Genomic DNA, 57,671 nt, shown 5'->3' with positions numbered 1-57,671 from the left:
GCAGGCATGCCCATCAATGTACCGCAGTCTATAATGCTTGCCTGAACCGGCGGTAATATCGACCCTCCGAGAATTGCCATAATCAATCCGGCAGCACCGAACTTGGCATCATCGCCCAATCCCTGTAAAGCTATACCATAAATCGTGGGGAACATCAGAGACATACAGGCTGATACTCCCACCAGGCAATACATTCCCCAGATATTCTGGAAACCAATCACCCCGGCCGTAAACACACAAGCCACAATAGCCAGCACCTTCAGCAACAGCCCCGGACTGAGATACCGCAGGATAAACGTACAGATGAAACGGCTGGCACAGAAAATAATCATAGCCACAATGTTATACTGCTGTGAGAGCACTTCCGCGGCTTTCTCTTCCATCCCTTCCGACATGAAATAGCGCGTACCATATTGAATGATAAATGTCCAGCACATAATCTGCGCACCTACATAGAAGAACTGTGCGATCACTCCTTCCCGGTAATGGTGTATACCGAATATACGTTTCAATGTAGGCAGGAAATTGATGTTATGAGACTGATCGCCATTCTTCGGCATCTTCACCATACGGATCACGATCAGCATAGCCAAAATGACAAGCCCGATAATCAGATAAGGCGCAATCAGTACCATCAGATCCGAATCACGTACCGCAGCAAATTCTGTATCCGAAAGCTGGCTGCGTTCCACCGTATCCATCGGGTTCAGGCGATTCTGGATAAAGTTCATCGCCACGTACATACCTAATAACGAGCCCATCGGATTGAAAGACTGTGCGAGATTCAGGCGACGAGTGGATGTAGCTTCATCGCCCATAGAAAGGATATAGGGATTACAACTGGTTTCCAAGAACGAGAGTCCGCATGTCAGGATAAAGTAGGCTATAAGGAAGGGATAGTAATTACCCGTCAGCATGGCAGGATAGAACAGAAATGCACCAATAGCATACAATCCCAGTCCCAGCAGTACCCCGGCTTTATATGAAAAGCGACGGATAAAAATAGCTGCGGGGAATGCCATGGCAAAATATCCGCCATAGAAAGCCACCTGCACCAGTGCCCCGTCGGTAACACTCATACGGAAAATCTTGGAAAAGGCTTTCACCATCGGATTCGTGATATCGTTGGCAAAGCCCCACAAGGCAAAGCAACTGGTGATAAGAATGAACGGAATGAGGTAGCTTACTCCGTCTTTACTGATAATGCTGTTTTTCTTAGTGTTGTTCTTCATGGTAGTTATTTCTTTGGCTGGGATTAGTCATAAAGGTGGAAAATACGCTCCATCGGTTGCCATTTCTCGGCGGCTGTGGAACCGGGTTTCACAAGCTGGAAGATGGCCATATAGTCTTCCCACTCCTGTTGTCGGGGCAAGGAAGCGAGGCGCTTCATAGCTGCATCCCAGTCAAACCCTACAGGCACTTCGACTATCATAAACAGGCGGGTGTCCAAAAGATATATTTCCATTTCCAGAATACCGGCTTCACGGATGCCGGCAGGTATTTCGGGCCAGATAGCCCCTTGGCTGTGCCGGCGGCGATATTCGGCTATCAACTGCGGATCGTCACGAAGTTCCAGTGTCCGACAGATACGCTCCACCGGCTGATGATGCTCTTTGGCAGGATAACGTTTGATTGATGTGTCCATAGTAAATCAATATTGAAACGCAAATAAACACAGATTTTAGCAGACTAAAAAGTGATACGGTAATTATCTACGCAAAGCAGTATTTATCTGCGTTCCGGCTAAGTTATTAAATAAATTCTTTGATATCTTCACGGCTGTCGATCTCTCCTTTGGTAATGGCCTGCACCAGGATATTACCGATAGCGGTTGCCTCTACGGGTCCGGCATAGACGGGAATACCCAAAGCCTCAGCTGTCAGGCGGTTCAGCAGTGAATTACGGCATCCGCCACCGATGATATTGAGTTGTTCTATCGGGGCGGGAAGCAGACGGTTCAGTTGGTCTATCCCTTGCTTATAGCGCAGGGCGAGTGATTGGAGCACACAACGCACCACCTCACCGTAAGTTTCCGGTATAGGCATCCCGTGCGCTTCGCAATACTCCGCAATGGCTTCTTCCATATCCACAGGGTTCTGGAATATCTTATCATCTACGTCAATGACGGATGGAATATCCGCAGATTCGGCGGCAGAAAGCAAGACATCGTATTCACCGCATCGCTCTCCTCTTTCTTTCCATTGCGCTATAAGGCGTTGCAAGATCCAAAGCCCGGTGATATTCTGAAGAAAACGAATCTTACCGCCTACCCCGCCCTCATTGGTGAAGCCTGCCCGGCAAGCTTCTTCCGTAAGGATAGGTTCATCCAGTTCAACCCCCAGCAGAGACCACGTACCGGAGCTAAGGAAAGCACAACGAGATTTATCCACCTGTGTCGAAGGAATCGCATAAACAGCACTTGCCGTATCATGCGAACCGACAGCTATGACATCCACTTCATCCGTCAAGCCAATTTCTTCGGCAATCTCCCGTTTCAGTTTGCCACGTACCGTACCGGGCATCACAATGTCTCCGAAAAGATGTGCAGGTACTCCCAAACGCTGGATGAGCGGCTGATTCCAAGTCCGGCTACGCGCCTCAAGCAGTTCGGAGGTGGATGCAATACAATATTCATTATTTGCCACCCCTGTGAGGAAGTAACTGAAAAGATCGGGCATAAACAGAAGACGGTCGGCCACTTCCAATTGCGTATCACCGCTTTTCTTCATGCTATAAAGCTGGAAAAGTGTATTGATAGACATCACTTGTATACCGGCTTCCGAATAATGCCGAACAAGGTTGTCACCGAAAAATTCCTCCGGCAAACCATCCGTTCGGGGATCGCGATAACACACTGGATTTCCCAGCAAGTTACCGTTACGGTCTATCAATCCAAAGTCCACACCCCAGGTATCAATGCCAATGCTCCTGACAGGATATCCCTTGCGTATCGCTTGCCGGAGTCCATTCTTCATCTCATCAAACAGGGCAAGGAAATCCCAGTACACATGGTTTCCCATCCGCACCTGGCGGTTCGGAAAGCGGTACACCTCTTCCAGTTTCAACGTACCCTGGCAGATGGAACCGGCCATCACGCGACCGCTTCCACCTCCAAAATCTACTGCCAGATAGGTATTCATCATTTAGTCTTCTTTCCTAAAATGTATGTCTCAAGATCATCGATCTCTTCAGGAGTAAGTACTGTGTAGTCTCCTCCGGATTGGATAATGATACGGCATGCCATTTCAAAGAACATAGCGCGCTCAAAAGCCTGGTCGAAATCTTTACCACACACCACCTGTCCATGTTTCAGCAAGAGGACGGAATTATGATCTTTCAAAGCATCAATTACTCCCTGTGCCAATTCTTTCGATCCCGGACGATAATAAGGAACTACCGGAATCTCACTTCCCACATGACAGGGGATCTCTGCTGTTACGTTGAAGTTCGTAGGACGATTCTTCATACACGCCACAGCCGTGGCATAGTGTGACTGGAAATGCAGGACTACATTCACATCAGGGCGCTCACGAAGCACTCCCAGATGAAAACCGCTCTCCATAGAGGGTTTCACTCCATTCAATACTTCTCCTGTGGAAAGGCGACAGACAGCCACTTTTTCTTTAGGTAGAGAAGGTACCCATGAACCTGTTCCGGAAAGCAGCACTTCGTCACCAATGCGCCAGGAGATATTACCGCTACTGCATATTGTCAATCCGGCATCTCCTACCCGATGCGCCTGGGCTATGAATTGTTCTATGTGTTCGTTTGTTATCATGTCTATTTCTATTTGTTATTTATAGATAGGTCCGTACGTTGTGCAAGCTCTATAATCAGCTCCTTCTTTATCCATGCCGAATGCATTCCAGGCAGCGGGACGGAATATCTTCTTCTCATCCACATTGTGCATACAAACAGGAATACGAAGCATGGAAGCCAACGTAATCAAATCCTGACCGATATGTCCGTAACTGATAGCACCATGATTAGCTCCCCAGTTATTCATTACCGAATACACATCTTCAAATGCCGGTTTATCGCAAAGACGGGGTACAAACCAGGTAGTAGGCCACGTACGGTCCGTACGTTCATCCAGTAGTTTGTGAACTTCCGGATCAATCTCTACCGTCCATCCTTCTGCAATCTGGAGCACGGGACCGAGGCCTTTCACAAGATTCAGACGGCTCATCGTCACAGGCATGCCGCCTTTAGACAGGAAGTTAGAAGAGAAACCACCGCCACGGAAATAATCACGGTTAGCGGGATACCAGGTGGTAGCTTCAAGACATTTCTCCATCTCGGTCTCGGAGATTTCCCAATGAGGTTTCATGGCAGGTTCACCCTGTGCATTCGTTTGCTGGCCTGTACCGTCCAGAGTGGTAGCACCAGAGTTAATCAAATGGATAATACCGTTAGCAGCCAAACCTGTCAATTCTTTACCCGTAACGCGTTTCACTGCTTCAGGACTCCAATATGTACGTACATCAGAGAATATCTGTGCACGGTTTGTCAGCAAATGACCGAAGAGCATGGCTACGCCGTTGCAAGCATCGTTTTCAGTAGCTACTACGTATGCTTCACGGATACCGTTCCAGTCAAAAGAAGTATTCAGCAGAGCTTCGGAGTAGTCACCATTCGGATAAAAATCGGTCCACTGGCGTTGTCCCTGGAAACCGACGGCAATGGCATTGTGTCCAAGTGCTTCTTCCTTGAATCCCATTTCACGAAGTTTCGGATTGCCTTGCATAAGGTCGCGCATAATGATAGTCATCTTCACAATGAATTCCCAATCTTCGTCTTTTTGCTCACGAGTCTTGGTCTTTGCGGGGATATTGAAATCCTTGCCCTCATTTTTCTTGCAATACTTTTCTGTCCATGCCATGGCTTTAGCGAACTCTTCCTTATCATAGATACCTTCAGTCATACGACGGATAATTTCAGTCAGGTCTACAGATTCGCAACGGATACCCAGATATTCCTGGAAGAAATCCGGGTTTACAATAGAACCGGCAATACCCATGGATACGCTACCCATCGACAAATAAGATTTTCCGCGCATGGTTGCTACTGCCTGTGCGGCACGTGCAAAACGAAGCAGTTTTTCTGCAACGTCGGCAGGAATGGAATTGTCATCCAGATCCTGCACATCACGTCCGTAAATGCCAAAAGCAGGTAATCCTTTTTGTGCGTGTCCCGCCAGTACAGCTGCCAGATATACAGCTCCCGGACGTTCCGTGCCGTTAAATCCCCAAACAGCTTTCGGATAATACGGATTCATATCCATAGTCTCGGCACCGTAGCACCAGCAAGAGGTCACTGTGATAGTAGAACCCACGCCTTCACGTTCAAACTTCTCGGCACAAGCCGCACTTTCGGCCACACGACCGATGGTACTGTCTGAAATCACACACTCCACCGGACTTCCGTCACCGTTCTTCAAGTTGCTGGTGATCAACTCGGCTACTGCTTTAGCCAGGTTCATTGTTTTTTCTTCAAGGCTTTCACGTACGCCACCCTGGCGGCCGTCGATAGTGGGACGAATCCCGATTTTCGGATACTTTTTCATGCTATCATTTATTTGGTTAATAAAACATCATCTATGCTGAACTGTGCTGAAATCAGTTTGTAAAAAAAGGCTATAAAGAGCCTCTTAAATTTACTTCCGTCGGCAGACAAACCTGTATGGATTTGCCACTCAAGATGAAATCTGCCGTCAGGATTCCCATCTTTTGCCAATCAACACTCATCACTGTTATTCCCTTATCAATCACTTCATAAGCCGGCGTATCATTATAGGCTATCAAGCCGAAATCAACACCACACGTCAAACCTGCCGCACGGCTCTTCTTCACAATCTCCACCACATCCACCTGACGGATGGCAATATAGGCTTCACCGGAATGCACTTCCCTGTCGTCCAAAGTCTCTATGACCTCACATTCCAATTGATGATCTGCACAATACTTCCTGAAATAATCGCACGTCTCCTTGGGGTGCTTACTTTCCCGGGCCAGAAACAGGATAAGCTTGCGATAGTTCTGCAACCTGTCTGACAATTGAGCCATAGCTGCGTAAAAGGCTTCACCGAAGTCCTGGCAGATGTATGAATATTCCCGTTTATCAAACTGCCCGAAATCAAGCAGCAACAGGCGGGAAGAGTCTATCTTATAGAGATAAGGAGAAATCTTTTCATTATCGAAGTTCATTACCACGTACTTATTATAACGGCCAATGGAATCGCGAAGAATAGCATTGAACAATGCTTCATTATACTGATGAAACCACAGGTCTACCTTATAACGCGTAGAAAGGCGGCGGATGATGCTGTTATACAGCGTATCTTTAAAGGGTGAATATTCATCGAGCAGCAGCAGGATATTTTTCTGGCGGTTCACCACATAGTAACCTTTACCAGGGGTAGAGTCGATAATCCCCCGCTCCTTCAGATCAATAAAAGCTTTAAAAACCGTGTCGCGGGAAACTTTATAATCGTAGCTCAGCTGATTGATGGAAGGCAGGGCGGTATCCGTCTTGTAACGTCCCATGGAAATGTCCTGGCTGATCAAATCGGCCAGTTGTTTCACCTTCGTCATTTGTTGCCCGAAAATTGTTTTCATATTGCGTATACAGGTTTAATCAAAGTAAGGATGACACAGGTAGCTGTGCTGAACTGTGCTGGTACAAAGAAAGATTATTTATTCTGAATCAGCAAGAAATAGAGATATGTTTTGCAGCATATAAAAATAAAAGCCCCGTCACATCTTTGCAATGTAACGGGGCGCTATCACTTTGTTATACAGAGATTATTTATACTCCGCCCACGATTTAATTGCCAGATCATCCAGCGTCATCGTACAGAAAGCATTGATGAAAGCACTTGCCAGGCGAGCATTTGTAATCAACGGAACATTCAGGTCGATAGCGGCACGACGAATCTTATATCCGTTGCTCAACTCACCTGCAGTGAGGTTCTTCGGAATATTCACCACCATGTCGATCTCCTTTTTGTGCAGCATATCCAACGCTTGCGGCTGTTGGTTGGTCTCACTGGGCCAATACACCTGCGTATTCTCCACCCCGTTTTCCGTAAGGAACTTACTGGTACCTCCCGTTGCAAAGAGCTTATACCCTTTTTGCTGAAGCAGACGGGCAGCGGAAAGCATTTCCACCTTCTGTTTCGGTGTACCGGTAGAAAGCAGGATATTCTTCTTCGGTATGCGGTAGCCTACAGAAAGCATAGCCTTCAGCACGGCACAAGACGTATCACTTCCGATACACCCAACCTCACCTGTAGATGCCATATCCACACCCAACACCGGATCTGCTTTTTGCAGACGATTGAAAGAGAACTGACTGGCCTTGATGCCTACATAGTCCAGTTCAAAGAGATTCTTATTCGGCTTCTCTACCGGAAGCCCTAACATCACCTTCGTAGCCAATTCGATAAGATTAATCTTCAGCACCTTGCTGACGAACGGGAAACTACGGGATGCACGCAAGTTACACTCAATCACCTTGATGTCATTCTCACGAGCCAGATACTGGATATTGAACGGACCGGAGATATTCAGTTCGCGTGCAATCTCACGACTGATACGCTTAATGCGGCGTACCGTCTCCACATAAAGCTTCTGAGGCGGAAATTGAATCGTAGCATCGCCCGAATGTACCCCGGCAAACTCAATATGTTCAGAGATAGCGTATGCCACAATTTCTCCATTCTGTGCCACCGCATCCATCTCCACCTCCTTGGCATGTTCGATGAACTGACTGACAACCACCGGATGCTTCTTCGATACATTGGCCGCAAGTTGCAGGAAGCGTTCCAGTTCTTCCTGATTGGAACAAACGTTCATAGCAGCACCTGAAAGCACGTATGACGGACGCACAAGTACCGGGAAACCCACTTCTTCCACAAACTCGTTGATGTCATTCATGCTCGTAAGCTCACGCCAGCGAGGCTGGTCTACACCGATACGGTCCAGCATGGCAGAGAACTTCTCACGGTCTTCGGCATTGTCAATGCTTTTGGCGGAAGTACCGAGGATAGGTACCTTCTGCGCATCAAGCCGAAGGGCAAGGTTATTCGGTATCTGACCACCGGTAGAAATAATCACCCCGTGGGGATTTTCCAGTTCAAGGATATCCATTACCCGTTCGAAGGTAAGTTCGTCGAAGTAGAGGCGGTCGCACATATCATAGTCCGTAGATACGGTTTCGGGATTATAGTTGATCATAACGCTGCGATACCCCTCTTTACGGATGGTATTCAGTGCCTGCACACCGCACCAGTCAAACTCTACGGAAGACCCGATACGATACGCACCGGAACCGAGTACAACGATGGATTTACGATCACCGAGGTAATGAACATCATTAGCAATGCCACTGTACGTCAGATACAGATAATTAGTCTGTGCAGGATATTCGGCAGCAAGAGTATCTATCTGCTTCACTACAGGAACTATGCCGACACTCTTACGATGATTGCGCACATAGAGGATACCGTCTTCCATGTCCCCTTCATAACCGATGGCGCGGGCTATCTGGAAATCGGAAAAACCTTGTACCTTGGCTTTTTTCAGCAATTCAAAAGGCAGATCGGCTATCTGTTTGTGGTTCTTGCTCCACTGCTCCAACTCTTTGCTGGTGTTCATGATGTTCATCAGCTTCTCCAGGAACCACTTATCGATCTTTGTCAGTTCGTGCACCTGATCAACGGTATATCCGGCACGGAAAGCTTTGGATATGACAAAGATACGCTTATCCGTCGGTTCACGGAGCGCCTTGTCTATATCAGAGATAACAAGTTCCTTATTTTCCACGAAACCATGCATCCCCTGTCCTATCATACGCAGACCTTTCTGAATGGCTTCTTCAAAAGTACGGCCGATAGCCATCACTTCGCCTACCGACTTCATGCTGGAACCCAGTTCCTTGTCTACACCATGAAACTTACCTAAGTCCCAACGGGGAATTTTGCAGACCACATAGTCCAATGCAGGTTCAAAGAAAGCACTTGTGGTTTTCGTTACAGAATTCTTAAGGTCGAACAATCCGTAGCCAAGACCGAGTTTTGCAGCAACGAAAGCAAGCGGATAACCCGTAGCTTTAGAGGCCAGAGCAGAAGAACGGCTCAAGCGGGCATTTACTTCAATCACTCTATAATCCTCACTTTCAGGATCGTATGCATACTGCACATTACATTCTCCTACAATACCGATATGACGAATGATACGGATAGCAAGTTCGCGCAACTTATGATAATCGGAGTTACTGAGCGTCTGAGACGGAGCAATAACGATGGACTCTCCCGTATGGATGCCCAGCGGATCGAAGTTCTCCATGTTACAAACGGTGATACAGTTGTCAAAGCGGTCGCGCACCACCTCATACTCCACTTCTTTCCATCCACGCAAGGATTTTTCCACAAGCACCTGCGGGGAGAAAGAGAAAGCTTTCTCAACCAACACATCCAATTCTTCTTCATTGTCACAGAAGCCGGAACCCAGTCCACCAAGCGCGTATGCAGCGCGGACAATCACCGGATAACCCAATTCGGCAGCAGCACGACGGGCATCAATGGCATTTTCTACGGCTTCGCTTTTAATAGTCTTTACATTGATTTCATTCAGCTTATGCACGAAAATCTCACGGTCTTCCGTATCGATAATGGCTTGTACGGGAGTACCGAGAACTTTTACACCATATTTCTCAAAAACTCCGTCTTTGTAAAGGGCAACACCGCAGTTCAGTGCCGTTTGTCCACCAAAGGCAAGCATAACGCCATCCGGACGTTCTTTTTCGATGACTTTCTCTACAAAATAAGGAGTGACAGGCAGGAAGTAAATCTGGTCGGCAACGCCTTCCGAAGTCTGCACAGTAGCAATGTTCGGGTTGATAAGAACGGTGTAGATACCTTCTTCTTTCAAGGCTTTGAGTGCCTGGCTGCCGGAGTAGTCGAACTCACCTGCCTCGCCGATTTTCAGTGCACCGGAACCGAGTAGCAGGACTTTCTTTATATTGTTTTCTTTCATTTCTATTTATTCATTATATTTCTAAAATCTATCTCAATTCCCCTCCTCAGACGGAGGAGGGGAATTGAGATACTATTTTACAGCAGCTTCACGAACTCATCAAACAAAAACTCCGTATCCGTCGGTCCGCTGGCAGCTTCTGGATGGAATTGTGCAGAGAACCAGGGATTCCGTTTATGCTTTATGCCCTCATTAGACCCGTCGTTCATATTGATGAACAGCGGTTCCCAATCTTCCGTCAGCGTAGTGTTGTCCACTGCATAACCATGATTCTGCGAAGTGATGAAGCAACGTTCCGTACCCACCATACGCACCGGCTGATTGTGACTGCGATGACCATATTTCAGCTTGTATATCTTTGCTCCTCCTGCCTTACTCAGCAACTGATTTCCCATGCAGATACCGAAGATAGGTAGTTTTTCATTCTTCATTGCCCGGCGAATATTCTGCACCGCAGCATCACAGGTATCCGGATCACCCGGGCCGTTACTGATGAAAAGTCCGTCGAACTCCAGTTCATTATAATCATAGTCCCAAGGCACACGGATGACTTCTACATCACGCTTCAGCAGACAGCGAAGAATATTGCTCTTCACTCCACAATCCACCAGGACTACTTTCTTCTTACCCGCACCTTCGTTGTACCGGATTATCTCCTTGCAACTCACCTTATCCACATAGTTCACTCCCGCATACACGGCATCGGGCACATTCTCCGGTTCATCATCAAAAACAATCTTCCCCATCATCACGCCATGTTCGCGGAGCACCTTTGTCAGCTCACGCGTATCGATACCTGTGATGCCCGGCACCTGTTCGCGCTTCAGCCAATCAGCCAAGCTTTCCACAGCGTTCCAATGGCTAAAGTCCTCACTATAATCACTTACAATGATGGCTTCCGCATGGATACGTTCGCTTTCCATAAAGGTAGCCAGTCCATTCGGTTCGATAGTGAAAGGCGGCACACCATAATTGCCCACCAACGGATAAGTGAGCGTCATCAACTGTCCGGCATACGAGGGGTCAGTCAAGCTCTCGGGATACCCCGTCATAGCTGTGTTGAAAACCACCTCTCCCGCTACCGGCTTTTCGTAGCCAAACGACTTGCCGTGGAAGCGGCTCCCGTCGTCGAGGATAAGAGTTACATTTCTCATGTTAGTTAGTGATTAGTGTTTAGTGATAAGTGATTAACGTTAATCACTTATCACTAAACACTATTTCGTTAAAATTGATATACTTGTTCTATATAGTCAATAAAGGCATTATTCAGCATCTTCACCCCACCTGGTGTAGGATAATCACCGCTGAAATACCAGTCTCCCCGATGATTGGGACAAGCCTCATGCAGCCCCTCCAACGGTTGGTATACGATTTCCACCTTCGCCTTTGTTCCGGCAGGTGTCAGCAGTTCCACCATCTTGGCGGAGATTTCCTCGTCAGTGAAAAGTGCATAGATATCCTTCACATAGTTCACCATTTGCTCCTTCGGCAACCCTACCTGGTCTTTCGATTTGCGGTAGGCAGCGGCAATCACATCTTTCATATCCCGGTCTTTCAGTAATTCGATGGCAGCTTTGAAAGCGATGAATTCACTCATCTTTGCCATGTCGATGCCGTAATAATCGGGATAACGCACCTGCGGGGACGAAGAAACAATCACAATCTTCTTGGGACCCAGGCGGTCGAGAATACCGATGATACTCTGTTTCAGAGTGGTTCCGCGTACAATGGAGTCATCGATAATGACAAGATTGTCCACACCCGGCACCAGACTGCCATAGGTGATATCATACACGTGCGCAGCCAAGTCATTGCGACTGTTTCCTTCTGCAATAAACGTACGCAGTTTAATGTCCTTGATGGCTACCTTTTCGCTACGGATACGGCGGGAAAGTATTTGTTCCAGCTCCTCCAGATTGGGACTATGTTCCAAGGAAGCAATCTGTTGCACTTTCTCTTCATTCAGATAATCATCCAGCCCCTGCAACATGCCGTAGAAAGCAACTTCCGCTGTATTCGGAATGAAGGAAAACACAGTATGGTCAAGGTCTTTATTAATGGCTTTCAAGATATTAGGTATCAGTTTCTCACCCAATAGTTTACGTTCTCTGTAAATATCCACATCACTGCCGCGTGAGAAATAAATACGTTCGAAAGAACAGGGTTTCACCTCGCGCACTTTATTGATTTGGGTGGTGCGCAGCTTGCCCGCCTTGTTAATCAGCAAGGCTTGTCCGGGCATCAATTCCTTAATACTGCCTGCCGGTACATTGAAAGCGGTCTGTATCACAGGACGCTCGCTGGCAAGCACTGCCACTTCATCATCCTGATACCAGAATGCGGGACGGATTCCCCACGGGTCGCGCACGGCAAACGATTCACCGCTTCCCGTCAGTCCGCATATCACATAGCCTCCGTCCCACTCCTTGCTCGAAGTACGCAGCACGTTTGCCAGGTCCATATGATCTTCTATATAGTGAGTCACGCCCATGCCTGTCAATCCTTCCGCTTCGGCAAGATTGAAGAGGCGCTCCACTTCACGATCGAGACGGTGCCCCACTTGTTCCAGCATGATGTATGTATCGGCATACTTCCGCGGATGCTGGCCGATAGCCGTGATACGTGCAAAAATCTCATCCACATTCGTCATGTTGAAATTGCCGCAGAGAGCGAGGTTCTTAGCCCGCCAGTTGTTACGCCTCAGGAAAGGGTGCACATAGGAAATGCCGCTCTTTCCGGTAGTGGAATAACGCAAGTGCCCCATGTAAGCCTCACCCGCAAAAGGGAGGTATTTCTTAGCGTAATCCGCATCATGAAGCTGCTCTTTTGTCAGATCCTTAAAGTTGCTCTGCACCGTACCGAATATCTCGGTAATGGCACCCGAACCGAGTGCACGCTCACGGAACATATACTCTTCACCGGGATTTGCTTCCAGCTTTACACAAGCCATACCGGCGCCCTCTTGTCCACGGTTGTGCTGCTTCTCCATCAGAAGATAGAGTTTATTCAAACCGTACATCCATGTGCCGTACTTCTGTTCATAGTATTCCAGAGGTTTCAGCAGGCGTATCATGGCAACGCCACATTCATGCTTCAGTTCTTCCATCAGTTCATTTACAATTTACAATGTACAAAGTACAATTTATCGTTTACTATTTATTTCATATTACCCTCTTTATTCCACTGTCACACTCTTCGCCAGATTCCTCGGCTGATCCACATCCATCCCCTTGCATACTGCGATATGGTACGCCAATAGCTGCAACGGTACCGTAGTAATCAACGGGTCAAGGCACTCAATTGTTTCCGGCAACTCGATACAAGTATCGGCAATCTTGCTGATAACCGTATCCCCTTTTGTCACCAGAGCGATCACTTTGCCCTTACGCGCCTTGATTTCCTGTATGTTGCTTAATACTTTCTCATAAAGCCCGTTCTGTGTAGCAATCACTACTACCGGCATTTCAGCATCTACCAATGCGATAGGCCCGTGCTTCATTTCAGCAGCCGGATAACCCTCGGCATGGATATAAGAGATTTCTTTCAGCTTCAACGCACCTTCCAGGGCTACGGGATACGAATATCCGCGTCCCAGATAAATAAAGTTATGCGCATACGTGAAAATCTTGGAAAGCTCTGCAATGCTGCCGTTCAGCTTCAGCACTTCTTTCATCTTATCAGGAATGCGGTTCAGCTCCTGCACGATGGCAAGGAATTGCCCCTCATCTATCGTATTCTTCTCTTTGGCAAGCGTCAGCGCCAGCATGGTGAGCACTGTCACCTGTCCCGTAAACGCTTTGGTGGAAGCCACTCCGATTTCAGGGCCTACGTGGATATAAGAGCCCGTATGCGTAGCCCTCGGAATAGACGAACCAATCGCATTACAGATGCCATAGATAAATGCCCCACGGCTCCGCGCCAGTTCTACAGCTGCCAATGTATCCGCCGTCTCGCCACTTTGCGAAATCGCAATCACCACATCCTTACTGTCTATCACCGGATCACGGTAACGGAATTCTGAAGCATACTCCACTTCCACCGGAATGCGGCAAAGACTTTCTATCAGATGTTTTCCGATAAGCGCCGCATGCCAGGAAGTACCGCACGCCACGATGATGAAACGTTTGGCTGCCAGCAGACGGTCTTTGTTATCAATCACTGCGGAAAGCACCACATTTGTACTTTCTACATTGATACGTCCGCGCATACAGTCATGAATACAATCGGGCTGCTCAAAAATCTCTTTCAGCATGAAGTGCGGATAACCGGCCTTTTCCAACTGCCCCAGGTTCAGTGCCACCGTCTTCACTTCGTGCGGACATTCCACATTTTTCAGGTTCACCACCTTCAGTTTCTCTCCGCGGCGGATGACGGCAATCTCTTCATCTTCCAAATATACGACTTTATCTGTATATTCCACAATCGGCGTAGCATCCGAAGCCAGGAAAAACTCATCTTCACCGATACCTACCACCAACGGGCTACTCTTGCGGGCTGCTATAATCTCATCCGGACTGTCCTTATCCAGCACGGCAATGGCGTATGCGCCGATTACTTCACGCAACGCTAATTGCACAGCAGTCAGCAGATCTGTATTTTTGGATTTCTGGATGAATTCTATCAGTTGCACCAGTACTTCGGTGTCCGTACTGCTTTTGAATGAATAGCCTTTGGCCTGGAGTTTTTCTTTAAGGACGGCGTAGTTTTCGATGATGCCATTGTGGATGAGAGCGAGATGTTCGGAAGAGGAATAATGAGGATGGGCGTTAGCGGAGCAAGGTTCCCCATGCGTAGCCCAACGGGTATGGGCAATTCCGATGTTACCGGAAATATCTTTTTGAGTAACGAAAGTTTCCAGTTCCGAAACCTTACCTTTCGTTTTGTAAACGTTCAACTGTCGGTTATCACTGATTAATGCTACCCCTGCACTATCATATCCGCGATACTCTAATCGCTTCAATCCTTTGATAAGAATGGGGTAGGCTTTCTTTTGACCAATATAGCCTACGATTCCACACATACTAATTAATATTTGATTTTGCGCTGCAAAGATATAAAAACCCGAGAACATAAAGTTAATGTTTTGCCTATTTATTTATCAAAAGAATAGAAAAAAGTTATTTTCTTGTCAAAAAGTTAAAGAAAACAAACTTATTAAAGCAAAAGGAGCATTTTTACAATTTCAAAGTAAGTAGTAGAAATTTGGTTTAATATCGAAAGAAAATCGAGGATTTTTATTGTAATCCGACAAAAATAGTTAATAGTACGGAATCGAAAGCAGAGTAACCCATAGACACTTTAGTTCTTTCCTAACCAACAATATAAAAAACGACTATCAAAACTTATGAAAAATATGTTCGGTGAGTATTAATTCATATCTTTGTCACTGAAAATATATCTCACTGGATATAAAAAAGTTAAATAAGGAGAACGGAAATTATGCTTTTAGAAAAACTACTTAAAGAATTTAATTTTGACACCAATACTTTTACTTTAGAGGAATCTAAATTATTTGACCAATATTTTGAACAAATATTGATTAGTAAAGGTACATTTTTGATTAAAGAAGGAGAAACAGAAAGGTATAGTTATTTCGTTTTTGATGGAATATTACGTTGTTGGCTTTTAAATCATAAAGGTGAAGAACAAACTTTTTGGTTTTGTAAAGAGGGTACGTTTTCAATGTCGAACATATCTTTTACATTACAAACAAGATCTACATTTAATGTGCAAACGATTGTAGATAGTATTATTTACCGAATAGATAAGAAACAAGTAAATGAGCTATATACCGCTATCCCCAAGGTAAAAACTATATTTGAAGACTTGAATGCTATATTGTTGAATAAACTCTTGAAAAGAAGTATCGACTTGATTAAATATTCTCCTGAACAGTATTATCAACAGATGATTGAAGAATATGGCATTACATTAAATTATATACCACTAAAAGATATAGCTTCTTATTTGGGTATCACACCGCAAGCGCTAAGCAGAATCCGTAAACGTATTTTTTAACTTGGGTTCAGTGTTTTGAATGCATAAGTTCCGAACTTTGCAACTTTAAATAACAGTTACAATTATGATTAGAAAAATTGAAGTTACAGATTATCCACGTTTGATGGAAATTTGGGAAAGCGCAGTATTGAGTACACATGATTTTCTTAAAGAGGAAGATTTTCTATACTATAAGGAACAACTTCCAGTATATTTTCAGTATGTCACTCTATTCGGATTTGAACAAGAGGGAGTCTTAATCGGATTCATGGGAATTGCAGAAGGAAATCTTGAAATGTTATTTATTGACAATAATTATCGAGGCACAGGAATAGGGAAAAAATTAATTACTTATGCCATAGATAATTTGCATGTAATTAAAGTCGATGTGAATGAGCAGAATATTCAAGCTGTCGGTTTTTATAAATATATAGGCTTTAATATATATAAAAGGTCAAATACGGACGGAGAAGGTAAAGAATATCCTATTTTACACATGCAGCTGTAATCTCTGTTCAATTAGAAACAGATTCTTAGTAGTACACCGTTCCGGTGGATTGGCTTCAAAATGAAGGCAACGACATCTGGAACGAACACGCTCAATATTCAGTTTATAGACATTTAACTGTGGTCTCAGCTCACGACCTACACTTTGGCATTGAGCCCAATTAACGGCTTGTTCACGTAAATCGGTTACATAAAATCCCTGACCAAAGTCAAGATTCGGACATCCTGCATTGCAAAGTGGTTGCTTTACCTCACATGTGGCTCAATGATAGACTGTTAGCATGAAAAGTCTCCTTTCTTTTGTTGTTTCAGTAAATATAAATTAGTACCTTTCGGAGCTGTAATGCCCTGATAGGCTTCCCAATTATTCAGACATTCTAAAACGCTATCGGTAATGTTCTCCCGACTTTCGGTATGAATAGTCTCATAATGGCGAATAATGAAGTTGTTTATCAACTCTACACGCTTCATACGCTGATACATTTCACTATAGGAGCATCCCACACATTTTGCGGCAGCTTCTACACATGACGCAGCAAAGCCCATACGTATTTCCAAGTCGGTCAGTTCCAGTAACTGTTTCATATTGTTTCTCCTTTTTTTGAATACCTTCATTGCAAAGATAACACTTTCTTTCTATATAATGTGCGGTACATATCATCTTGAGTATTGTATATGAACAGATGCTGCTACAACACTTCATATTAGCAAGCATTCCAATAAAACTGGTTACCAAGCACTATGGGTTGGCAATGTGACAATATAACGAAACTGCCAGCCATTCACATATTTTAATATGAAATACAAATGCAGATAAAATCTTTCATATTAAAATAAAAACACATCATTTTGTATCATATTAAAACAACATTCACTCGAATACGTTTTTTCACAAATTACAAATACGAATTTCTTATATCATTTTGAAATTATTTATATATCTTTGCTAAACATTTTGATAGCAAAATAGGTATTACCACAAAATAAAGTAAACCAAAATGAGAAAAGAAGAACTTTTTAACAACAAAACAAAAGTACAACCCTATCAACGACAGCCCAGACAGTTGGGCTTGTATGATGCAGAGAACGAGCATGACGCTTGTGGTGTCGGTATGTTAGTGAACATCCACGGAGGCAAGTCACACGAACTGGTAGAGTCCGCATTGAAGGTGTTGGAGAACATGCGTCACCGGGGCGCCGAAGGTGCGGATAACAAAACCGGAGACGGTGCCGGCATCCTGCTACAAATCCCGCATGAGTTTATTCTTTTGCAGGGTATTCCTGTCCCCGAGAAAGGGAAATACGGTACAGGTCTTCTCTTTCTACCAAAAGATGAGAAAGACCAGGGTGCCATCTTAAGTATCATCATCGAAGAGATTGAAAAAGAAGGATTGACATTGATGCACCTGCGCAATGTGCCCACTTGTTCCGAAATTCTGGGAGAATCGGCACTTGCCAACGAACCGGACATCAAACAGATTTTCATCACCGGATTTACGGAAAGCGAGACAGCCGACCGTAAACTCTATCTCATAAGAAAAAGAATAGAAAACAAAGTACGCAAATCGGATATTGCCACGCGCGAAGATTTCTACGTTGTCTCCCTATCCACGAAGAACATCATCTATAAAGGTATGCTATCTTCACTGCAACTGCGAGGCTACTTCCCCGATCTGACAACCCCCTACTTCACCAGCGGCATAGCACTGGTACACTCCCGCTTCAGTACTAACACCTTCCCTACCTGGGGACTGGCACAACCGTTCCGCCTCCTGGCCCACAACGGCGAAATCAACACCATCCGCGGTAACCGGGGGTGGATGGAAGCCCGTGAAAGTGTGCTCTCCTCTCCCGTCCTGGGCGACATCAGGGAGATACGCCCCATCATTCAGCCGGGGATGAGCGACAGTGCCTCACTGGACAATGTATTAGAATTCCTCGTTATGTCAGGCCTCAGCCTGCCGCATGCCATGGCCATGCTGGTGCCGGAATCTTTCAATGAAAAGAACCCCATCAGCGAAGACCTGAAAGCATTCTATGAATACCATTCCATCCTGATGGAACCCTGGGATGGCCCTGCCGCCTTGCTGTTCAGCGACGGACGTTTTGCAGGCGGTATGCTCGACCGTAACGGATTGCGTCCTGCACGCTATCTGATAACGCACAACGACATGATGGTAGTTGCCAGCGAAGTGGGCGTGATGGATTTCGAACCGGGAGACATCAAAGAAAAGGGACGCCTGCAACCGGGTAAGATACTACTGGTAGATACCGAAAAAGGCGAAATCTACTACGACGGAGAATTGAAAAAACAGTTGGCCGAAGCCAAGCCTTACCGCAGTTGGCTGGCAACAAACCGCATCGAACTGGATGAGCTGAAAAGCGGGCGCAAAGTCCCCCATAGCGTAGAGAATTACGAGAGGATGCTGCGCACCTTCGGCTATTCCAAGGAAGATGTGGAGCGGCTCATCGTCCCTATGTGTACCACAGGTGCCGAGCCTATCAACTCAATGGGGAATGATACGCCGCTTGCCGTACTCTCCGATAAGCCGCAACTGCTGTACAACTACTTCCGCCAACAGTTTGCACAAGTCACCAATCCGCCTATCGACCCGATACGCGAAGAACTGGTAATGTCACTGACGGAATATATCGGCGCCGTGGGCATGAACATCCTGACACCCAGCGAAAGCCATTGCAAGATGGTGCGCCTCAACCATCCCATCCTGAGCAATGCACAACTGGATATTCTTTGCAACATCCGCTACAAAGGTTTCAAAACGGTGAAATTACCTTTGCTGTTTGAAGTGGCAAAGGGCCGTACCGGATTGCAGGAAGCACTCACAGCACTTTGCAAGCAAGCGGAAGAGTCCGTCAGCGAAGGGGTGAACTACATTGTACTGAGCGACCGTGATGTGGATGCCACTCATGCAGCTATCCCCTCCCTACTGGCAGTAAGCGCAGTACACCACTACCTTATCTCCGTGGGTAAACGTGTACAGACGGCATTGGTCGTGGAAAGCGGTGAAATACGCGAGGTGATGCACGCAGCCCTGTTACTGGGATTTGGCGCCAGCGCCCTGAATCCTTACATGGCATTTGCCGTGATCGATAAGCTGGTGGCGAAGAAAGAAATCCAGTTGGATTATGCCACTGCCGAAAAGAAATATATCAAATCCATCTGCAAGGGATTGTTCAAGATCATGAGTAAGATGGGTATCAGTACCATCCGCTCGTATCGGGGAGCGAAAATATTCGAAGCCGTAGGTTTGAGTGAAGAGCTCAGCAATGCTTATTTCGGCGGGTTGAGATCCACCATAGGCGGTATCCGGCTGGATGAAGTGGCACACGATGCAATCGCATTCCACGATGCAGGCTTTGCCGCACAAGTAGACGGATTACTCCCCAACAACGGTTTGTATGCTTTCCGTAAAGACGGAGAAAAACATGCCTGGAATCCGGAAACCATTTCTACCTTGCAACTCGCCACACGCCTGGGCAGCTATAAGAAATTCAAAGAGTTCACAAGTCTGGTAGATGGAAAAGAAGCACCTATCTTCCTGCGCGACTTCCTGGATTTCCGCCGTGCCCCCATTTCTATAGATAAGGTTGAACCGGTAGAAAGTATCATGCACCGCTTTGTGACGGGTGCCATGAGTTACGGGTCTATCAGCAAAGAAGCGCATGAGGCAATGGCCATTGCCATGAACCGGATTCACGGACGCAGCAACACAGGTGAGGGAGGCGAAGACAGCACACGCTTCACGCCCCGCGAAGACGGAACCAGTCTGCGTAGTGCCATCAAGCAGGTAGCTTCGGGACGTTTCGGCGTAACAACGGAGTATCTGGTGAACGCCGATGAAATACAAATCAAAGTGGCACAAGGGGCCAAACCGGGTGAAGGCGGTCAGTTGCCGGGCTTTAAAGTAGACCAGGTGATTGCGAAAACGCGCCACTCCATTCCCGGCATTTCATTGATTTCTCCCCCGCCCCATCACGACATTTATTCCATCGAAGACCTGGCACAGTTGATCTTCGACCTGAAGAATGTAAATCCTCGTGCCAAGATCAGTGTGAAACTGGTAGCCGAAAGCGGCGTAGGAACCATTGCCGCCGGAGTGGCCAAAGCAAAAGCCGACCTTATCGTCATCTCCGGTGCGGAAGGTGGTACGGGAGCATCTCCTGCCTCCAGTATCCGCTATGCCGGTATCTCTCCTGAACTGGGACTAAGCGAGACGCAACAGACTCTTGTACTGAACGGTCTGCGCGGGCAAGTGATGCTGCAAGTGGATGGGCAACTGAAAACCGGTCGCGACATCGTGCTGATGGCGATGCTGGGTGCCGAAGAGTTCGGTTTTGCGACCAGTGCTTTGATTGTACTGGGCTGCGTCATGATGCGTAAATGTCATCAAAACACCTGCCCTGTGGGTGTGGCAACGCAAAACGAGGAACTTCGCCGACGCTTCCACGGACGTAGCGAATACCTGGTGAACTTCTTCACTTTCCTGGCGCAGGAAGTGCGGGAGTATCTCGCCGAAATCGGCGTGGAACGCCTAGATGACATCATCGGACGCACGGATCTTATTATCCGCAAGTCAGAAAACGAATCCCCTAAGCAATCCCTGATTACTTTCGACAAAATACTGGCACGCGTCGATAATGGTGCAGCCATCCGCCACACCATCGACCAGCAACACGGCATCGACCACGTAAAAGACGTTGAAATGCTGCATGCCGCTGCCGAAGCTCTGGAAAACCAGAAAGAAATCTCACTGGAATATACGATTGCCAATACGGATCGCGCTTGCGGAGCCATGCTTTCGGGCACCATTGCCGCGAAGTACGGTGAAGCGGGACTGCCGGAACATACATTGAACGTAAAATTCAAAGGTTCTGCAGGACAAAGTTTCGGTGCCTTCCTTGTACCGGGTGTCAGCTTCAAACTGGAAGGTGAAGCGAACGATTACCTCGGCAAAGGCCTTTCGGGCGGACGGATTGCCGTGTTGCCTCCGGTACGCTCTAACTTCCAGGCCGAGAAGAATACGATTGCAGGAAATACCTTGCTCTATGGCGCAACCAGTGGTGAAGTTTACATCAATGGGCGCGTAGGCGAGCGTTTCGCTGTCCGTAATTCCGGTGCCATTGCCGTTGTAGAGGGTGTAGGCGATCATTGTTGCGAGTACATGACGGGCGGTCGTGTGGTAGTCCTCGGTTCAACAGGGCGTAACTTCGCAGCCGGCATGTCGGGCGGTGTAGCATACGTGTGGAATAAGGATGGAAACTTCGATTATTTCTGCAATATGGAAATGGTGGAACTAAGCCTCATAGAAGAAGCATCCTATCGTAAGGAATTGCACGAACTCATTCGTCAGCATTACCTCTATACAGGCTCCAACTTGGCACGCATCATGCTTGATGACTGGAACCGATATGTGGATGAGTTTATCCAGATAGTCCCCATCGAGTACAAAAAGGTGTTGCAAGAGGAGCAAATGCGGAAACTGCAACAGAAGATTGCAGAGATGCAGAGAGATTATTAGAATTGACAGTTGACAATTACTGTTTAGTCGCCTACTTAATTATGCAAACAAACTAATTACAAACATTTACTTAGTCAAACTAAAGAATAGTATAATGGGAAATCCAAAAGCATTCTTAAACATACCACGACAGGAAGCGGGATACCGTCCTGTCCACGAACGCATCACCGACTTCAGTCAGGTGGAGCAAACTTTAAACAGTCACGAACGCAAACTCCAGGCATCACGTTGCATGGATTGCGGTGTACCCTTCTGTCACTGGGCATGCCCATTGGGCAATAAACAACCTGAATTTCAGGATGCGCTTTATAAAGGTAAATGGCGCGAAGCATACGAAGTGCTCGCCGCCACAAACGACTTCCCCGAATTTACCGGACGTATTTGTCCGGCACTTTGCGAAAAGTCGTGTGTACTGAAGCTTTCGTGCGATGAGCCTGTCACTATTCGTGAAAACGAGGCGGCTATTGCCGAAGCGGCTTTTCGCGAAGGTTACATCGTGTCCATCCAGCCCCAACATAATGGAAAGCGGGTTGCCATTATCGGTGCAGGTCCTGCGGGACTCTCCGCTGCCTGCCGGCTGAATGCTAAAGGCTATGAAGTGACTCTTTTTGACAGCAAACCCATGCCCGGCGGATTACTGCGCTATGGTATTCCTAATTTTAAACTCGATAAGGCAGTAATCGACCGCCGGATGGGAGTGCTTGAAGCTGAAGGCATCAAGTTCGAAATGGGCGTAACGGTAGATGTACAGAACCTCCCTGCCGGCTTTGATGCCTACTGCATCTGCACCGGGACGCCACAGGCACGCGACCTCAACATTCCCGGACGCGAACTGAAAGGTATTTATCTTGCCCTTGAAATGCTGTCCCAGCAAAATCATATCCTCGATGGAGAAACGTTCCCCAAAGAACGTCTGGTAAATGCCAAGGGCAAACGGGTTCTCGTCATCGGTGGCGGTGATACAGGATCAGACTGTATCGGTACGAGTATCCGCCAGGGAGCCGTGAGTGTAACACAGATTGAAATCATGCCACAGCCTCCCGTAGGTCACAATGACGCTACTCCTTGGCCGCAATGGCCCATTGTACTGAAGACGACTTCAAGTCACGAAGAAGGTTGCACGCGCCGCTGGTCGCTGGCATCCAATCAGTTTATTGGCAAGAATGGAAAAGTCTGCGGTGTAGAGGTGGAAGAAGTGGAATGGATTCCGGCTCAGGATGGTGGACGCCCTACCATGAAGCCTACCGGAAAGAAGGAAGTAATAGACACCGATATGGTGCTTCTGGCCATGGGCTTCCTGAAACCGGAACAACCGGAATTTCCGGAAAATGTGTTCGTAGCAGGTGATGCGGCACGTGGTGCCAGCCTTGTGGTACATGCACTGGCGGACGGACGGAGAGTGGCAGAGAGAATAGACAAGTATTTGAGCAACTAACCCCTAATCACTAAGCATTATGTGTGGAATCGTAGGTATCTTCAATATCAAATCTCAATCCCAGGAATTGAGAAACAAAGCGCTTCGAATGGCGCAGAAAATCCGTCATCGCGGACCGGACTGGAGTGGTATTTATGTAGGCGGCAGTGCCATCCTGGCTCACGAACGTCTTTCTATCGTCGATCCGGAAAGTGGCGGACAACCATTGTACTCTCCGGATGGCAAGCAAATCCTTGCCGTCAACGGTGAGATCTATAATCATCGGGAAATCCGTTCCCGCTACGCCGGCAAGTATGCTTTCCGTACAGGATCAGACTGTGAAGTCATCCTCGCATTATATAAGGATAAAGGCATTCATTTCCTCGAAGAATTGAACGGTATCTTTGCCTTTGCCCTTTATGATGAGGAAACAGACGATTATCTGATTGCCCGTGACCCTATCGGGGTAATCCCTCTTTATATCGGTCGTGACGACCAGGGACATATCTACGTAGGCAGCGAACTGAAAGCCCTCGAAGGTTTCTGTGACACCTACGAGCCATTTCTGCCCGGGTATTACTTCTGGGGACGTGAAGGGAAAATGCATCGTTGGTATCAACGCCCCTGGAGTGATTATGCCGCCGTCAAAGCCAATGACACCACCGCCCGCCGGGCTACCCAACCAGAAATCAACAGCGTAAAACTCGCCCTTGAAGCTGCCGTCCGGCGCCAGTTAATGTCCGATGTTCCTTACGGTGTTCTGCTCAGTGGTGGCCTCGACTCTTCCGTCATCTCCGCCATTGTCAAGAAATATGCTCGCAAGCGCATCGAAACTGATAACCAAAGCGAAGCCTGGTGGCCTCAACTCCACTCCTTCGCCGTCGGCCTGCGCGGTGCACCGGACTTGATCAAAGCCCGTGAAGTGGCAGAATACATCGGCACCGTTCACCATGAAATCAATTATACCATTCAGGAAGGACTCGACGCCTTGCGTGATGTCATCTACTTTATCGAAACATACGACGTTACCACTGTTCGTGCTTCCACACCGATGTACCTGTTGGCACGTGTCATCAAGTCTATGGGCATCAAGATGGTGCTTAGTGGTGAAGGTGCTGACGAGGTTTTCGGTGGTTATCTCTACTTCCACAAAGCCCCTACACCGCAGGCTTTCCACGAAGAAACGATCCGTAAGCTCTCCAAATTGCACCTGTACGACTGTCTGCGTGCGAATAAGAGCCTTTCTGCCTGGGGTGTGGAAGGTCGTGTTCCCTTTCTCGATAAAGAGTTCCTGGATGTGGCAATGAACCTCAGCCCTGCCGTCAAGATGTGTCCGGGCAAAGAAATAGAGAAACGCATTGTGCGCGAAGCTTTTCAAGATATGCTGCCTCAGAGTGTTGCCTGGCGGCAAAAAGAGCAGTTCTCCGATGGCGTCGGTTACAATTGGATCGATACACTGAAGGCCATTACTTCTGCCGCCGTTACCGACCATCAGATGGAACATGCTGCCGAACGGTTTCCCATCAATCCGCCACAGAATAAGGAGGAATATTACTATCGTAGCATTTTCGAAGAACACTTCCCCAGTCAGTCGGCTGCCCGAAGCGTACCCAGTGTACCGAGCGTGGCTTGTTCCACTGCTGAAGCACTCACCTGGGATGCGACGTTACAAGGGAAAAATGATCCGAGCGGACGGGCGGTGGCCGGAGTGCATGAAGCGGCATACACATTATGAAATTGTAATGCCACACCTCAGCAAGTAGAATGCCACATCTAAACAAACGTAATGCCACACTTCAACGGTTACGAAGTGTGGCATTCTGTCACTCAACAACCCATTTCTCTATATTCCTTGTTTTATTACTGAAGTTCACACCTATTTTGAATAATTTCCTCGGATCTGCCTCAAAAGGAAGAGCATACTGTTTTTCTTCTATTTGTTGCAAGGCCTCCTCTGCAGTACCTTCCAGCTTGAATTCCATGACATAAATGTAATCGGCAGTCTTCACCACCAAATCCACCCGCCCTTCCGAAGTGTGATACTCCGCCTGTGTATAGAAACCTACCAGTTTGAAGACGATAAACAGTACATTTTGATAATGTAATTCCAAGTCTTTCACTAATTCATAAGGTGTGTCGGCAAAAAAGCTTTGCAGCCTCTTAAAGAAAGCGTTAGGTTGGCCCATCTCTATCTCACGGACAAATTTTTGTATCTCAAACGGCGCTTCTAACTGGTTAAAACGGGTATAAAACGGCATCAGAAATCTGATAAAGCCCTCTTCTACTTCCCGGTTTGGAAAACCAAGACGGTAAAGCCCGAAACGTTTGTCATACCCCTTTATCGTGAGATAACCGCTTTGGAAAATAACTGGTATGGGTTCGTTGTCGCCATAAATACAATTCAGTACATCAGCATCCGTTTCTTCATGTGCCATGCGCTCCAAATTGTAATGATTGCGTTTCAACAATTCCACAAGGTAAGTGGGCGTTCCGGTCTCAAACCAATAGTTACCGAATTTCATCTTAAAGAATGTATTCAGCAAACTGAAAGGATTATAGATGCCGTCCGTGTTTTCTGTAAAGTGGTAACCGTCATAGCAGGCCTTCAGTTCATTGCATACTTCCTGATACGTCATTTTCTGCGCGGCTGCCAATTCGTGCAGGTCTTCTTCAAAATTAAGATGTATCTCCTTTTCGGTGATTCCACAGATGGAAATGAACGGCTCGTCCATGGAGATATCATTCAGATTGTTCAGGTCACTGAACACACTGACTTTGCCAAACTTGGTCACTCCCGTCAGCAAGGCAAACTTGATGCAACCGTCCATGGTTTTCAGTACGCCATAGAAAGGTTTCAGAGTGTTGCGGAATTCGCGTTGCAGTTCCTCGTTGCCGATAGCTTGGAGCAAGGGTTTGTCATATTCGTCGATGAGAATGGCTACACGCTCACCACTTTGCTCATAGGCCCGTCCCACAACTCCTGCAAAGCGCAAGGCAAGAGTCGTTTCGGCAGAACGCGTTCCGTAAAGTGACTCCCAGTAGTCAAGAGTTTCATTCAGTATCTTGTCCAGACTATCCGGCGTATCATATTTCCCGATATTCAAGTCCAGATGCAACACAGGACGCTTCACCCAGTCTTTTTCCAAAGCGTCCACCGCCAAGCCTTCAAATAAGTCCCGTTTCGCTTCAAAATAGGCTTCGAGCGTGGAAATCAGCAAACTCTTCCCGAAACGACGGGGGCGGGAAAGGAAATAGTAACTCCCACTCTTCACTAACTTATACATCAATGCGGTTTTATCCACATATACATATCCTTCTTTACGAATCTTCTCGAAGTTCTGTATCCCGATGGGATATATTCTGTCACCCATGTCCTTGCCTCCTTCTACTATATAATATTCATTAATGCTACAAAGATAATGCAAACCGAGAGCAGAATAAAATGAACTCATTCATTTTTTATGCCGAGATGCGCTTATCTTCGCTTTTGAGGCAAAGATAATGCAAATCGAATGTAGAACTTTCATTTTCCCAATTTATTCCCTACCTTTGTCCCCGCTTTTTTAGAAAGGCAGAATTCGTTCTATTAGTTTTAGGTTAAACACTTAATAACGCTTATGCAAAAGTCTGACTGCATCATCGGCGTAGAGCACGTATCGAAATACTTCGGAGACAAAGCCGTACTGAATGATGTAAACCTCTCTGTCCGTAAGGGCGAATTTGTAACGATATTGGGCCCTTCCGGCTGCGGCAAGACTACTTTGTTGCGCCTGATAGCCGGTTTCCAGACCGCCTCGGAAGGTATCATCACCATCGCCGGAAAAGACATCACGCAAACACCGCCACACCAACGTCCGGTGAATACCGTCTTTCAGAAGTATGCCCTTTTCCCCCACCTCAACGTGTACAACAACATCGCTTTCGGACTGAAGCTCAAAAAGATGCCCGAAGCCACCATTGGCAAGAAAGTGAAACAAGCCCTCCGCATGGTAGGTATGACGGACTACGAAGACCGTGACGTCGATTCCCTCTCCGGCGGACAGCAACAACGTGTTGCCATCGCCCGTGCCATCGTCAACGAACCCGAAGTGCTGTTACTGGACGAGCCCCTTGCCGCTCTCGACCTCAAAATGCGTAAAGATATGCAAATGGAGTTGAAAGAGATGCACCAGAAACTTGGAATCACCTTCGTCTACGTTACCCACGACCAGGAAGAAGCCCTTACTCTGAGCGACACCATCGTCGTGATGAGCGAAGGCCGTATCCAGCAGATAGGTACGCCAACAGACATCTACAACGAACCCATCAACTCTTTCGTTGCCGATTTCATCGGAGAAAGTAACATCCTGAACGGGCTCATGCTTCAGGACAAAGCCGTATCCTTTGCCGGACACGAATTTGAATGTGTCGACAAGGGCTTTGGCGAAAATACTCCCGTCGACGTAGTCATCCGCCCCGAAGACATCTATATATTCGAGCCTTCTGCCGCTGCCCAACTGATGGGTACTGTCACCTCCTGCATCTTCAAAGGCGTGCATTACGAAATGATGGTACAGACTAACGAGGGCTACGAATTCATGGTGCAGGACTATCACAGTTTCGAAGCCGGACGGGAAGTCGGTCTGCTCGTGAAACCTTTCGACATTCACGTAATGAAAAAAGAACGCACCTGCAACACCTTCGAAGGCAAGCTCATAGACGCCACACATGTCGAATTCCTCGGTTACACCTTTGAGTGTGCCGAAGTGCAGGACATCGAACCGGGCAGCTCCGTCCTCGTAGAAATAGATTTCCGGAACGTCATCCTCGAAGATAACGAAGAAGACGGCCATCTGACGGGCGAAGTGAAATTCATCCTTTATAAAGGAAACCATTACCATCTCACCGTGTTTACCGATTGGGACGAGGATATCTTTGTAGACACTACTGACGTCTGGGACGACGGTGACCGTGTCGGCATCACCATCGCACCCGAAAATATACGAATTGTTGCGCCGGCACAGACCACCGGTTCTATCCCTATTGTCGAATCTGCTAATAAGAAAGGAAGTGCTCAGTAATATATCCCGTTTCTTCATGCGTCGCCGGAACTGGACAGTTCCCTACGCATTGTTTCTCATCATCTTCGTTGTGATGCCTCTGTTGCTCATTGTGGTTTATGCCTTCACCGATGCTGAAGGCGCATTTACGTTTGCCAACTTCCGCAAATTCATGATGCATCCCGAATCTATCAACACATTCGTCTACTCTATCGGAATAGCTGTCATCACGACTCTGGTATGCCTCCTGCTCGGTTATCCGGCTGCTTATATTCTCAGTCAGAAGCGCTTCAACACTTCCCAGACCATGGTTGTACTGTTCATCCTGCCTATGTGGGTGAACATCCTGATACGTACACTTGCCACGGTGGCATTGTTTGATTTCCTCAACCTGCCGCTGGGCGAAGGAGCTTTGGTATTCGGTATGGTCTACAACTTCCTGCCGTTCATGATATACCCTATCTACAATACGTTGCAGAAGATGGATGGCAGTCTGATAGAAGCAGCCCAAGACCTGGGAGCTACGCCTGTACAGGTATTCGGTAAAGTGATCCTCCCCCTTTCGATGCCCGGCATCATGAGCGGTGTGGTGATGGTTTTCATGCCCACGGTTTCCACCTTTGCCATTGCCGAGTTGCTGACAATGAACAACATCAAACTGTTCGGTACTACCGTACAAGAAAATATATATAACGGAATGTGGAACTATGGCGCTGCCTTGTCGCTCATCATGCTGTTGCTGATTGGCGTCACCGCCCTCTTTACCAACGAGGACGACAGTGCACAAAATGAAAGCGGAGGTGTGATATGATGACACGTATTCTGGCGAAAGGCTATCTTTGGTTTCTGCTTGCCCTGCTCTATTCGCCCATCCTGATCATTATGATCTTCTCTTTCACTGAGGCCAAGGTACTGGGTAACTGGACAGGATTCTCTACCAAGTTATACAGTTCACTATTTACAGGCGGCATGCACCACTCACTGATGAATGCCATCTGGAACACATTTGCCATTGCTACGATTGCCGCCACAGCATCCACTCTGCTGGGAAGCCTGGCAGCTATCGGCATCTTTAACTTGCGCTCCCGGGCACGTCAGGTGATGAATTTCACCAATGCTATTCCGATGATGAATGCGGATATCATTACGGGTGTATCCCTGTTCCTGCTGTTTGTCAGCTTTGGCATTTCGCAGGGATTTACTACGGTGGTATTGGCACACATCACTTTTTGTACCCCTTATGTGGTGCTTAGTGTGATGCCCCGCCTGAAGAAAATGAATCAGAATGTATACGAAGCAGCCCTCGACCTCGGAGCTACTCCTTTCCAGGCGCTTCGCAAAGTCATCTTCCCGGAAATTCTGCCGGGAATGATCAGCGGTTTCATCCTCGCTTTCACGCTTTCTATCGATGACTTCGCAGTAACGATCTTCACTATCGGAAATGAAGGATTGGAAACGTTGTCGACATACATCTATGCGGACGCACGTAAGGGTGGATTGACTCCTGAACTGCGCCCACTGTCAACAATCATTTTTGTAACGGTGCTAGTATTGCTGATTGTGATTAATAAGAGAGCAGAAAGAAATAAGAAAGAATGATATATAGTGTGGTAAGGTGGTAGAGTGATAAAGTGATAATGGGATGTCACTCCATTATATAGCGCAGCCACCCTATCACCTTATCACTCTACCACTTTATCACAACTTAATTCCATCAACAATGAAGAAATACATACCCCTCCTTCTCTGCATCCTTCTCCTTGCCTCCTGTACCGGTGCCAGTGAGAAGCGCAGCCGTGTACTGAAAGTATACAACTGGGCAGATTACATCGACGAAGAAGTCCTCGCCCAATTTCCTGCCTGGTACAAAGAGCAGACGGGCGAAGATATCCGCATCATCTACCAGGTATTCGATATCAACGAAATCATGCTCACCAAAATTGAGCGCGGGCAGGAAGATTTCGACCTTGTATGCCCATCGGAATACATCATCGAACGAATGTTGAAGAAAGATCTCCTCCTCCCTATCAACCGCAATTTTGGGAAGACTCCGGATTATATCCCCAACATCTCCCCGTATATTCAGAAAGAGTTGGAGAAGATCAGCCAGCCCGGTCGCCACACCAATGATTACGTCGTTCCCTACATGTGGGGTACCGCCGGAATACTCTATAACAAGAAGTTCAAGACCCTTGAAGAAGTCAGCTCCTGGGGATGCCTTTGGGATGCCGTCAACCGTGGTAAGATTCTGATGAAAGACAGTTACCGCGATGCCTACGGCACTGCCATCATCTATGCCCATGCCCGGCAACTTGCCGACAGCACCATCACCGTAGAGCAACTGATGAACGACAATTCCCCTGAAGCCATTGCCCTTGCAGAGCAATACCTGAAAGATCTGAAACCCAATATTGCCGGGTGGGAAGCCGACTTCGGCAAAGAAATGATGACCAAAAACAAAGCATGGCTCAACCTTACCTGGAGTGGCGACGCCGTCTGGGCCATTGAAGAAGCGGAAGCTGTAGGCGTGGACCTGGACTATGTAGTTCCCCGTGAAGGCAGCAACATCTGGTACGATGGCTGGGCCATCCCCAAGTATGCCCGCAACGTAAAAGCCGCCAGCTACTTCATCAATTATCTTTGCCAGCCGGATATTGCTCTGCGCAATATGGATGCCATCGGCTATGTCAGTGCCGTAGCAACGCCCGAGATTATGGAGGCAAAGATCGACACTACTCTTGAACAATTCTCCGACCTCAGTTATTTCTTCGGTCCCGGTGCAGACAGCGTTCAGATCAACCCGATACAATACCCTGACCGTAAAGTCGTGGAGCGTTGCGCCATGATCCGTGATTTCGGTGACAGCACAGAGCTTGTTCTCGAAATGTGGAGCCGCGTGAAAGGCGATAACCTGAATACAGGTATCGTGCTTCTCATCTTTGCAGTCTTCGGAATACTGTTTGTGTGGATTGTCTGGAAACGGATCAGCATTTATAAGCAGAAGAAACGTCACCACAGGCGCAGACGCCGTATACGCAGGTAATAGGAGGTAAAGGAAATAACACCTTTATCTCCTGATTCGCATTAATAACATAAATGAAACATCACTTTTCAGACATATTTTGTACCTTGCGGCAGAATTATAAATAAGAAACTATGAAACTGAAAAAACTTTTATTTGCCTCCGCTATGTCTCTTGCCGTATGCGGCATCCTGCAAGCCCAAAACACCCAAGTCATTGCCCACCGTGGTTTCTGGAAGACCGACGGTTCTGCCCAGAATAGTATTGCCGCCCTGGTGAAAGCTGACTCCATTCATTGCTACGGCTCCGAGTTCGATGTCTGGCTCACTGCCGACAACAAGCTTATCGTAGACCACGATGGTGTATTCAAAGGTGTCCGCATGGAAACATCCACCGAGAAAGAATGTACCTCTATCACCCTCGACAACGGTGAGAATCTCCCTACCCTTCAGCAATATCTCGATAAGGCCAAAGGATTGAAAACCCGCCTTATCCTGGAACTCAAAGCGCACAAGACTCCCGAACGGGAAACGCTCGCCGTAGAGCAAATTGTGAAAATGATTAAGAAGATGGGACTGGAAGAACGTACCGAATACATCACTTTCTCACGCCATGCGACCAAAGAATTCATTCGCCTGGCTCCTAAAGGTACTCCCGTATATTATCTGGAAGGTGACCTCAATCCGCAAGAACTGAAAGACATGGGTTGTGCCGGTCCTGATTACCACTTCTCTGTCTTCAAAAAACATCCCGAGTGGATCAAAGAATGTCACAACCTTGGCATGAAGGTTAATGCTTGGACAGTAAATGATGCCAAAGATATGGAATGGCTCATCAGCCAGGGGGTGGATTTCATCACCACCAACGAACCAGTATTATTGCAGGAGATATTGAAATAGTTACAAGCTGTACCAATGCCACACTTTAACTTCCCTAATGCCACACCTCGACAATTCAAACGCCACACTTCGATGGCTCAAATGAATGGCATCGCAGAAGCTAAAGTGTGGCATTTGACTTGTTGAGGTGCGGCATTATACAAAAGATCATTTAGTCAGCAAAAAGAAGAAAACAATTTCATTCTGTCATATACAAATCTTTATTTTCACCCCATAAACTCCATTTTTCCACTTAAAACACGTATTTACGCCACTACCTACATAGAATGAATATGCGGAAATAATTCCATAAATAACAATTTATACAAATATGCACCCGCAAACTTTTAATTTGAAACTTGAATACCGTATATTTGCAGCGATTAAAAGAATGAATAAATATAATAGAAATAAGATATGTATTCTGCAAATAATTTAGCAAAACGTCGTACCTTTGCATCGTGATAAAACAAAAAGAAAGATTAATCCACCAACAGAGTGCAAAATGACAAGAGTTATAAAATTCACTAAGATGCACGGAGCAGGCAACGATTACATTTATGTAAACACCCTGAAATATCCCATCGAAAGCCCTGAAAAACTTTCGGTTGAATGGAGCGCCCCGCATACAGGAATTGGAAGCGACGGCCTGGTACTCATCGGTCGTTCGGACAAGGCAGATTTCAGTATGCGCATCTTCAATGCGGATGGTTCCGAAGCCAAAATGTGCGGCAACGCCAGTCGTTGCATCGGCAAATACTTATATGAATATGGCCTGACTTCCCAAACAGCCGTTACTCTCGACACCCTGTCGGGCATCAAAATACTGAAGCTCCATGTAGAAGACGGAAAAGTGAACACCGTAACCGTAGATATGGGACGTCCAGCCGATATGAAAGAACAACCCATTGAAGCCAACGGACAGAAATTCACCGGAACCACCGTATCAATGGGAAATCCTCACCTGGTAATCTTTGTAGAAGATATTAAAGATATCAACCTCGAAAGCATCGGTCCGAAACTGGAAAATCATCCGTTGTTTCCCGACCGCATCAATGTAGAGTTTGCCCAGGTGCTGGAGCATGGGAAAATCAGGATGAGAGTTTGGGAAAGAGGTTCGGGCATCACCCAAGCTTGCGGAACCGGAGCCTGTGCCACCGCAGTAGCTGCCGCACTGACCGGAAAATCCGGAAGAAAAACAGACATCATCATGGATGGAGGCTCACTTACCATCGAATGGGACGAAAAAACGGATCATGTATGGATGACGGGAAGAGCAGTCCGGGTATTCGACGGGGAAGTAATTATAAATGATGAATTATGAATAGCCCCCCAACAGCGCAGCCCATTCATAACTCATAATTTATAATTCATAATTAAATAACGCACTTAAAACAACAAGAAAGTATGGCATTAGTAAACGAACATTTTTTGAAACTACCGGGAAGTTACTTATTTTCAGACATAGCTAAAAAGGTGAATACTTTCAGGATAACGCACCCTAAACAAGAGGTCATCCGCCTGGGTATCGGAGACGTTACCCGGCCACTGCCACCGGCTTGCATCGAGGCGATGCACAGGGCAGTGGATGAGATGACAAATGCCAGTACCTTCCACGGATACGGTCCCGAGCAGGGATATGACTTTTTGATTGAAGCGATCATCAAACATGATTATGCTCCGAGAGGCATTCATTTTAGCCCTACGGAAGTATTCGTAAACGATGGAGCCAAAAGCGATACGGGCAACATAGGCGATATCCTCCGCCACGACAACAGCGTGGGAGTGACAGACCCCATCTACCCGGTATATATAGACAGCAACGTAATGTGTGGCCGTGCCGGAGTATTGGAAGAAGACGGCAAATGGAGCAACGTGACCTACATGCCCTGTACCGCCGAAAACAACTTTGTTCCCGAGATACCGGACAAGCGGATTGACATCGTCTACCTCTGCTACCCGAACAATCCGACGGGAACAACGCTGACCAAGTCGCAACTGAAAAAATGGGTGGACTACGCACTCGCCAACGACACTCTGATTCTGTTCGATGCCGCTTATGAGGCATTTATACAGGAAGAAGACGTTCCCCACTCCATTTACGAAATAAAAGGTGCCAAGAAATGTGCCATAGAGTTCCGCAGCTTCTCGAAGACAGCCGGATTCACCGGAGTCCGTTGCGGATACACCGTAGTTCCGAAAGAGCTGACAGCCGCCACCCTGACCGGTGAACGCATTCCACTGAACCGTCTCTGGAACCGCCGTCAATGTACCAAATTTAATGGTACCAGTTACATCACCCAACGGGCTGCCGAAGCCATCTACACCCCGGCAGGCAAGCAGCAGATAAAGGAAAACATCGACTACTATATGAACAACGCACGAACCATGAAAGAGGGTCTGGAAGCAGCCGGACTGAAAGTGTACGGCGGCGTGAATGCTCCCTACATCTGGCTGAAAGCACCGAATGGCATCGGTTCCTGGCGTTTCTTCGAACAGATGTTATACGAAGCCAATGTAGTAGGAACACCCGGTGTAGGTTTCGGCCCCAGCGGAGAAGGCTACATCCGCCTGACCGCTTTCGGGAATCACGAGGATTGTGTGGAAGCCATGAGGCGAATCAGAAAATGGCTGGCATGAAAATGAAAAAGATAACAACTAAAATAAAACTATAGTTTCACCGGACTGATCATCCGCAATTTGTCTAAACTTAAAAGGTAAAATAGGTATGAAAATGAAAAGCGTAAAATTCCGAATGATAGCCATCGCGCTATTATCAGCAACAATGCCTTTCACGGCAAAGGCACAGGATAAAGTGGAAGCCTCAGTCGGTGCAGATTTTGTAAGCAACTACATCTGGCGTGGAACAGACTGCGGTGGTGTAAGTATTCAGCCCAGCATGGGAGTCAGCTACAAAGGTTTATCACTGGCTGCCTGGGGTTCGGTAGGCATCGACAAGGAAGATGCTAGGGAAATTGACCTCACACTGGGTTACAATACAGGCGGTTTCAACGTATCCGTTACAGATTACTGGTTCTCCTATCACAAAGAGGATGGCGGATATACGGGAGATTACTTCAAGTATGGCGCACATAGCACGATACACATCTTCGAAGCCACTCTGGGATATGATTTTGGTCCGCTGGCACTGAGTTGGAACACTTACTTTGCCGGAGATGATTATACGAAGGAGAACGGTGACAGAGCTTATTCCACGTATGTAGGCATCAGCGCACCTTTTAAACTCGGTGGCCTGGACTGGTCGGCAGAAGTCGGTCTTACCCCATGGGAAGGTGCGTATGCCAACAAGTTTAACGTAACCAACCTCACACTGAAAGCAGAAAAAGAAATCAAATTCACAAATTCTTTTTCGCTGCCCACCTTTGCACAAGTGACGTTCAATCCACACACGCAGGGTGCATACTTCGTATTCGGAGTCAGTTTTTGAGAGAGGATTAAGAATAGGGAACGAGGAGACAAGGATAAAAAACGGGCACACCGAAAGACACTTGTCAACTCGTAAACTGAAAAAGTTAAATCGTAAATTAATTAAGGTATGAAAAAGATTGAAGCAATTATCCGCAAGACAAAATTCGAGGATGTAAAGGACGCATTGCTCGAAGCGGACATCGAATGGTTCTCCTACTACGACGTCCGGGGGATAGGAAAATCCCGTCAGGCACGCATCTACCGCGGTGTAATGTACGACACCAGTTCCATCGAGCGTATCCTGATCTCTATCGTGGTACGCGACAAGAATGCCGAAAAGACCGTGCAGGCCATCATCAAGTCCGCACAAACCGGAGAAATCGGCGACGGACGTATCTTCATCATCCCCATAGAAGACGCTATCCGCATCCGTACCGCCGAACGTGGCGACATCGCCCTCTACAATGCCGAACAGGAGAGATAGTCCAGGCAGCACCAAACCGCAACTGTTAAGAGCATCTTCCAGAGAGCTGTAAGAGCTACTTAACAAAACTAAGAATACAAGTACAACTAAAAGCAAAAAGATTTTATGGATAAATATAGTAAACGCAGCATTGCCAGGCTGTGGATAGCTCTTGCTGTCCTTATGGCGCTCTGCACAACAACAGAAACTTTTGCACAAACTTCCGCAACAACGGATAGTATATCAGCTACAACAACCGCTGTTATAGCTACATTAGAAGAGACTACTGTAGAATCATCAGCCCCTGACACTGTAGGAGAATTAGTAAACGGACTCAACACTGTATGGATGTTACTCGCCGCTATGCTGGTATTTTTCATGCAACCGGGCTTTGCACTGGTAGAAGCCGGTTTCACCCGGGTTAAGAACACTGCCAACATCCTGATGAAGAACTTCGTAGACTTCATGTTCGGTTCCCTACTCTATTGGTTCATCGGTTTCGGACTGATGTTCGGCGTAGGTGGTTTCGTGGGAATGCCCCACTTCTTCAACCTCTCGTTCTATGATGGAGGAGGATTACCAACAGAAGGCTTTCTGGTATTCCAAACTGTATTCTGTGCCACAGCAGCTACTATCGTATCAGGAGCCATGGCCGAACGTACCAAATTCTCCATGTATTTGATTTACACCATCTTCATCAGCGTACTGATCTATCCGATTTCCGGTCACTGGACCTGGGGCGGCGGCTGGTTGATGAACGGCGAAGAAGGTTCGTTCATGATGAATCTGTTCGGAACCACGTTTCACGACTTCGCAGGTTCCACCATTGTTCACTCTGTCGGTGGCTGGATTGCGCTGGTAGGCGCAGCCATCCTTGGCCCGCGCATCGGTAAATACGGTAAAGATGGTAAGTCCAGAGCTATTCCGGGACACAACCTCACCATAGCGGCACTGGGTGTATTCATTTTATGGTTCGGCTGGTTCGGATTTAACCCCGGTTCACAGTTGGCAGCAGCCTCTACGGACGATGCAATGGCTATCTCACACGTCTTCCTCACCACGAATCTTGCAGCTTGTGCCGGAGGCTTCTTCGCACTGGCGGTCAGTTGGTTAAAATTCAGCAAACCATCTTTATCCCTGACTCTGAATGGCGTCCTGGCAGGTTTGGTAGGTATCACGGCGGGCTGTGATGTGGTTTCTCCGCTGGGTGCTGTCATCATCGGTACAATCTGTGGTATCCTGATGATATTCTCGGTAGAGTTCATCGATAAAGTGCTGAAGATTGACGATCCCGTTGGCGCAAGTTCCGTACACGGGGTCTGCGGTTTCACAGGTACCATTCTCACTGGTTTCTTGTCTACCAGCGAAGGACTCTTTTACGGTGCAGGCTGGGGATTCCTCGGAGCACAAGTATTCGGCGCCCTCGTAGTAGGTGTATGGGCAGCCGGCATGGGATTCCTCATCTTCAAAGGACTTGATAAGATACACGGTCTCCGCGTTTCCAAACGTGTTGAAGAAGAAGGGCTCGACATCTACGAGCATGGTGAATCAGCTTATAACGGATAAGAAAAAAGTTTTTTTACTCTAACAAATAGTTTTTATAAACCAACAATTACAAGGTATGTCTAAATTGAGATTCAGAGTAGTAGAAACGGCGTTTAAAAAGAAACCCGTTGCAGTGGCAGCCCCTGCGGAACGTCCGTCGGAATATTATGCCAAGTATGTGTTCAACAAGGAAAAGATGTTCAGGTATCTGCCGAGTAAGGTATATGCCAAACTGATTGACGTGATCGACAATGGTGCTCCGCTGGATCGCAGCATTGCTGATGAAGTGGCAGCCGGTATGAAGAAATGGGCACTCGAAATGGGTGTTACCCACTATACCCACTGGTTCCACCCGTTGACTGAAGGTACAGCCGAGAAGCATGACGCTTTCATCGAGCATGACGGCAAAGGCGGTGTAATGGAAGAATTCACAGGCAAACTGCTCGTTCAGCAGGAACCGGATGCATCCAGCTTCCCTAACGGTGGCATCCGCAATACGTTCGAGGCACGCGGTTACAGTGCATGGGATCCCTCTTCCCCGGCTTTCATCGTCGATGATACGCTCTGCATCCCGACCATTTTCATTGCATACACCGGTGAGTCACTGGACTACAAAGCTCCGTTGTTGAAAGCCCTGCGTGCCGTAGACAAAGCTGCCGTAGACGTATGCCGTTACTTCAATCCGGAAGTGAAGAAGGTAGTTGCCTACCTGGGTTGGGAACAGGAATATTTCCTGATCGACGAAGGTCTGTATGCCGCCCGTCCTGACCTGCTGATGACAGGCCGCACGCTGATGGGACACGACAGTGCCAAGAATCAACAGTTGGAAGACCATTATTTCGGTGCCATCCCTACCCGCGTGGCAGCTTTCATGAAGGAATTGGAAATTGAAGCATTGAAGCTCGGTATCCCCGTCAAAACGCGTCATAATGAGGTAGCCCCTAACCAGTTCGAACTGGCTCCCATCTTCGAAGAATGTAACCTGGCTGTAGACCATAACATGCTCATCATGGCACTGATGCGTAAAGTAGCCCGTAACCACGGCTTCCGAGTACTGCTGCACGAAAAGCCTTTCAAGGGTGTCAACGGTAGTGGTAAGCACAACAACTGGTCGTTGGGTACGGATACAGGCATCGGACTGATGGGACCGGGTAAACTACCCGAAGAGAACCTGCGTTTCATCACTTTCGTAGTGAACACCCTGATGGCAGTCTACAAGCACAATGGATTGTTGAAGGCCGCTATTTCCAGCGCCACCAACGCACACCGTCTGGGTGCCAACGAAGCGCCTCCCGCAATCATTTCCAGCTTCCTAGGCAAACAGTTGTCACAGGTATTGGAACACATTGAAGAGAGTACAAAGGATGATCTCGTAAGCCTTAGCGGCAAGCAAGGCATGAAACTGGATATTCCGCAGATTCCGGAATTGTTGATTGACAATACCGACCGTAACCGCACCAGTCCGTTCGCCTTCACCGGAAACCGTTTTGAGTTCCGCGCCGTAGGTTCGGAAGCAAACTGTGCCTGCGCCATGATTGCCCTGAACGCCGCCGTAGCCGAGCAACTAGTAGAATTCAAAAAAGATGTAGACGAGCTCATCGAAAGGGGTGAACCGAAGATTTCGGCTATCCTTGAGGTTATCCGCAAATACATCAAGATTTGTAAGCCCATCCATTTTGATGGCAACGGCTACAGCGATGAATGGAAAGAAGAGGCCCAGAAACGCGGTCTAGATTGCGAAACCAGTGTGCCTCTCATCTTCGACAGCTATCTGAAGCCAGAAAGTATCCGCATGTTCGAAAATACCGGTGTACTGACTCAGAAAGAACTGGAAGCCCGCAACGAAGTGAAATGGGAAACTTACACTAAGAAAATCCAAATTGAAGCTCGTGTATTAGGTGATTTGGCCATGAACCATATCATCCCGGTAGCCACGCAGTATCAAACGGATCTCATTGATAACGTTTACAAGATGAAGGACTTGTTCCCCGGCGACAAAGCTGCAAAACTGTCTGCCAAGAACCTGGAACTCATCGAAGAGATTGCCGACCGCACCGCCTTCATCAAAGAGCATGTAGATGCCATGATCGAAGCCCGCAAAGTGGCCAACAAGATCGAAAGTGAACGCGAGAAAGCCATTGCCTACCACGACACCATCGTACCGGCAATGGAGGAGATCCGTTATCATATCGACAAGCTGGAACTGATTGTCGACAACCAGATGTGGACGCTGCCAAAATACAGGGAACTCTTGTTTATAAGATAAGTTTTGAGATTATGATTTATAAATCATTCTATTTCTTTTGTTGGTTGTTTTAAGTTTGCAGGGGGAGAGGTGCCGGGAGGTAGTTCTCTCTCTTTTTTTTGAAAACTAAAATATCATCGTAATTTATTTTCCAGCATATCACTTTTTCGTACCTTTGTCAATATTTACAAAACCAGATGATAAATTAAAAACAATTCATTATGAAGCACATGCACATTCGCTATGCAGCACTCTTGCTGTTTGCTTTGCTGTCAGCATCAGTCTCTTCTTTCGCACAGACCGTTCTGGAGCAAAAAATCAGCGCGATTTCCGCCATTAAAGAAATCCGCCCACTGGAAACTTCTGAGTTTTCAGAAAAATACGTAACCTATTTTACCCAGCCGCTGGATCACCGCCATCCGGAGAAAGGCAGCTTTCGCCAACGCGTTATCGTTTCTCATGTCGGCTTCGATCGCCCCACAGTGATCGTTACCGAAGGCTATGGCGCCGCTTACGCACTCCGTTCCCAATATCGTGAAGAGCTTTCAAAACTTCTCAATGCCAATATGATATTCGTGGAATACCGATACTTCCTTGAGTCTACCCCTGAACCCAAAGACTGGCAATATCTGACAGCCGAGAACTCTGCAGACGACTTACATGCCATCACCACCGCATTCAAAAACATCTATCCGGGCAAATGGATCGCCACCGGCATCAGCAAAGGAGGACAGACTACCCTTCTTTACCGCACTTTCTATCCGGATGATGTAGATATTTCCGTTCCTTACGTAGCTCCGCTTTGTTATGGAGTAGAAGATGGACGCCATGAGCCTTTCCTGCATAAAGTTTCAACACCGGAAAACCGCAAGATAATTGAAGATTTCCAATTGGAAGCATTGAAACGGAAAGCAACTTTACTTCCCCGTTTTGAAAAGTATTGTACTGAAAAAAATTATTCATTCCGTGCACCGATTGAAGAAATTTACGATTACTCGGTATTGGAATATTCTTTCGCTTTGTGGCAGTGGGGTACTCCTATCAGCTCCATACCCGCTACTACAGCCTCTGATGATGAAATTTTCTCTCATCTGCTTGCCATCAGCGAACCGGGATATTTCACCGCCGACAGCCCCAATGCTTCTTTCTTCGTACAAGCTGCCCGTGAATTGGGATACTATGGTTATGACGTCCAACCGTTCAAGCAGTATCTCTCCATCCAGTCCAGTGAAGGCTATCTGCACCGTCTGATGCTTCCCGAAGAGTTGAAAGATATGCCTTTCGACAAAACTTTAAGTAAGAAAATAACAAAGTTTCTAAAGAAACAGGACCCGAAGATGATCTTCATTTACGGTCAGAACGACCCATGGATAGCCGCAGGCGTCACCTGGCTGAAGAACAAGAAGAATATTCATGTATTTATCCAACCGAATGGCAGCCATCTGGCACGTATCAGCACATTGCCCGAAAAAGAAAAGAAAGAGGTGATAGAACTGATAAAACAATGGCTAAAATAAATGATAATTTAACGGTGGGAATAGCTGAGACCAAGACAGGCTGAAAGCCTGATATTACATAGCGTAGGGCAACGCCCTAAGTGATTATGTATATCTCTATTTAAGCCCTGAAAGGGCGCAATTAAGCATCAATCTTTATATCGCCCTTTCAGGGCTCAGAAAAAGGGATGCACATTACGTAGGGCGATGCCCTACGCTATATAATGCAAGCCTTTCAGGCTTAAAATTCAGCCCGATAAATTATCATTTCACCGCGTAGCCTAACACTGCGTAGCCCCTTGTCCCCTTGTCAACTCATTCCCTTGTCAACTAAATTTTCATTTATCTTCCAATATTTCCGCGTCCTCAATATTGTCTACAGCCTTTGAAGAAGCTCCCGGCGTACCCGGTGCCTTCGGTCGTTTGCGAGTAAATGTGAACCAATTGATCAATTCGGAAACTGCATACACTATGCTGGTGATACCAATAATGATAAACGCCGTGGAACGTACTCCCGTCGGATTGAACAACGCAATCAGTCCTGCAATCAGAATAAGGACCGGAATGATATAAAACCCCACACGAACCGGCATCCAGCGACGGGCTGCGGAAAGCGATGCAATCTGCTGCACACCACCCAACACAAGAATGAATCCTAATACAAATGTCAGCAAATCTGCAAAGAAACCGGGCATAATAATCAGCCACAGACCAAACAGCAGGCTGCCGATCCCTTCAATAGGAAGGCGCTGCCTTTCCTCCGCAGTCATTGCAAAATACCCGATAATACTTAAGAGCGATGGTATCAGAAACACAACGCCAATGGTTATAACCAAGTAATCACCTGCCTCATTGGGAAACATCACCAATATCAGCCCGATTACCAGCGCACATATCGTACGCAAAAATGAGTTACTTATTCCTTTCATAAGCTTATGATTTTTTGCGAAGATACATTTTTATCCGCACAACCCCACAAGAAAGTCACGAAAAATCAATTAACGGTCAGCCAAGCGTTCATATCTTCGGCCACCAACAGCCAATAAAGTAACAAGAGAATAGCAATCGATACGCCAATGGCAACTAAATGTTTCCGTTTCATAGTTCATCCTTTCTTTTTTATTGTGAATAATAGTTGTTCTAAATACTCTTATAGAACAACTTTATAAGAAAAATGTTCTTTGAAAGAAAAAAAGCAAGAAATTCTTTGGTAATTAAAACAAAGTGCTTACATTTGCCCCCAGCTAAAACAAAAAGACAATGAAAACAATGCTCATAAATACATATTGGTGGTGGCGCCCGTTACAACTCCGACAGTCGTAAGGGAGCAGTGCTCGTATGTATATATGTGAACATAATATAGATTAAGAAAGAGCCCTGTCGCAACCTGCGACAGGGCTCTTTTCTTTTATCCGGTTTTGAGATAAACAGTAAATCGTAAACAATTAAATAAAAAAATAGGATTATGAGTTTTTTAGTAAATCAAGATGGTTATTACGGAGAATTCGGTGGAGCATATATTCCCGAAATACTCCACAAGTGTGTGGAAGAGTTGCAGAACACCTATCTCAACGTACTGCAAAGCGAAGATTTCAAGCAAGAGTTCGACCAACTGCTGCGTGACTACGTAGGACGTCCTTCCCCACTCTACTATGCCCGCCGGCTTTCCGAAAAATATGGCTGCAAGCTCTACCTCAAGCGTGAAGACCTGAACCACACAGGAGCTCACAAGATTAACAACACCATCGGGCAGATTCTTCTGGCACGCCGCATGGGCAAGCATCGCATCATCGCCGAAACCGGTGCCGGGCAACATGGCGTAGCTACTGCCACCGTATGTGCCCTGATGAACATGGAATGCATCGTCTACATGGGAAAAACGGATGTAGAACGCCAGCATGTCAATGTGGAAAAAATGAAGATGCTGGGTGCAACCGTCATCCCCGTCACTTCCGGAAATATGACGCTGAAAGATGCTACCAACGAGGCAATCCGCGACTGGTGTTGTCATCCTGCCGATACCTACTACATCATCGGTTCCACAGTCGGTCCTCATCCTTATCCCGACATGGTGGCACGCCTGCAATCCGTCATCAGCGAGGAAATCAAAAAGCAACTCATTGAGAAAGAAGGCCGTGACTGCCCCGACTATCTTATCGCTTGTGTAGGTGGTGGTAGCAATGCCGCCGGAACTATTTACCATTATATCGACGATAGCCGCGTGCAGATCGTCCTCGCCGAAGCCGGTGGTAAAGGAATAGATACGGGTATGACTGCCGCTACCATCGCCCTCGGACAGATGGGAATCATTCACGGTGCACGCACTTACGTCATCCAGAACGAAGACGGCCAGATTGAAGAGCCCTACTCTATCTCTGCCGGACTGGATTATCCGGGTATCGGCCCCATGCATGCCAATCTGGCTGCACAAAAACGCGCCATCGTACTTGCTGTTAATGATGATGAAGCCATCCGCGCCGCCTACGAGCTGACGAAACTGGAAGGTATCATCCCTGCCCTGGAAAGTGCCCACGCCCTCGGTGCCCTCGAAAAGCTGAACTTCAAACCCGATGATGTTGTTGTACTGACCGTTTCGGGACGTGGAGACAAGGATATAGAAACTTATTTAACGTTTAGTGTTGAGTGATTAGTGATTAACACTAAGATCATCGGTACCACTAATCACTAATCATTAAAAACTAATCACTAAAGAAAATGAATACATATAATTATCAAACACATAGTCGTACTATTCTTGGAGACTTGCACACGCCTGTAAGTACTTATCTTAAAGTCCGTGATGTCTTTCCCCAAAGTGCACTCATGGAAAGCTCTGACTATCACGGCAGTGAAAACAACCGTTCATTCATCGGACTCTGTCCATTGGCAAGCGTCAGCATCGACCATGGAACAGCCATCTTCCGCCTGCCCGACGGCACTCGCGAAGAACGCCCCATCACACCGGAATATCCTGTAGAAAAAGCTTTAGAGGATTTCCTCGGCCGCTTCCATGTGGAAGGTGAATATGCCAATTACTGCGGTCTTTATGGCTACACCTCTTTCAATGCCGTACGCTATTTTGAAAATATTCCCGTAAAAGATAGCCGCGAAGCCACCAACGACGCACCGGATATGCTCTACATCTTGTATCAATACCTCATTGTCTTCAACGACTTTAAGAACGAAATGGTACTTCTTGAAATGCTTGCCCCCGGTGAAGAAAGTGAACTGGATACGGTGCAGAAAGCCATCAATAACCGCAATTACACCGCCTACGATTTCCGTGCCGTTGGTGAAACCACTTCCCCACTGACCGACGAACAGCATAAAGTAAATATCCGTCAGGGAATTGCCCACTGCCTGCGTGGGGATGTTTTCCAGATTGTTCTCTCCCGCCGTTTCGAACAACGTTTCGTAGGCGATGATTTCAAACTTTACCGTGCCTTGCGCAGCATCAACCCCTCTCCCTATCTGTTCTATTTCGATTTCGGAGGTTTCCGCATCTTCGGTTCATCACCCGAGACGCACTGCCGCATCGAAGGCCGCCACGCCTACATCGACCCCATCGCCGGTACTACCAAGCGCACCGGAGATCCCGAACAGGATGCGCTGAACGCCCAATACCTGCATGATGATCCCAAAGAGAATGCAGAGCATGTCATGCTGGTCGATCTCGCCCGTAACGATCTTTCCCGCAACTGCCACGATGTAAAAGTGGATTTCTACAAGGAAATGCAGTATTACAGTCATGTTATCCACCTGGTAAGCCGCGTCAGCGGTACGCTGAACGAAGATGCCCGCCCCATCAAAGCATTCATCGACACCTTCCCGGCAGGCACTCTAAGCGGTGCCCCCAAGGTACGCGCCATGCAACTCATCAGCGAACTGGAACCGCACAATCGCGGCGCTTACGGCGGTTGCATCGGCTTCATCGGACTGAACGGCTCACTGAACCAGGCCATTACCATCCGTACTTTCGTCAGTCGCAACGGTGTACTTTGGTTTCAGGCAGGCGGCGGCATCGTAGCCAAGAGCAATGAAGAATACGAGTTGCAAGAGGTGAACAACAAACTGGGAGCACTGAAAAAGGCAATCGTAATGGCGGAGAAAATGTAAATTGTAAATTGTAAATGAAATTATGAAAACAGTAATCATAGACAACTACGACTCTTTCACCTACAACCTTGCCCATCTGGTAAAAGAACTCGGCACAGAAGTAGATGTACTGCGCAATGATAAATTTGAGCTTGAGGAATTGGAGAAATATGATAAGATCATCCTTTCACCCGGTCCCGGCATCCCCGAGGAGGCAGGCTTACTATTAGAGGTCATCCGCACTTATGCAGGACGAAAACCCATACTTGGCGTCTGCCTGGGTGAACAGGCCATCGGACAAGCATTCGGCGGGAAGCTCACCAATCTGAGTGAAGTCTTTCACGGCATACAAACGGATGTGAAAATAAAGAATAAAGATTACATTTTCTCCGGTCTTCCTACTGAAATTCCAGTCGGTCGTTATCACTCCTGGGTAGTGGATACGGAAGAATTTCCCGAAGAATTGGTTATCACCGCCATCAGCTCCGAAGGTCAAATCATGGCACTGAAACACCGGGAATACGATGTTCACGGCATCCAATTTCACCCGGAATCGGTACTGACTCCCGATGGAAAACAGATTGTAGGCAACTGGCTGAAAGGCGTCTGAAATGCCACATCTCATGAGGCTAAATGCCACACTTCACAGGTCGGAATGCCACACCTCATGATCGTTAACATGTGGCATTCCGAACGTTGAAATGAGGCATTCCGAACATAACAGAATTTTCAATCGTAAATTGTAAATCGTCTAATCGTAGATAAGAAAATGAAAGATATATTAACCCGTCTCTTCAACCACGAAGAGCTTACTTCGGAAGAAACCAAGCAAATTCTCCTGAACATCACCCGGGAAGCTTACCCCGAAGCACAGATTTCCGCATTACTCACTGTATTTCAAATGCGTAGCATCACAGTGGATGAACTAATCGGCTTTCGCGAAGCCCTTATGGAGACTCGAGTACCTATCGACTTCGCGCCTTATCGGCCTATCGATATCGTAGGTACGGGAGGTGATGGAAAGAACACGTTCAACATTTCCACTTGTGCCTGTTTTGTGGTGGCCGGAGCCGGTTACAAAGTTGCCAAACACGGCAATTATGGTGCCACTTCCGTCAGTGGGGCAAGCAATGTCATGGAGCAACACGGCATCCGTTTCACCAATGATCCCGACAAGTTGAAACGCAGCATGGACGAGTGTAACATCGCCTACCTGCACGCCCAACTTTTCAATCCGGCAATGAAGTTCGTCGGTCCTGTGCGCAAGGCATTGGGAGTACGTACACTGTTCAACCTTCTTGGCCCGCTTGTCAATCCTTGCAAGCCTACTTACCAGTTGCTCGGTGTGGCCGATCTTGCACAGATGCGACTCTACACAAATGTTTTTTACAAACTCGGCATCGACTTTGCGGTAGTCAACAGTCTCGATAGCTACGACGAAATTTCCCTCACGGACGAATTCAAAGTTATGACGCGCAATTACGAACGGATTTACCGTCCGCAAGCGCTGGGTTTCAATGCCGCACAACCCGAAGAGCTCTTCGGCGGAGCCTGCAAAGAGGATGCCGCCCGCATCTTTGATAACATCCTTAATAACCGTGCCACACGTGCCCAAACGCAATGTGTCATTGTCAACGCCGCCTTTGCCATCCAGGTGATGGAACCTGAAAAGGAAATCGAAGAATGCATTGCCATCGCTCGCCAATCGCTGGAAAGTGGACGGGCGCTGGAGACGTTGAAGAAGTTTATAGAAATCAATCAGTAAGAATCCATAAATTCCAATTTATGAAAGATATTTTATCCGAAATCATCGCCCACAAGCGGATTGAGATTGAGCAGCAAAAGCAAGCAGTCTCCCTCAGTCAATTGCAAGAGCAAGCTGCTGCCATGATGCAGGAAGCTGTCGGAAGCGGAACTTCCGGCACAACGCCCGTCCGCAGCATGAAACGTGCACTCGCAAACTCTTCATCCGGCATCATTGCCGAGTTCAAACGCCGTTCCCCTTCCAAAGGCTGGATCAAGGAAAACGCACAGGCCGAGCTCATTCCCCCTGCTTATGAAACAGCCGGAGCTTCCGCCCTCTCCATCCTCACGGATGAAAAGTTCTTCGGCGGAACTCTGCGTGACATCCGTACAGCACGCCCGTTGGTCAACATCCCGATCCTGCGTAAGGACTTCATCATCGACAAATATCAGCTTTTGCAAGCCCGCATTGTAGGTGCCGATGCAGTGCTGCTCATTGCCGCCTGCCTCACACCTGATGAGTGCCACACGCTCACCATACAGGCACACGAACTGGGGCTTGAAGTTCTGCTCGAAGTACATAGTACCTCCGAACTCTCCTATATATATAAGGAGACGGATATGGTCGGCGTCAACAACCGTAATCTGGGCAGCTTCGTCACCAATATAGAAAACTCTTTCCGCATTGCAGAAGAGTTAAAAAAGGCTATTGCTGAAATTGATTTTCAGACGCCTCCGCTGCTCGTTTCCGAAAGTGGTATTTCGCACCCTGAAACCATCCGTGAACTACGCTCGGCAGGCTTCCGTGGTTTCCTTATGGGAGAGACATTCATGCGTACAGACGATCCCGGGAGCACATTGGAAGAACTCATTCACGGTATATAAATTTGGAAATTCACACATGATTTCATATATTCGTGATTTTTAAGGTATAAGCCCATGAATACAATGATCAAAGTATGCGGAATGACCGATGCAGACAACATCCGCGATGTAGAAGTATTAGGTGTAGATATGATCGGTTTTATCTTCTACCCCAAATCCCCCAGATACCTGTACCAGATACCCAGGTACCTGCCTACGCTTGCCAAACGTGTCGGTGTTTTTGTCAACGAAACCAAAGAAAACATCCTTATGTATGTCGACCGTTTCGGTCTGAACTATGTCCAGCTGCACGGTGACGAATCACCCGAATATTGCCGCACCCTTCATTCACAGGGTATCCGGATCATCAAAGCGTTTTCCATCGCCTTGCCCAAGGATCTTCTTGCCATTTTCAATTATGAAGGTTTCTGCGACTACTATCTGTTCGATACACGTACCGTCCACTATGGTGGTTCCGGACAGCAATTCGACTGGAGCATTCTGCAACGTTACACTGGCAGTACCCCTTTCCTGCTTAGCGGTGGCATCAATTCTTACAGCGTCAAAGCCCTGAAAGAGTTCCACCATCCCCGCCTTACCGGTATCGATATCAACAGTCGCTTCGAGACATCTCCGGGCATCAAGGATGTGGAACGGATCGAACGTTTTCTCAAAGAATTAAGAACGAATTAAATTTAGAATAACATCATGAATCGTATAAATCAACTTTTTCAGGACAGCCCTAAAAACTTGCTGTCCATCTACTTCTGTGCCGGTTGCCCAACCCTGGAAGGTACTGCCGACGTCATCCGTACCCTCGAACGCAATGGGGTCCATTCGATTGAAATCGGTATTCCCTTCAGTGACCCGATGGCTGACGGCATCGTTATTCAGGAAGCTGCTACCCGTGCTCTCCGCAACGGTATGTCGCTGCGTATTTTGTTTGAGCAACTCCGCGATATCCGTAGCGATGTCCGTATTCCTCTCATCCTGATGGGGTATCTCAACCCTATTATGAAATTCGGGTTCGAGGCTTTCTGTCAGAAATGCGTAGAATGTGGTATCGACGGCGTTATTATTCCCGATCTTCCCTTCAAAGATTACGAAGAAACGTATAAACCTATTGCCGACCGTTACGACATCCGTGTCATCATGCTCATCACCCCCGAAACCAGCGAGGCTCGCGTCCGCGAAATCGACGAACATACCGACGGCTTCATCTATATGGTGTCCAGCGCTGCTACTACCGGTGCCCAAAAAGATTTCGATAACCAGAAGCAAGCTTATTTCAAAAAGATACAGGATATGCACCTGCGCAATCCCCGCATGGTTGGCTTCGGCATCAGTAACAAACAGACATTTGACGCCGCTTGTGCCAACTCTTCCGGTGCTATCATCGGTAGCCGATTCGTCACCCTGCTGAACGAAGCTGAAGGAGATGCGGAAAAGGCGATCACACAGTTGAAAGAAAATGTAGGAAGGTGATAAGGTGGTAGGGTGATAGAGTGATCGGGTGATAAAGGCAGCAATATCATCTTACCACCCTACCACCCTATCACTTTTTTTCCTATCTTTGCACTCAGAATAATCAAAACCCGATTATGTTTATGAAGATCGACTACCCATCTGTGTTACTGATATATACTGGCGGAACCATCGGTATGATAGAAAACCCGGAGACAGGTGCGCTTGAAAATTTCAACTTCGACCATCTTCTCAAACATGTTCCCGAACTGAAACGTTTCAATTATCGCATCTCTTCCTACCAGTTCGATCCGCCCATCGACTCTTCGGACATGGAGCCTTCGCTTTGGGCAAAAATCGTAAAGATTATCAACTACAATTATGACTATTTCGACGGTTTTGTTATCCTTCATGGAACAGATACCATGTCTTATACGGCCTCTGCCCTCAGCTTCATGCTCGAGAACCTGGCTAAGCCCGTCATTCTCACAGGCTCCCAGCTCCCTATCGGTACCTTGCGCACAGACGGAAAAGAAAACCTGATAACTTCTATAGAAATAGCTGCGGCCAAGAATCCCGACGGTACTCCCATAGTGCCCGAAGTGTGTATCTTTTTCGAGAACGAACTGATGCGTGGAAACCGTACTACAAAGATTAACGCCGAAAACTTTAACGCATTCCGTTCATTCAATTATCCCTCACTGGCTCATGCAGGCATCCACATCAAGTACGATGCACATATCATCCGCCGTCCTGATCCGACACGCCCCATGAAGCCCCATTATCTGTTTGATACCAATGTAGTTATGCTTACCCTCTTTCCCGGCATTCAGGAAAGTATCATCAACTCAGTTCTTCACGTCCCCGGTCTTAAAGCAGTCGTACTCAAAACCTTCGGTTCCGGTAATGCCCCTCAGAAGGAATGGTTCATCCAGCAACTCAAAGATGCTACCGAGCGCGGTATCATTATTGTAAATATTACCCAATGCCAGCGTGGCGTAGTAGAAATGGGACGTTACGAGACCGGTCTGAAACTTCTCCAGGCAGGCGTTATCAGTGGCTACGACAGTACCCCCGAATGCGCAGTCACCAAACTAATGTTCCTTCTCGGCCATGGTCTCAGCCAGGCAGAAATCCGTTACCGCATGAACTCCGACCTTGCGGGAGAAATCACCAAAGCATAAACCATAGCCAGACGACCTTAAAGGCTAAAAAAATCAACTTTCCCCTTCTTTCCAAAATTCCGATAACTATAAAACTATTAAAGTTAAAAGGAAAAATGAGCAATTAGCTGTTACATAGGCTGAAATGTTCCACTAAACATATTTTAAGTAAAACACAACCAAAGTTGTTAAAAGACATAATTTGCAACTAAAACTTGAATAATTTATTTATCTTTGAGCCACAAAAGCTAACCAATATAACATAAAAATAAGAGAAGTATGAAAATTTTTAAACGCTATTACGCAATTATTGCTCTCGTAGCTCCCTTTTTATTAGCGGCTTGCGCAGACAATGATGTGTATAACCCCGACAAGGTACGCCCTGTACCCCCCGTTGAGAATCCTTTAGGAGAGGACTTTGTGGCTCCAACTGGTTTCGACTGGTCAATGATTACTACTGTCAAGTTGAACATCGAAGTCAAAGATGAGTTCAACGGAATGTACAACTATTTGGCAGAAGTTTTCACTACTAATCCGCTGACCGATGCAACTGCAACTCCTATTGCTGCAGACTATGCAAAGGCTGGAAAAAATTATGTTGTAGAAATTAGCATTCCTAAATCCATAGAACGAGTTTATGTTCGTCAAACTGATCCGAAACAACGCAAGGAAGTCTATGAATTCGTTGTTCCGGGAAATGGAGAGACATTAAATTGTAAACTGTATTATTCAGGAGGTACCACTACGAGAGCTGGTACTGGTAGTACTTCGGCCGCTAATGCTGCTATTGCTGCAGGTTTTAAAGAGTTGGAAGACAACAATTACACAGTAGAAACCCCTGATATTCCGACAGCTCCGGACAAATCGGACGATCCTGTGAGCCAATACGATAAAAATAAGTTCAATGATGGAGCAAGAATCGTTGTCCCAGCTGGAGAAGTAAGCAGTGTAATCTACCAGATGGCCAGCGGTAAAGGTACGATTTTTGTAAAAGGTACATGGAAAGTAACTAATATCTATTCTAACTTTGACATTTACGTATTAAACGGAGGTAAAATAGAAATTGCAACTCCAAGTAATAAGACATTTACAACTGTTTCTAAATTTGTTGTAGAAAAAGGTGGTACAGTTGAATGTACAAGTAATTTTGCTGCCAATTATGGTGATTGGTTCATTGGAGGAGACTTTATTGCAAATGGAGACGTAACATTTGGAGCATCAACTTCATCAGTGACTATCGCCTCCGGTGTAACAATGTCCATCAACAACGGTACGCTCAAACCATGTAGTAAGGTCTATAAGAACTTTGGTACGATTACGGCTGCCACTATTACTGCAAATATGGGTTCATATCCGGAGATTTACAATGCCGGCGCAATCGAGGTTGCCGGAGTCATGGATCTTGTTAAAATGAACTTCATTAATAAAGGTGAACTTACAGTTGGACAATGGTTTAAGGTAGATAACAGCAAAGTACTGAACAAAGGTCAGCTTTCATCCCTGAACCTTGAGTTCACCACCAGTACCTTCAGTAATTATGGAGCAATTTTAGTAGACGAACAAACCGGTGTCATAAAGACTAATAACACATCAAATGGCAGCTTCATAGTAAATCATGACAAAGGCATTATTAAAGGATATCACCTGAGTGGAGGAGTTTCCGTCTATAATGACAGTTATGGCGAATTCACAATATTCGAGAATTCCTCAGTTGACATGCTATATAATAGTTGTGCACTAATAGTAAAGGAGAAATTCAATTGGGGAAATGTGACACTTGACAATGGCTCCATCACTGGAGAGAAACCCGAGAACCTAAATACCTCCGGAAGTAATGCCGACCAGTGGAAGCCGGTTCCAGTAGTTATGAGTAATGATAGTCCAATACAATATATTCTGAAGAACGGTTCAGTAATCAAAGCTACTTTGTTACATATCAACAGGACTCCAAGCAATTTCAGGGGAGAAGGAAGCAACCCCTCTTTGTTGCAGGTTGGAGGAGTGCGTATATCTCAAGGAGGCGACACTAATTTAAAGGACTTGGTTATAGAAATGCCTGAAAACGCATTTACCTATGATCCTCCTTATAATGGCATAAATAATGCCAAATGGCTTACAAGCGGATGTTCAACTACCGGATGGGGAGGATCAAAGAATACATTTTCTACTTGTGGTGGCTATTACTATTCTGGTAATGAAGGTGATCCTGACCCGGAAGATCCCGAAAAACCGGACGTAGAGGATAAGACCGTTTATACTTATGCCTTTGAAGATCAATGGCCTGCTTATGGTGACTTCGACATGAATGACATTGTTGTCAGCATTGACAAGATGACTGCAACCAATGATAACAAGAAACTGTCTATTAAGGGACATATTCGTGCGGTTGGTTCCAGTCGTAAAACTGGTGTAGGTATCCAATTCTTAAACGTAAGCAGTAGCGGAGTAACCCTTGCAGGAAAAGTACAAAACGGTACTCCTGTTTTCGAAAGCGGTCAAAATAATCCGGTTGTAATTATTAGCATCAATGCACACAAGCATTGCAACCCCAATATTGCAGATGATGATTTTTCATTCTATAATACCATTCCAAGTGCTGGAAGTCAATATAATGGCAATGGAGCTGAATTTGAAATCATAATGACATTCCCAACTGCTGAAGAAGCTACCAAAGCTATGAATGTCAAAAATTTGGATGTATTCATCATCAGTAAAGAAGCCCAAGGAAATATAGGCCGCACAGAAGTACACATGGCCAATTATGCTCCTACTAATTTAGGTACTACAGCATTATTTGGAATGAGCAATGACGCCTCTGCAAACAATACTATGCTCAATGTCTCCAAGAAAGGCTACTATATTAGTACTGAGGGCTTGGCATGGGGAATTTGTATTCCAAACACTGAAGTTTGGAAATGGCCAAAGGAATACATGATGATAACAGGCGTCTATCCTGATTTTAAAAATTGGGTAATCAATGGTGGACAAACAGAAGATTTAGATTGGATATCCAATCACACAAATGACATATTTGTCAATCCCTAATAACATATTAAAGGATTTTCATATTAAAGCCGGAAGTTAACTTCCGGCTTTTTTTGGATCAAAAAAACAACTACGATAAACTTTATTTCACAAATAATCCCCAAAAACCCAAAAAGTTGAATTTTCTATTTATCTTTGTTGCGTAAAAGGCAAACTAATATCACACGATTTATAAATGTATAATTATGAGAATTCTAAAACACGATTATCTAATTATTGCCCTTGCTGCTCCTCTATTATTTATAGCTTGCGCAGACAATGATGTATACGACCCCGATAGGGTCCGCCCTGTAGCACCGGTAGAGAACCCTCTAGGAGATGATTTCGTAGCCCCTGATGGCTTCGACTGGTCAATGCTCGCAACTGTCAAGTTAAACATTGAAGTAAAAGACAAATTCAATGGGCAGTATAAGTACCTAATAGAAATATTCACAAGAAATCCATTGTCAGATGCAACTGCAACGCCACTTGCAGCAGGGTATGCTAAAAGCGGTACTAATTATACAACAGAAATTAGTATACCTAAATCTATCGAACATTTATTTATTCGTCAGACCGACCCGAAACAACGCCAAACTGTATATCAATATATAACACCTAAAGACGGTAATACATTAAGTTGCCAATTATACTATCCAGTTACCCAGACTCGTACACTCAATATTCCCGGAAAAAGCGGTTGGGATCGCATCTCTTCATTAGTAAAGGAGTACAGTGGAGAGCAAGAAACCTCAATAAATGAATTAGTTGAAAATCCGGAGTTTGAGCCCTATTCCAATAACCAATTAAAAAACGGAGCTGTATATGTTATTAAAAGCGGAGATGTATTTAGTGGACAACTGACAAACTATAATGGTAAAGCTACCGTCATTGTAAGAGGAACATGGAACATGAATAGCACTCCTCAAGGCTTAGATATTTATGTAACAAACGGCGGTCAAATTACAGGCCAGCCTTATATGGGTGACAGATGTAGCCTAGAGATACAAAAAGGCGGCTTCATAAATAGCCAGTCATTTCAAACCCAAACGAATATCTCTGTGAAAAATTTTGGGACTTTTAAAGTTAGTGGAAATATATCATTTAATACCGGTTCCAGTCTGTATAATGACAAAAATGCAACCTTTACCACAGCTGCCGACATAAACTTTGGACAAGCACAAATTACTGTCAGGAATTTTGGAACAATTACTGCACAAAATGCCAAAGACATCAACTCAGGTGTCATATACAATGCAGAAAATGCCACATTCACCATAGTTCAAGATGTAGATGTGACATCCACTCAGATTTTAAATCATGGTGTAATGCGGGTGGGAGCATTCAAGACAAACAGCAATCTAAACTCCATCATCGCAAATTATGGAACCGGAACAATCATAGCAGACAAAGTTATTGGTGGCGCAATAGTCATCAATGACAACCTTTTTGAATTAAACACTTTTGATTGCAGCAACCATACAGCTGCCACACTTTACAACAATTGTACACTTATTGCCAAGACATCTATTGTTTTGGGAAATCTGATAATGGATAGTGGTTCTATCACCGGAAAAAGAACCAGTGATAAAGAATGGGAATCAGCCCCAAGTGTAAGAATAATCAATGAAACTACGCAAGAACTCTATAACGGTTCTATCATAAAAGCAATAAATTTCTATACAGGAAACACATGCACTATCATAGGTAGTAAAACAGAAGAGGCATCTATGATTCAAGCCCAAAAATTCATATACACAGGTACCACCCATATAAAAGAGAATTTAATACTCGACAGAGAAAAAGAATATTATAATGAAGAACCAGTGCCCAGTAATAACCCATGGATGGTAGATAAAGCCGCTACAGTGGTTACAACAGAATATGGCACAGCCTCCAACCCCATCAATAATTGCAGCGGAACAGTATATCCAGGGAATCCCGGCACTATCGATCCGGAAGATCCCCCAAAACCAGATACAGGAGACAACACCATTTACACCTATGCATTTGAAGACCAATGGCCTGCCTATGGAGACTTTGATATGAATGATGTAATAATCACCATTGATAAGATAAGTACTACCAATAAGGACAAGCAAGTCTCTATTCAAGGACATGTACGCGCCGTTGGTGCCAGTCGAAAAACTGGCATAGGAATCCAGTTTCTAAATGTAAAAAGTAGTGGAGTGACTATTAGTGGAAAAGTACAAAGTGGCAATCCTATATTTGAGGCAGGTCAGAACAATCCTGTCGTAATCCTTTGTACGAATGCCCATAAATTCTGCAAACCCAATATCACAGATAATGATTTTGCTTTTTATTGCACCGTCCCCGGCGACAATAGTGAAGGAGATGGGGCCGAGTTTGAAATAAAAATGATGTTCCCGACAGCAGAAGAAGCAGCTCAAGCTGCTAATATCAAAAATATAGATGTATTCATCATAACTCAGGACGGTCATGGAATTATAGGACGTACAGAAGTACACATGGCACACTATGCCCCTACTAATTTAGGAACTAAGGAATTATTGGGGATGAGTAATGACGCCTCTGAATACAACAACATGCTTAAGCTCCCGAAAAAAGGCTACTATCTCAGCACCGAAGGACTGGCATGGGGTATTTGTATTCCGAATACCGAAGTATGGAAATGGCCAAAAGAGTACAATCCGATAACCAATGTCTACCCCAAATTCAAAGACTGGGTAATAAATGGTGGAAAAGCAGAAGACCTAAATTGGATATCTGACCACAATAATAACATCTTCGTAAAACCTTAACAATGGATAAAATAAATTTCCAAAAGCCGGAGTTTTTTTCGGCTTTTGGAATTTATCCAAGTATCACCCCGCTTACATGGTATCTTTTCTTTTATCAAGAGGCTAAAGAATTAGAATTCATTATTTGATGATTTTAAAGATAAACTTGCTTCATCTAACCTCAACAAAGCGTTAAATAGAGTTAACTCACAAGTAATTCTTCCCCTATACAAATATTATTAGCGCAAATAAGCGTATTTTTGCTTAAGATCAAACTTAATCAATATATTTATGGAAAAGAATAAGATTCAGTTGATTTCATTGCTTGTAAAATCTGCAAAGAGCACAGTATCATGACAAGCAAATAGATTTACAACCATATAACGAATAACAGGTGTAGAATAATATAACTTACGATAATGAAACAGATATTATTAGTAGATGATAAAGCCTCCATAGGCAAAGTGCTCTCTATGTACTTGGGAAAAGAGTATGATTTTGTATATTGCGAAGATCCCTTAAAAGCTATTGACTGGTTACACGAAGGCAACGAACCAGATTTAATCATATCCGATATCCGTATGCCCAAAATGACAGGTTCAGAATTTCTCCATTACCTTAAGAGTAATGAGTTATTTAAGCATATTCCAGTTATGATGCTATCCAGTGAAGAAAGCACAACCGAACGTATCCGTCTACTTGAGGAAGGAGCAGTAGATTACATTCTGAAACCTTTCAATCCCATGGAATTGAAAGTACGCTTAAAGAAGTTCATCTAATTAACACAAAACACGTAAAAGGACATGTTATACTACATTTATATCGGAAGTAACCGAATTATCATTGATCACCTGAGCAAGGTTACAGGTGGCATGTTCGTGGCCGTCTCTTCATCTCAGAAAGCGGCAAAAGTGATTGACGGTATTCGTGAACGGTATAACATA

42 protein-coding genes and 1 pseudogene (2 of these 43 cut by a window edge) are annotated in these 57,671 nt (G+C 46.1%); 29 read left to right on the top strand and 14 right to left on the bottom strand.

The window, feature by feature from the left end:
* From fucP to glmS, 10 genes are all read right to left on the bottom strand, one after another.
* A protein-coding gene (fucP, locus tag BWI44_RS14435; RefSeq protein WP_118476796.1) for an L-fucose:H+ symporter permease crosses the window boundary here: on the bottom strand, window positions 1–1,232 show its 5' portion. It extends 94 nt beyond the left edge of the window; 1,232 of the gene's 1,326 nt are visible here — the first part of the coding sequence; it begins with the start codon at window positions 1,230–1,232; its stop codon lies beyond the left edge, outside the window.
* 23 nt (window positions 1,233–1,255) lie between these two features.
* Complete coding sequence (locus BWI44_RS14430; RefSeq protein WP_044532565.1) at window positions 1,256–1,645, bottom strand: L-rhamnose mutarotase; 390 nt, start codon at window positions 1,643–1,645, stop codon at window positions 1,256–1,258.
* A 106-nt stretch (window positions 1,646–1,751) separates the two neighbouring features.
* A complete protein-coding gene (locus BWI44_RS14425; RefSeq protein WP_286814746.1) occupies window positions 1,752–3,140 on the bottom strand; it encodes a rhamnulokinase in 1,389 nt (462 codons plus the stop codon).
* Window positions 3,140–3,778, bottom strand: coding sequence for a class II aldolase/adducin family protein (locus tag BWI44_RS14420; protein ID WP_029328767.1), 639 nt, complete (start codon window positions 3,776–3,778; stop codon window positions 3,140–3,142). The genes BWI44_RS14425 and BWI44_RS14420 overlap by 1 nt, the downstream gene beginning before the upstream one ends.
* A 15-nt stretch (window positions 3,779–3,793) precedes the next feature.
* A complete protein-coding gene (gene fucI, locus BWI44_RS14415; RefSeq protein WP_286814726.1) occupies window positions 3,794–5,566 on the bottom strand; it encodes an L-fucose isomerase in 1,773 nt (590 codons plus the stop codon).
* A gap of 70 nt (window positions 5,567–5,636) precedes the next feature.
* The gene (locus BWI44_RS14410; protein WP_286814724.1) at window positions 5,637–6,617 is read right to left on the bottom strand and encodes a GntR family transcriptional regulator; all 981 of its coding nucleotides are present in this window, start codon (window positions 6,615–6,617) and stop codon (window positions 5,637–5,639) included.
* 186 nt (window positions 6,618–6,803) lie between these two features.
* Window positions 6,804–10,037: a carbamoyl-phosphate synthase (glutamine-hydrolyzing) large subunit gene (gene carB, locus BWI44_RS14405; protein WP_286814722.1), complete on the bottom strand. Its 3,234-nt coding sequence runs from the start codon at window positions 10,035–10,037 to the stop codon at window positions 6,804–6,806.
* A 77-nt stretch (window positions 10,038–10,114) separates the two neighbouring features.
* Complete coding sequence (gene carA / locus BWI44_RS14400; RefSeq protein WP_007214323.1) at window positions 10,115–11,191, bottom strand: glutamine-hydrolyzing carbamoyl-phosphate synthase small subunit; 1,077 nt, start codon at window positions 11,189–11,191, stop codon at window positions 10,115–10,117.
* A 68-nt stretch (window positions 11,192–11,259) separates the two neighbouring features.
* The gene (locus tag BWI44_RS14395) at window positions 11,260–13,143 is read right to left on the bottom strand and encodes an amidophosphoribosyltransferase (RefSeq protein ID WP_195209715.1); all 1,884 of its coding nucleotides are present in this window, start codon (window positions 13,141–13,143) and stop codon (window positions 11,260–11,262) included.
* 69 nt (window positions 13,144–13,212) lie between these two features.
* Window positions 13,213–15,057 (bottom strand): glutamine--fructose-6-phosphate transaminase (isomerizing), encoded by a 1,845-nt coding sequence (gene glmS / locus BWI44_RS14390; protein WP_286814719.1) that lies wholly within the window; start codon window positions 15,055–15,057, stop codon window positions 13,213–13,215.
* A gap of 419 nt (window positions 15,058–15,476) precedes the next feature.
* Here glmS and BWI44_RS14385 point away from each other — a divergent pair, with 419 nt between their 5' ends.
* Together BWI44_RS14385 and BWI44_RS14380 are read left to right on the top strand one after the other, a co-directional pair.
* On the top strand, window positions 15,477–16,055 hold the full coding sequence (locus BWI44_RS14385) for a Crp/Fnr family transcriptional regulator (protein WP_138292110.1): 579 nt from the start codon (window positions 15,477–15,479) through the stop codon (window positions 16,053–16,055).
* Between the two features lie 64 nt (window positions 16,056–16,119).
* Window positions 16,120–16,542, top strand: a complete 423-nt coding sequence (locus BWI44_RS14380) for a GNAT family N-acetyltransferase (protein WP_138292111.1) — start codon at window positions 16,120–16,122, stop codon at window positions 16,540–16,542.
* On the opposite strand, the pseudogene BWI44_RS14375 reads toward BWI44_RS14380, so the two are convergent.
* Together BWI44_RS14375 and BWI44_RS14370 are read right to left on the bottom strand one after the other, a co-directional pair.
* A pseudogene (locus BWI44_RS14375) lies at window positions 16,525–16,740 on the bottom strand (hypothetical protein); the annotation flags it as partial. The gene BWI44_RS14380 and the pseudogene BWI44_RS14375 sit on opposite strands and share 18 nt — an antisense overlap.
* 77 nt (window positions 16,741–16,817) lie before the next feature.
* Window positions 16,818–17,126, bottom strand: coding sequence for a DUF3791 domain-containing protein (locus BWI44_RS14370; RefSeq protein WP_138292112.1), 309 nt, complete (start codon window positions 17,124–17,126; stop codon window positions 16,818–16,820).
* Between the two features lie 413 nt (window positions 17,127–17,539).
* On the opposite strand from BWI44_RS14370, the gene gltB reads away from it, so the two are divergent.
* From gltB to asnB, 3 genes are all read left to right on the top strand, one after another.
* Window positions 17,540–22,081, top strand: coding sequence for a glutamate synthase large subunit (gene gltB / locus BWI44_RS14365; RefSeq protein WP_195209713.1), 4,542 nt, complete (start codon window positions 17,540–17,542; stop codon window positions 22,079–22,081).
* 94 nt (window positions 22,082–22,175) lie between these two features.
* Complete coding sequence (locus BWI44_RS14360) at window positions 22,176–23,516, top strand: glutamate synthase subunit beta (protein WP_195209712.1); 1,341 nt, start codon at window positions 22,176–22,178, stop codon at window positions 23,514–23,516.
* Between the two features lie 19 nt (window positions 23,517–23,535).
* Window positions 23,536–25,230 (top strand): asparagine synthase B, encoded by a 1,695-nt coding sequence (asnB, locus tag BWI44_RS14355; protein ID WP_286814715.1) that lies wholly within the window; start codon window positions 23,536–23,538, stop codon window positions 25,228–25,230.
* Window positions 25,231–25,318: 88 nt separating this feature from the next.
* On the opposite strand, the gene BWI44_RS14350 is transcribed toward asnB, so the two are convergent.
* Window positions 25,319–26,866 carry a PD-(D/E)XK nuclease domain-containing ATP-binding protein gene (locus BWI44_RS14350; RefSeq protein WP_195209740.1) on the bottom strand — a complete coding sequence of 516 codons (1,548 nt, stop codon included), beginning with the start codon at window positions 26,864–26,866 and terminating at the stop codon, window positions 25,319–25,321.
* A gap of 246 nt (window positions 26,867–27,112) precedes the next feature.
* Here BWI44_RS14350 and BWI44_RS14345 point away from each other — a divergent pair, with 246 nt between their 5' ends.
* From BWI44_RS14345 to BWI44_RS14290, 12 genes are all read left to right on the top strand, one after another.
* Window positions 27,113–28,555: a polyamine ABC transporter ATP-binding protein gene (locus tag BWI44_RS14345; RefSeq protein WP_022210240.1), complete on the top strand. Its 1,443-nt coding sequence runs from the start codon at window positions 27,113–27,115 to the stop codon at window positions 28,553–28,555.
* Window positions 28,556–28,571: 16 nt separating this feature from the next.
* Entirely contained in the window at window positions 28,572–29,345 is a 774-nt protein-coding gene (locus BWI44_RS14340) for an ABC transporter permease (RefSeq protein ID WP_033160611.1), read from the top strand.
* Window positions 29,342–30,133: an ABC transporter permease gene (locus tag BWI44_RS14335; protein WP_007214337.1), complete on the top strand. Its 792-nt coding sequence runs from the start codon at window positions 29,342–29,344 to the stop codon at window positions 30,131–30,133. Before BWI44_RS14340 ends, BWI44_RS14335 begins: the two co-directional genes overlap by 4 nt.
* Before the next feature lie 121 nt (window positions 30,134–30,254).
* Window positions 30,255–31,577 carry an ABC transporter substrate-binding protein gene (locus BWI44_RS14330; RefSeq protein ID WP_138292116.1) on the top strand — a complete coding sequence of 441 codons (1,323 nt, stop codon included), beginning with the start codon at window positions 30,255–30,257 and terminating at the stop codon, window positions 31,575–31,577.
* A gap of 113 nt (window positions 31,578–31,690) precedes the next feature.
* Window positions 31,691–32,455, top strand: a complete 765-nt coding sequence (locus BWI44_RS14325) for a glycerophosphodiester phosphodiesterase family protein (RefSeq protein WP_118216864.1) — start codon at window positions 31,691–31,693, stop codon at window positions 32,453–32,455.
* Between the two features lie 484 nt (window positions 32,456–32,939).
* On the top strand, window positions 32,940–33,758 hold the full coding sequence (dapF, locus tag BWI44_RS14320; protein WP_286814711.1) for a diaminopimelate epimerase: 819 nt from the start codon (window positions 32,940–32,942) through the stop codon (window positions 33,756–33,758).
* Window positions 33,759–33,841: 83 nt separating this feature from the next.
* Window positions 33,842–35,074 (top strand): LL-diaminopimelate aminotransferase, encoded by a 1,233-nt coding sequence (locus BWI44_RS14315; RefSeq protein WP_007662353.1) that lies wholly within the window; start codon window positions 33,842–33,844, stop codon window positions 35,072–35,074.
* 88 nt (window positions 35,075–35,162) lie between these two features.
* Window positions 35,163–35,882 (top strand): TorF family putative porin, encoded by a 720-nt coding sequence (locus BWI44_RS14310; protein WP_007662352.1) that lies wholly within the window; start codon window positions 35,163–35,165, stop codon window positions 35,880–35,882.
* 108 nt (window positions 35,883–35,990) lie between these two features.
* The gene (locus BWI44_RS14305) at window positions 35,991–36,347 is read left to right on the top strand and encodes a P-II family nitrogen regulator (protein WP_021967712.1); all 357 of its coding nucleotides are present in this window, start codon (window positions 35,991–35,993) and stop codon (window positions 36,345–36,347) included.
* Window positions 36,348–36,452: 105 nt separating this feature from the next.
* The gene (locus BWI44_RS14300) at window positions 36,453–37,892 is read left to right on the top strand and encodes an ammonium transporter (protein WP_286814708.1); all 1,440 of its coding nucleotides are present in this window, start codon (window positions 36,453–36,455) and stop codon (window positions 37,890–37,892) included.
* Between the two features lie 55 nt (window positions 37,893–37,947).
* Window positions 37,948–40,137, top strand: a complete 2,190-nt coding sequence (locus BWI44_RS14295; RefSeq protein WP_021967710.1) for a glutamine synthetase III family protein — start codon at window positions 37,948–37,950, stop codon at window positions 40,135–40,137.
* A 200-nt stretch (window positions 40,138–40,337) separates the two neighbouring features.
* Window positions 40,338–41,633, top strand: a complete 1,296-nt coding sequence (locus tag BWI44_RS14290; protein ID WP_195209709.1) for a S28 family serine protease — start codon at window positions 40,338–40,340, stop codon at window positions 41,631–41,633.
* Window positions 41,634–41,950: 317 nt separating this feature from the next.
* On the opposite strand, the gene BWI44_RS14285 is transcribed toward BWI44_RS14290, so the two are convergent.
* Window positions 41,951–42,541, bottom strand: coding sequence for an HdeD family acid-resistance protein (locus BWI44_RS14285; RefSeq protein ID WP_007662340.1), 591 nt, complete (start codon window positions 42,539–42,541; stop codon window positions 41,951–41,953).
* Window positions 42,542–43,077: 536 nt separating this feature from the next.
* Here BWI44_RS14285 and trpB point away from each other — a divergent pair.
* The 12 genes from trpB to BWI44_RS14225 all read left to right on the top strand — a co-directional run.
* A complete protein-coding gene (trpB, locus tag BWI44_RS14280; protein WP_195209708.1) occupies window positions 43,078–44,259 on the top strand; it encodes a tryptophan synthase subunit beta in 1,182 nt (393 codons plus the stop codon).
* 68 nt (window positions 44,260–44,327) lie between these two features.
* Entirely contained in the window at window positions 44,328–45,728 is a 1,401-nt protein-coding gene (locus BWI44_RS14275; RefSeq protein WP_118296344.1) for an anthranilate synthase component I family protein, read from the top strand.
* 22 nt (window positions 45,729–45,750) lie between these two features.
* The gene (locus BWI44_RS14270; protein ID WP_286814705.1) at window positions 45,751–46,317 is read left to right on the top strand and encodes an anthranilate synthase component II; all 567 of its coding nucleotides are present in this window, start codon (window positions 45,751–45,753) and stop codon (window positions 46,315–46,317) included.
* A 159-nt stretch (window positions 46,318–46,476) separates the two neighbouring features.
* Complete coding sequence (gene trpD, locus BWI44_RS14265) at window positions 46,477–47,472, top strand: anthranilate phosphoribosyltransferase (RefSeq protein ID WP_007662332.1); 996 nt, start codon at window positions 46,477–46,479, stop codon at window positions 47,470–47,472.
* A 20-nt stretch (window positions 47,473–47,492) separates the two neighbouring features.
* Window positions 47,493–48,335 carry an indole-3-glycerol phosphate synthase TrpC gene (trpC, locus tag BWI44_RS14260; RefSeq protein ID WP_021966945.1) on the top strand — a complete coding sequence of 281 codons (843 nt, stop codon included), beginning with the start codon at window positions 47,493–47,495 and terminating at the stop codon, window positions 48,333–48,335.
* 54 nt (window positions 48,336–48,389) lie between these two features.
* Entirely contained in the window at window positions 48,390–49,007 is a 618-nt protein-coding gene (locus BWI44_RS14255) for a phosphoribosylanthranilate isomerase (RefSeq protein ID WP_117706235.1), read from the top strand.
* 15 nt (window positions 49,008–49,022) lie between these two features.
* Entirely contained in the window at window positions 49,023–49,799 is a 777-nt protein-coding gene (gene trpA / locus BWI44_RS14250; RefSeq protein WP_138292123.1) for a tryptophan synthase subunit alpha, read from the top strand.
* Window positions 49,800–49,921: 122 nt separating this feature from the next.
* Window positions 49,922–50,962 carry an asparaginase gene (locus tag BWI44_RS14245; protein ID WP_138292124.1) on the top strand — a complete coding sequence of 347 codons (1,041 nt, stop codon included), beginning with the start codon at window positions 49,922–49,924 and terminating at the stop codon, window positions 50,960–50,962.
* 258 nt (window positions 50,963–51,220) lie between these two features.
* Complete coding sequence (locus tag BWI44_RS14240; protein WP_286814700.1) at window positions 51,221–53,986, top strand: LruC domain-containing protein; 2,766 nt, start codon at window positions 51,221–51,223, stop codon at window positions 53,984–53,986.
* 185 nt (window positions 53,987–54,171) lie between these two features.
* Window positions 54,172–56,748, top strand: a complete 2,577-nt coding sequence (locus tag BWI44_RS14235; RefSeq protein ID WP_007662322.1) for an LruC domain-containing protein — start codon at window positions 54,172–54,174, stop codon at window positions 56,746–56,748.
* A gap of 398 nt (window positions 56,749–57,146) precedes the next feature.
* On the top strand, window positions 57,147–57,506 hold the full coding sequence (locus tag BWI44_RS14230) for a response regulator (protein WP_007662320.1): 360 nt from the start codon (window positions 57,147–57,149) through the stop codon (window positions 57,504–57,506).
* A gap of 24 nt (window positions 57,507–57,530) precedes the next feature.
* Window positions 57,531–57,671, top strand: the start of a protein-coding gene (locus BWI44_RS14225; RefSeq protein WP_007662319.1) for a sugar transferase. 1,032 nt of this gene lie beyond the right edge of the window; the window shows 141 of its 1,173 coding nt (coding positions 1–141); it begins with the start codon at window positions 57,531–57,533; the stop codon falls past the right edge of the window.

This window comes from Bacteroides sp. Phil13 (genome assembly GCF_001940965.1).
GTDB lineage: Bacteria > Bacteroidota > Bacteroidia > Bacteroidales > Bacteroidaceae > Bacteroides > Bacteroides intestinalis.
The sequence above is the reverse complement of the archived record's forward strand: the minus strand, read 5'-3'. Positions and strand labels throughout refer to the sequence as shown.

Coding starts and splice junctions, on each gene's coding strand:
- glmS (WP_286814719.1), bottom strand. CDS start 15,057: ATGTGTGGAATCGTAGGCTATATTGGTCAAAAGAAAGCCTACCCCATT.
- asnB (WP_286814715.1), top strand. CDS start 23,536: ATGTGTGGAATCGTAGGTATCTTCAATATCAAATCTCAATCCCAGGAA.
- BWI44_RS14245 (WP_138292124.1), top strand. CDS start 49,922: ATGAAGATCGACTACCCATCTGTGTTACTGATATATACTGGCGGAACC.
- BWI44_RS14315 (WP_007662353.1), top strand. CDS start 33,842: ATGGCATTAGTAAACGAACATTTTTTGAAACTACCGGGAAGTTACTTA.
- BWI44_RS14290 (WP_195209709.1), top strand. CDS start 40,338: ATGAAGCACATGCACATTCGCTATGCAGCACTCTTGCTGTTTGCTTTG.
- BWI44_RS14270 (WP_286814705.1), top strand. CDS start 45,751: ATGAAAACAGTAATCATAGACAACTACGACTCTTTCACCTACAACCTT.
- BWI44_RS14255 (WP_117706235.1), top strand. CDS start 48,390: ATGAATACAATGATCAAAGTATGCGGAATGACCGATGCAGACAACATC.
- trpD (WP_007662332.1), top strand. CDS start 46,477: ATGAAAGATATATTAACCCGTCTCTTCAACCACGAAGAGCTTACTTCG.
- BWI44_RS14305 (WP_021967712.1), top strand. CDS start 35,991: ATGAAAAAGATTGAAGCAATTATCCGCAAGACAAAATTCGAGGATGTA.
- BWI44_RS14325 (WP_118216864.1), top strand. CDS start 31,691: ATGAAACTGAAAAAACTTTTATTTGCCTCCGCTATGTCTCTTGCCGTA.
- BWI44_RS14395 (WP_195209715.1), bottom strand. CDS start 13,143: ATGGAAGAACTGAAGCATGAATGTGGCGTTGCCATGATACGCCTGCTG.
- gltB (WP_195209713.1), top strand. CDS start 17,540: ATGAGAAAAGAAGAACTTTTTAACAACAAAACAAAAGTACAACCCTAT.
- BWI44_RS14370 (WP_138292112.1), bottom strand. CDS start 17,126: ATGAAACAGTTACTGGAACTGACCGACTTGGAAATACGTATGGGCTTT.
- BWI44_RS14240 (WP_286814700.1), top strand. CDS start 51,221: ATGAAAATTTTTAAACGCTATTACGCAATTATTGCTCTCGTAGCTCCC.
- BWI44_RS14350 (WP_195209740.1), bottom strand. CDS start 26,866: ATGGGTGACAGAATATATCCCATCGGGATACAGAACTTCGAGAAGATT.
- BWI44_RS14230 (WP_007662320.1), top strand. CDS start 57,147: ATGAAACAGATATTATTAGTAGATGATAAAGCCTCCATAGGCAAAGTG.
- BWI44_RS14235 (WP_007662322.1), top strand. CDS start 54,172: ATGAGAATTCTAAAACACGATTATCTAATTATTGCCCTTGCTGCTCCT.
- BWI44_RS14360 (WP_195209712.1), top strand. CDS start 22,176: ATGGGAAATCCAAAAGCATTCTTAAACATACCACGACAGGAAGCGGGA.
- BWI44_RS14285 (WP_007662340.1), bottom strand. CDS start 42,541: ATGAAAGGAATAAGTAACTCATTTTTGCGTACGATATGTGCGCTGGTA.
- BWI44_RS14385 (WP_138292110.1), top strand. CDS start 15,477: ATGCTTTTAGAAAAACTACTTAAAGAATTTAATTTTGACACCAATACT.
- BWI44_RS14330 (WP_138292116.1), top strand. CDS start 30,255: ATGAAGAAATACATACCCCTCCTTCTCTGCATCCTTCTCCTTGCCTCC.
- BWI44_RS14300 (WP_286814708.1), top strand. CDS start 36,453: ATGGATAAATATAGTAAACGCAGCATTGCCAGGCTGTGGATAGCTCTT.
- trpA (WP_138292123.1), top strand. CDS start 49,023: ATGAATCGTATAAATCAACTTTTTCAGGACAGCCCTAAAAACTTGCTG.
- BWI44_RS14295 (WP_021967710.1), top strand. CDS start 37,948: ATGTCTAAATTGAGATTCAGAGTAGTAGAAACGGCGTTTAAAAAGAAA.
- BWI44_RS14275 (WP_118296344.1), top strand. CDS start 44,328: ATGAATACATATAATTATCAAACACATAGTCGTACTATTCTTGGAGAC.
- BWI44_RS14310 (WP_007662352.1), top strand. CDS start 35,163: ATGAAAATGAAAAGCGTAAAATTCCGAATGATAGCCATCGCGCTATTA.
- BWI44_RS14380 (WP_138292111.1), top strand. CDS start 16,120: ATGATTAGAAAAATTGAAGTTACAGATTATCCACGTTTGATGGAAATT.
- BWI44_RS14420 (WP_029328767.1), bottom strand. CDS start 3,778: ATGATAACAAACGAACACATAGAACAATTCATAGCCCAGGCGCATCGG.
- carA (WP_007214323.1), bottom strand. CDS start 11,191: ATGAGAAATGTAACTCTTATCCTCGACGACGGGAGCCGCTTCCACGGC.
- trpB (WP_195209708.1), top strand. CDS start 43,078: ATGAGTTTTTTAGTAAATCAAGATGGTTATTACGGAGAATTCGGTGGA.
- BWI44_RS14410 (WP_286814724.1), bottom strand. CDS start 6,617: ATGAAAACAATTTTCGGGCAACAAATGACGAAGGTGAAACAACTGGCC.
- BWI44_RS14335 (WP_007214337.1), top strand. CDS start 29,342: ATGATGACACGTATTCTGGCGAAAGGCTATCTTTGGTTTCTGCTTGCC.
- fucI (WP_286814726.1), bottom strand. CDS start 5,566: ATGAAAAAGTATCCGAAAATCGGGATTCGTCCCACTATCGACGGCCGC.
- trpC (WP_021966945.1), top strand. CDS start 47,493: ATGAAAGATATTTTATCCGAAATCATCGCCCACAAGCGGATTGAGATT.
- BWI44_RS14430 (WP_044532565.1), bottom strand. CDS start 1,645: ATGGACACATCAATCAAACGTTATCCTGCCAAAGAGCATCATCAGCCG.
- dapF (WP_286814711.1), top strand. CDS start 32,940: ATGACAAGAGTTATAAAATTCACTAAGATGCACGGAGCAGGCAACGAT.
- BWI44_RS14345 (WP_022210240.1), top strand. CDS start 27,113: ATGCAAAAGTCTGACTGCATCATCGGCGTAGAGCACGTATCGAAATAC.
- BWI44_RS14340 (WP_033160611.1), top strand. CDS start 28,572: ATGCGTCGCCGGAACTGGACAGTTCCCTACGCATTGTTTCTCATCATC.
- carB (WP_286814722.1), bottom strand. CDS start 10,037: ATGAAAGAAAACAATATAAAGAAAGTCCTGCTACTCGGTTCCGGTGCA.
- BWI44_RS14425 (WP_286814746.1), bottom strand. CDS start 3,140: ATGAATACCTATCTGGCAGTAGATTTTGGAGGTGGAAGCGGTCGCGTG.